38 protein-coding genes and 2 pseudogenes are annotated in these 42,512 nt (G+C 65.4%); 28 read left to right on the forward strand and 12 right to left on the reverse strand.

Annotated features, from left to right (window positions below):
• The 4 genes and pseudogenes from G3N61_RS21195 to G3N61_RS21210 all read right to left on the reverse strand — a co-directional run.
• Nucleotides 1-811: pseudogene (locus G3N61_RS21195) on the reverse strand (two-component sensor histidine kinase); the annotation flags it as partial.
• Nucleotides 787-1,452 (reverse strand): response regulator transcription factor, encoded by a 666-nt coding sequence (locus tag G3N61_RS21200; RefSeq protein ID WP_089450557.1) that lies wholly within the window; start codon nt 1,450-1,452, stop codon nt 787-789. The gene G3N61_RS21200 and the pseudogene G3N61_RS21195, both read right to left, overlap by 25 nt.
• An 87-nt stretch (nt 1,453-1,539) precedes the next feature.
• A complete protein-coding gene (locus tag G3N61_RS21205; protein WP_175021062.1) occupies nt 1,540-1,980 on the reverse strand; it encodes a hypothetical protein in 441 nt (146 codons plus the stop codon).
• A 56-nt stretch (nt 1,981-2,036) separates the two neighbouring features.
• A complete protein-coding gene (locus G3N61_RS21210; protein ID WP_089450555.1) occupies nt 2,037-2,819 on the reverse strand; it encodes a hypothetical protein in 783 nt (260 codons plus the stop codon).
• A gap of 248 nt (nt 2,820-3,067) precedes the next feature.
• Here G3N61_RS21210 and G3N61_RS21215 point away from each other — a divergent pair, with 248 nt between their 5' ends.
• Nucleotides 3,068-4,168 (forward strand): saccharopine dehydrogenase C-terminal domain-containing protein, encoded by a 1,101-nt coding sequence (locus tag G3N61_RS21215; RefSeq protein WP_043182990.1) that lies wholly within the window; start codon nt 3,068-3,070, stop codon nt 4,166-4,168.
• Nucleotides 4,169-4,264: 96 nt separating this feature from the next.
• Here the strand turns inward: G3N61_RS21215 and G3N61_RS21220 are convergent, their stop codons facing one another.
• Together G3N61_RS21220 and cydX are read right to left on the reverse strand one after the other, a co-directional pair.
• Nucleotides 4,265-4,882, reverse strand: coding sequence for an ATP-binding protein (locus G3N61_RS21220; protein WP_043182988.1), 618 nt, complete (start codon nt 4,880-4,882; stop codon nt 4,265-4,267).
• A complete protein-coding gene (gene cydX / locus G3N61_RS21225; protein ID WP_043182986.1) occupies nt 4,879-5,025 on the reverse strand; it encodes a cytochrome bd-I oxidase subunit CydX in 147 nt (48 codons plus the stop codon). Before cydX ends, G3N61_RS21220 begins: the two co-directional genes overlap by 4 nt.
• Nucleotides 5,026-5,204: 179 nt before the next feature.
• Here cydX and corA point away from each other — a divergent pair, with 179 nt between their 5' ends.
• A complete protein-coding gene (gene corA, locus G3N61_RS21230; RefSeq protein ID WP_089450554.1) occupies nt 5,205-6,182 on the forward strand; it encodes a magnesium/cobalt transporter CorA in 978 nt (325 codons plus the stop codon).
• Between the two features lie 13 nt (nt 6,183-6,195).
• Here the strand turns inward: corA and G3N61_RS21235 are convergent, their stop codons facing one another.
• On the reverse strand, nt 6,196-6,483 hold the full coding sequence (locus G3N61_RS21235) for a YciI-like protein (RefSeq protein WP_089450553.1): 288 nt from the start codon (nt 6,481-6,483) through the stop codon (nt 6,196-6,198).
• 228 nt (nt 6,484-6,711) lie between these two features.
• Nucleotides 6,712-7,200 carry an adenosine-specific kinase gene (locus G3N61_RS21240; protein WP_205823510.1) on the reverse strand — a complete coding sequence of 163 codons (489 nt, stop codon included), beginning with the start codon at nt 7,198-7,200 and terminating at the stop codon, nt 6,712-6,714.
• A gap of 143 nt (nt 7,201-7,343) precedes the next feature.
• On the opposite strand from G3N61_RS21240, the gene G3N61_RS21245 reads away from it, so the two are divergent.
• The 24 genes and pseudogenes from G3N61_RS21245 to G3N61_RS39625 form a co-directional block, all read left to right on the forward strand.
• The gene (locus G3N61_RS21245; RefSeq protein ID WP_089450551.1) at nt 7,344-8,333 is read left to right on the forward strand and encodes a cysteine synthase A; all 990 of its coding nucleotides are present in this window, start codon (nt 7,344-7,346) and stop codon (nt 8,331-8,333) included.
• A 110-nt stretch (nt 8,334-8,443) separates the two neighbouring features.
• Nucleotides 8,444-8,929: a YbaK/EbsC family protein gene (locus tag G3N61_RS21250; protein WP_043183190.1), complete on the forward strand. Its 486-nt coding sequence runs from the start codon at nt 8,444-8,446 to the stop codon at nt 8,927-8,929.
• Between the two features lie 827 nt (nt 8,930-9,756).
• The gene (locus G3N61_RS21255) at nt 9,757-10,455 is read left to right on the forward strand and encodes an energy transducer TonB (RefSeq protein WP_043183188.1); all 699 of its coding nucleotides are present in this window, start codon (nt 9,757-9,759) and stop codon (nt 10,453-10,455) included.
• An 86-nt stretch (nt 10,456-10,541) separates the two neighbouring features.
• On the forward strand, nt 10,542-11,456 hold the full coding sequence (locus tag G3N61_RS21260) for a MotA/TolQ/ExbB proton channel family protein (protein WP_043182979.1): 915 nt from the start codon (nt 10,542-10,544) through the stop codon (nt 11,454-11,456).
• Nucleotides 11,457-11,476: 20 nt separating this feature from the next.
• Nucleotides 11,477-11,899 (forward strand): biopolymer transporter ExbD, encoded by a 423-nt coding sequence (locus tag G3N61_RS21265; RefSeq protein ID WP_011352158.1) that lies wholly within the window; start codon nt 11,477-11,479, stop codon nt 11,897-11,899.
• 371 nt (nt 11,900-12,270) lie between these two features.
• Entirely contained in the window at nt 12,271-12,702 is a 432-nt protein-coding gene (locus G3N61_RS21270; RefSeq protein WP_011352157.1) for a biopolymer transporter ExbD, read from the forward strand.
• A gap of 16 nt (nt 12,703-12,718) precedes the next feature.
• Complete coding sequence (locus G3N61_RS21275; RefSeq protein ID WP_205823511.1) at nt 12,719-13,909, forward strand: tetratricopeptide repeat protein; 1,191 nt, start codon at nt 12,719-12,721, stop codon at nt 13,907-13,909.
• Between the two features lie 302 nt (nt 13,910-14,211).
• The gene (locus G3N61_RS21280; protein WP_043182976.1) at nt 14,212-14,787 is read left to right on the forward strand and encodes an XRE family transcriptional regulator; all 576 of its coding nucleotides are present in this window, start codon (nt 14,212-14,214) and stop codon (nt 14,785-14,787) included.
• 348 nt (nt 14,788-15,135) lie between these two features.
• Complete coding sequence (locus G3N61_RS21285) at nt 15,136-17,952, forward strand: TonB-dependent receptor (protein ID WP_205823512.1); 2,817 nt, start codon at nt 15,136-15,138, stop codon at nt 17,950-17,952.
• 239 nt (nt 17,953-18,191) lie between these two features.
• Nucleotides 18,192-20,114 carry an extracellular solute-binding protein gene (locus tag G3N61_RS21290; protein ID WP_205823513.1) on the forward strand — a complete coding sequence of 641 codons (1,923 nt, stop codon included), beginning with the start codon at nt 18,192-18,194 and terminating at the stop codon, nt 20,112-20,114.
• 13 nt (nt 20,115-20,127) lie between these two features.
• Nucleotides 20,128-21,180, forward strand: coding sequence for an ABC transporter permease subunit (locus G3N61_RS21295; protein WP_089450548.1), 1,053 nt, complete (start codon nt 20,128-20,130; stop codon nt 21,178-21,180).
• On the forward strand, nt 21,134-22,246 hold the full coding sequence (locus G3N61_RS21300; RefSeq protein ID WP_205823514.1) for an ABC transporter permease: 1,113 nt from the start codon (nt 21,134-21,136) through the stop codon (nt 22,244-22,246). The genes G3N61_RS21295 and G3N61_RS21300 overlap by 47 nt, the downstream gene beginning before the upstream one ends.
• Nucleotides 22,246-23,889: a dipeptide ABC transporter ATP-binding protein gene (locus tag G3N61_RS21305; RefSeq protein WP_205823515.1), complete on the forward strand. Its 1,644-nt coding sequence runs from the start codon at nt 22,246-22,248 to the stop codon at nt 23,887-23,889. Before G3N61_RS21300 ends, G3N61_RS21305 begins: the two co-directional genes overlap by 1 nt.
• On the forward strand, nt 23,882-25,333 hold the full coding sequence (locus tag G3N61_RS21310; RefSeq protein ID WP_205823516.1) for a TldD/PmbA family protein: 1,452 nt from the start codon (nt 23,882-23,884) through the stop codon (nt 25,331-25,333). Before G3N61_RS21305 ends, G3N61_RS21310 begins: the two co-directional genes overlap by 8 nt.
• Entirely contained in the window at nt 25,333-26,694 is a 1,362-nt protein-coding gene (locus G3N61_RS21315; RefSeq protein WP_205823517.1) for a metallopeptidase TldD-related protein, read from the forward strand. The genes G3N61_RS21310 and G3N61_RS21315 overlap by 1 nt, the downstream gene beginning before the upstream one ends.
• A 21-nt stretch (nt 26,695-26,715) precedes the next feature.
• A complete protein-coding gene (locus tag G3N61_RS21320; protein ID WP_205823518.1) occupies nt 26,716-29,877 on the forward strand; it encodes a multidrug efflux RND transporter permease subunit in 3,162 nt (1,053 codons plus the stop codon).
• 188 nt (nt 29,878-30,065) lie between these two features.
• The gene (locus tag G3N61_RS21325) at nt 30,066-30,389 is read left to right on the forward strand and encodes a metalloregulator ArsR/SmtB family transcription factor (protein ID WP_043182962.1); all 324 of its coding nucleotides are present in this window, start codon (nt 30,066-30,068) and stop codon (nt 30,387-30,389) included.
• Nucleotides 30,386-30,814, forward strand: a complete 429-nt coding sequence (locus G3N61_RS21330; RefSeq protein ID WP_205823519.1) for an SRPBCC domain-containing protein — start codon at nt 30,386-30,388, stop codon at nt 30,812-30,814. Before G3N61_RS21325 ends, G3N61_RS21330 begins: the two co-directional genes overlap by 4 nt.
• Before the next feature lie 124 nt (nt 30,815-30,938).
• A complete protein-coding gene (locus G3N61_RS21335) occupies nt 30,939-31,523 on the forward strand; it encodes a flavodoxin family protein (RefSeq protein ID WP_205823520.1) in 585 nt (194 codons plus the stop codon).
• 312 nt (nt 31,524-31,835) lie between these two features.
• A complete protein-coding gene (locus G3N61_RS21340; RefSeq protein WP_043183186.1) occupies nt 31,836-32,273 on the forward strand; it encodes an acetyltransferase in 438 nt (145 codons plus the stop codon).
• Between the two features lie 37 nt (nt 32,274-32,310).
• A complete protein-coding gene (gene asd / locus G3N61_RS21345; protein WP_043182953.1) occupies nt 32,311-33,426 on the forward strand; it encodes an aspartate-semialdehyde dehydrogenase in 1,116 nt (371 codons plus the stop codon).
• Between the two features lie 154 nt (nt 33,427-33,580).
• Nucleotides 33,581-34,075: a DUF2938 family protein gene (locus G3N61_RS21350; protein ID WP_205823521.1), complete on the forward strand. Its 495-nt coding sequence runs from the start codon at nt 33,581-33,583 to the stop codon at nt 34,073-34,075.
• Between the two features lie 52 nt (nt 34,076-34,127).
• Nucleotides 34,128-34,367: a hypothetical protein gene (locus G3N61_RS21355; RefSeq protein WP_205823522.1), complete on the forward strand. Its 240-nt coding sequence runs from the start codon at nt 34,128-34,130 to the stop codon at nt 34,365-34,367.
• A 265-nt stretch (nt 34,368-34,632) separates the two neighbouring features.
• Nucleotides 34,633-34,782: pseudogene (locus tag G3N61_RS39625) on the forward strand (helix-turn-helix domain-containing protein); the annotation flags it as partial.
• A gap of 156 nt (nt 34,783-34,938) precedes the next feature.
• Here the strand turns inward: G3N61_RS39625 and G3N61_RS21360 are convergent.
• Nucleotides 34,939-35,838, reverse strand: a complete 900-nt coding sequence (locus tag G3N61_RS21360; protein WP_205823523.1) for a LysR substrate-binding domain-containing protein — start codon at nt 35,836-35,838, stop codon at nt 34,939-34,941.
• Between the two features lie 238 nt (nt 35,839-36,076).
• Here G3N61_RS21360 and G3N61_RS21365 point away from each other — a divergent pair, with 238 nt between their 5' ends.
• Nucleotides 36,077-36,538, forward strand: a complete 462-nt coding sequence (locus G3N61_RS21365; RefSeq protein ID WP_122945425.1) for a RidA family protein — start codon at nt 36,077-36,079, stop codon at nt 36,536-36,538.
• Nucleotides 36,539-36,668: 130 nt separating this feature from the next.
• Here G3N61_RS21365 and G3N61_RS21370 read toward each other — a convergent pair whose 3' ends face one another.
• Nucleotides 36,669-38,237 (reverse strand): MFS transporter, encoded by a 1,569-nt coding sequence (locus G3N61_RS21370; RefSeq protein ID WP_205823524.1) that lies wholly within the window; start codon nt 38,235-38,237, stop codon nt 36,669-36,671.
• 153 nt (nt 38,238-38,390) lie between these two features.
• Here G3N61_RS21370 and G3N61_RS21375 point away from each other — a divergent pair, with 153 nt between their 5' ends.
• Nucleotides 38,391-39,278 carry a LysR substrate-binding domain-containing protein gene (locus G3N61_RS21375; RefSeq protein ID WP_089450707.1) on the forward strand — a complete coding sequence of 296 codons (888 nt, stop codon included), beginning with the start codon at nt 38,391-38,393 and terminating at the stop codon, nt 39,276-39,278.
• A gap of 475 nt (nt 39,279-39,753) precedes the next feature.
• Here G3N61_RS21375 and G3N61_RS21380 read toward each other — a convergent pair whose 3' ends face one another.
• Nucleotides 39,754-41,292, reverse strand: coding sequence for a DHA2 family efflux MFS transporter permease subunit (locus tag G3N61_RS21380; protein ID WP_205823525.1), 1,539 nt, complete (start codon nt 41,290-41,292; stop codon nt 39,754-39,756).
• Nucleotides 41,289-42,512, reverse strand: a 1,224-nt coding sequence (locus G3N61_RS21385) for an HlyD family efflux transporter periplasmic adaptor subunit (RefSeq protein WP_241017843.1), incomplete at its 5' end; no start/stop codon positions are given. The genes G3N61_RS21385 and G3N61_RS21380, both read right to left, overlap by 4 nt.

Raw genomic sequence — 42,512 nt, forward strand, 5'->3', positions numbered from 1 at the left:
ACGTGACCGCATCGCTGGCCGGCGATCTGCGCTGACGCGTCCGCTGCGCATTCGGCACGACCTGCGCACCGTTTTCCGTTTTTCCGTTCCGACCCGAAACAGGATTTCCGCAGACGATGCGGCGCTGCGCGGCGACCGACTGCGCGACACGCTCGAGCATCCGGTTGATCGCGACGACGAACGGCCGCACCTCGACCGGCACGCGATCGGCCGGCACCGGGCGCAGGTCGTGCTCGTCGCGCGCATCGATGCCGGCGGACAGCGCGGCCACCGGGCGGAACAGCTTGCGCACGAGATCGGCGACGAGCAGCAGCAGGATCGGGACGAGGATCAGCAGCGGCAACGCGGTGCGCCACGCGCTTTCGCGTGCGACGTCGTCGCGCATGCCGGCTTCCTGCGCGACCGCGATGCGCTCGCCGTTCGCGAAGGTCCGGACCATCACGCGATACGTGCTGCCGCCGGCTTCGACCGTATGCAGCCCGTCGGCGAGCGTCGGCGCCAGCGCGAGCCGTGGCGCGCCGTCGCCGCCGGGTTGCGGTGCGCCGCCGAGCGGCTGCACGAACACCCGCGACAGCTCGTCGCTTTCGCGCGCGGGCCCGCCGGCGGCGGCATGGAGCGACGGCGCACGCTGGCGGTCGAGCAGCGTCGCGACCTCGCGCAGCACGTCGTCCTGCAGCTCGTGCGCTTCGTCGAATGCCGATGAAAACGCGAACGCGGCCGCGGCCGTCGCGACGACCAGGATCGCGGCCGACAGCGCGACCGACAGGCGAAACCCGATCGACTCGCTCAGGCGTTTCTTGAAACCATCCATCCCGCCCCCCTGACGTTCTTGATCACGGCGCTGCCGAGCTTGCGGCGCAGCGAATGGATCAGGAATTCGACCGCGTTGCTTTCGACTTCCTCGCCCCAGCCGTACAGGCGATCCTCGAGCTCGCGCCGCGACAGGATCGCACCCGGGCGCACCAGCAGCGCGCGCAGCAGCGAGAATTCGCGATTCGACAACGGCACCGGCGCGTGCCCGTCGACGGTGGCCTCGCGCGTCGCCGGATCGAGCGACACGATCCCGTTGCTCAGCAGCGGCGCGGCCGAGCCGGCCCGGCGCCGGATCGCGACGCGGATCCGCGCGAGCAGCTCGGCCATCTCGAACGGCTTCACGATGTAGTCGTCGGCGCCGCCGTCGAGGCCGCGCAGGCGATCGTCGAGCCCGTCGCGGGCCGTGACGATCAGCAGCGGTGCGCTGGCGTCCTTCGCGCGGATGGCGGCCAGCACGTCGAGCCCGTCGCGGCCGGGCAGGCCGAGGTCGAGCAGGATCAGGTCGTAGGGCTGCGCGGCGAACGCGGTCAACGCGTGCGCGCCGTCGGTGACCCAGTCGGTGGCGTATGACGCATCCTTCAGCGCGGCATGGACGGCCTCGCCGATCATCGGGTCGTCTTCGACGAGCAGTATTCGCATGCGTGTTCTCCGTGCCGCGCAAACGCCGCCAGCGTATGCGATTCCCGCGCGGGCGTCACGCGTCGCGTGCCGCGCGCGCGGCAATCCTCATTTGCCGCTGAACCGGTCGAGGGCCGCGAGCAGGCTCTTCATCGCGGCGGCCGAATCGGCCTGGGTCGGATGGTCGGCGCGCAGCGCGGAAAGTGCGCGGTCGATTTCCTGGTCGACCATGTGCCAGTCGGCGGCGGCGCGCGGCTTGAGACCGGCTTCGGCCGAGTCCCACGCGATCTCGAGATCCTTGATGCGCGTTTTCGCGCCGGGCAGGTCGCCCTTGGCGACGAGCGCGTTCACGTCGACGGCGATCGTGCGGAACTGCGACAGGTCGCCGAGCTTCGATGCGTGAGCCGCTGCCGGCGACGCTGCGGCCGAGGCGGGCAGCGAGCTCGATGCGTTCGCATCCTGCTGCTTCGAACAGCCGGCGGCGGCGCCCAACAGGGCAATCGTGGCCGCGGCTACGGCGAGACGGGAAACGGGATGGGGGATGCGCATGGCGTGTCCTCGATTCGATGAAAGGGAAGTACGGAAAGAACGGAAAGGAAAGCGCGTCATTCGGCGGACCCGGCGCGCGTGCGCGGGCCGCTGCCGAACTGCGCGACGGCGACGAGCAACACGATCACGGTCAGGAACAGCAGGCTCGTCCATGCGGCGCCGAAGCCGAGCCCGCCATAGGTGCGGGCCTGCGTGAGCAGGTCGCCGAGCGACGCGCCGAACGGGCGCGTCAGGATGTAGGCGATCCAGAACGCCAGCACGGCGTTGACGCCGAGCCGCCACATCACGAACACGGCCGCGATCAACGCGCCGAAGCACAGCGCGCCGAGCGTGAAGCCGAGCCCGAGCGCCTCGGTCGCGAGATCGCCCGCGGCGGTGCCGAGCGCGAACGTGCAGAGGATCGCGGCCCAATAGAACAGCTCGCGCCGCGGCGTGACAATCGTCTCGATCGACAGCGTGCCTTCGACGCGATGCCACACGAAGAAGATCGCGGCGAGCGCGACGGCAAACGCGGCGGTGCTCGCATAGAGGCTGACGTTCAGGCCGTCGGTGAGCAGGTCGGTGATCTGCGTGCCGACGATGCTGACCAGCACCACCGTGAGCCAGTAGATCCACGGCACGTAGCGGCGCGTGCGCAACTGCAGCCACAGCGCGACTGCGAGCAGCGCCGCCATCGCGATGCGCGTGACGGTCTGGCCGAGCCCCGCGTTGACCGCGAGAAAGTCCGCGCCGGTTTCGCCGACCGTGGTCGACATGATCTTGATGATCCAGAACGAGAGCGCGACGTCGGGCACCTTGTTCAGCCAGTGCGACGTGCGGTTGACGGACAGGGATTGCATGCGATGCCTCCTTGGCGATCGGGTGGTCGGCATGCAGTCTGAAATGGAAGACTTAGGCCAGCCATAGCGAGGCCGGCAGCGGGAAAAAAGCGTCGTTTCGACGTTTCGACGAAATGTGTCGTCGAAGCGTCGAAATTATCGGTCGTTTCGCATCATTCTTCGTCTTGGAACTGATTTTGAGCGTCCCTAAACTGTGTTCATGGCTCAACGCCGTTCACAACACCAACCCATCATCAGGAGATAAGCGCATGAAAATCGCCATCGTCGGCGCAGGTCTGATCGGCCACACCATTGCTCACATGCTGCGTGAAACGGGCGACTACGAAGTCGTCGCGTTCGACCGCGATGCGGATGCGCTTGCGAAGCTGTCGCGTGAAGGCATCGCGACGCAACGGGTCGATTCGGCCGACGCGAACGCGATTCGCGAAGCAGTGAAGGGCTTCGATGCGCTCGTCAACGCGCTGCCTTACTACCTCGCGGTCAACGTTGCCGCCGCTGCGAAGGCTGCCGGCGTCCACTACTTCGACCTGACCGAAGACGTCCGCGCGACCCACGCGATCCGCGAACTGGCCGAAGGCTCCGACCGTGCATTCATGCCGCAGTGCGGCCTGGCACCGGGCTTCATCGGTCTCGCCGCACACGAGCTCGTGAACGGCTTCAGCGAAGTGCGTGACGTGAAGATGCGCGTCGGCGCGCTGCCCGAGTATCCGACCAACGCGCTGAAGTACAACCTGACGTGGAGCGTCGACGGCCTGATCAACGAATACTGCCAGCCGTGCGAAGCGATCCGCGACGGCCGCAAGCAGTGGGTGCAGCCGCTCGAAGGCCTCGAGCACTTCTCGCTCGACGGTACCGAATACGAAGCGTTCAACACGTCGGGCGGCCTCGGCACCCTGTGCGAAACGCTGTCGGGCAAGGTCGAGACGCTCGACTACAAGTCGGTGCGCTATCCGGGCCACCGCGATCTCGTGCAGTTCCTGCTCGAGGACCTGCGTCTGTCGACCGACCGCGACACGCTCAAGTCGATCATGCGCCGTGCCGTGCCGTCGACGAAGCAGGACGTCGTGCTGGTGTTCATCACGGTGACGGGCGTGAAGGACGGCCAGCTGGTGCAGGACGTGTTCACGCGCAAGATCTTCGCGAAGGACGTGTGCGGGATGCACATGAGCGCGATCCAGATCACGACGGCGGGCGCGATGTGCGCGGTGCTGGATCTGTTCCGCGAGAAGAAGCTGCCGCAGAGCGGTTTCATCCCGCAGGAAAAGGTGTCGCTGAAGGCGTTCCTGTCGAACCGCTTCGGCAAGCTGTACGAGGGCGGCACGATGGAGCGTGCGCACGCGGTGGCCTGACCACCCGCCAACCTCCGGCACGAGGGCCTTACGACGCCGGGAGCGCAGCAGCGCTTCCGGCGTTGTTTTTTGCGGGTAACGAAACAGAAGGGCCGGTCAGGCCGGCAGCGGCGGGACGATCGTTGCCGCCGGCGGAGGCGGCGCGATGCGGTACAGCAGCGCATCGACGTCCTTGTCGGAGGGGGCAGTGTTGTCGAACATCACGATGCCGTCGCATTCGTGGCCGGTCGGCACGAAGCGGCGCTGCCGGTATTCGTCCCAGTGCGCGAGCTTGTACGCATCGTTCGGGTTGCCGCGCGCGACGATCCGCTGGTGCGCGACGTCTTCCGACGTGTGAACCCAGACGACCGTCAGCGTGACGTCGGGCGCAATGCCGAGCCACGCGCGGTCGAGAATGCGGCGATCGCGCACTTCGCGCGACAGCGGGCCGACGACGAGTGCGCCGATGCCGAGCGCGAGATTTTCACGGGCCGTGTCGAGCAGGCCCTGGTATTCGGGATCGCGCAGGTGCTTCAGGTAGAGCGGGCTGTCGCGGTCGTTCGGATCCTCGGTGAGCGCGCCCATCGCGGCCGAGCTGTAGCGGCCGTACAGCGTGTCCTTGTCGAGCAGGCAGAACGCCTCGCCGGTCGCGCGCATCAGCGGCCCGATGAGCCGCTTCGCGAGCGTGGTCTTGCCGGTGCCGGCGTGACCGCAGAAGAACACCAGATGCGTCACGAAGCCTTGCCTCCCGACCGCGGGCTCGACGCGCCGTTGCGTTTGTCGCCGCGCGAGAAGACTTCCGCTTCCAGCCACATCGCGTTGATGATGCCGAAGCCGAGCGCCACGCCGATGCCGAGTATCCACGAGAAATACCACATGGGTCTGTCTCCTTGACGGTTGGGCCGCACGGCCGTGCGGCGTGTGGTTCGAAGTGTCCCGATACGCATGCTGCGGTGCATGCAGCCCGATCATGACCAATATCGCCGTGCCGCGCAAGCCGGGCCGCCTGCGCAGCAAACCGGTAAACTGATGCGCAAACCGCAACATCACGGACAACATGCTGATCAACTGTGCTGCATACCAGGACGGCCGCAAGCTGGCCGACATCGATATCGACGCCATCAGCGACTATGTGTCGAAGCCCGAATGCTTCGTGTGGGTCGCGCTGAAGGATCCGACGCCTGCCGAACTCGACCTGATGGGCGAGGAGTTCGGGCTGCACGAACTGGCGCTCGAGGATGCCCGCAAGGGGCATCAGCGACCGAAGATCGAGGAGTACGGCGATTCGCTGTTCGCGGTGCTGCATATGGTCGAACTGGACGACGACGATGAATTGAATGTCGGCGAGTTGAACGTGTTCGTCGGACCGAACTACGTGCTGTCGATCCGCAACCATACCGAGCAGGATTTTCGCGACGTGCGCAAGCGTTGCGAGCGCGAGCCGCATCTGCTCCAGGAAGGCTCGGCATTCGTGTTCTACGCGCTGATGGACCAGGTCGTCGACCGCTATTTCCCGATTCTCGAAACGCTCGGCACCGAACTCGAGGCACTCGAGGACCGCATCTTCGCGAAGGCCACGCCCGCGTCGTCGCGCGCGATCATCGAGGATCTCTATTCGCTGAAGCGCCGGCTCGTGATGCTGTACCAGCACACGGCGCCGTTGATCGAGCCGCTCGCGAAGCTCACCGGCGGGCGCATTCCGCAGGTCTGCAGCGGCATGGAGCCGTACTTTCGCGACGTGTACGACCACCTGCAGCGGATCGTGAAGACGATCGAAGGGCGGCGCGAGATGGTGGTCACGGCGATCCAGGTCAATCTCGGGATGATCTCGCTGGCCGAAAGCGAAGTGACGAAGCGGCTCGGCTCGTTCGCCGCGCTGTTCGCGATCCCGACGATGATCGCCGGCATCTACGGGATGAACTTCGCGAACATGCCCGAACTGCACCTGAAATACGGTTTCTACGGCTGCATCGCCGTGATGGTCGTCGCCGATTTCGCGCTGTGGTGGCGATTCAAGCGGGCAGGGTGGCTGTAGTCCCGCGTCGCGCCTAGCGCGGCGCGTGCTTGCCGATCACGACGCGCCACGGTCGCACGCGCCACGATTTCACGAGGCCGTTCTGCACGTACGGATCGGCGCGCGCGAACGACTCGGCCGCCTCCGGCGAATCCCCTTCGAACACAAGCACGGCCTGGTCGGCCGGGTCCGACAGCGCGCCGGCGAGCACGAGCTCGCCGCGCTCGGTCGCGGCCTGTGCCAGCGCGAGGTGCTGGGCGCGGAACGGTTCGCGACGGGACAGGTAATCGTCGACGAGTTCGTAGATCAACTGGTAATGCATGGTGGCTCCGGGAAGAGTCGCGGCGGCCGGTGGATGTGTCAGCGCGCCGTCAGTCAGTCTGCTGCGGGCAGTATAGGGCAGGCGGACGGTAGCGGCACGACAGGGGCGGCGGCGCGCGTTCGTGCCGATAAACGCAACTAACGGTCTGAGCGCCAGCCGTCCTGAAATCCCGACCGCAACGCGCCTTCGATGCAGCCAGGTCTACAGGCCGGCGCCGGCGGCCGGTCCCTACGCCTTGTAGCCGATCGTGCGCAGCAGCTCCTTGCGCCAGCGGACGTCGTCGTCACTTTCGACACCGAGCGGCCCAAAGCCGTCGACGACGCCGACGATCCCGCGTCCTTGCGCGGTTTCCGCGACGATCACGTCGGTCGGGTTCGCGGTGGCGCAATAGATCCGGCAGACTTCCGGCACGGCCTTGATCGCATTGAGGACGTTGACCGGATAGAACCCGTCGCCGAGGAACACGATGAACGCGTGACCGGCGCCGATCGCGCTGGCGTTGCGGCATGCCAGTTCGACGAGCGCCGCATCGGTGCCGGAGTGGCGCACCAGCCGCTTGCCCGACGCCTCGCAGAAGGCGAGCCCGAAGCGGATGCCGGGCACGGTGCCGACCAGCGCCTCGTGGATGTCCTCGACGGACTTGATGAAATGCGACTGGCCGAGGATGAAATTCACGGTCTCGGGCTTGTCGACGGCAACGGTTTGCAGTTGCAGCATGGCGGACCTCGTCTCGCGATGCGGCGCGTGCGCCGCAATGGGCTCTTCAAGCTTAATACGCGGCGGCCGGCGACGAAAGCCGTGCGGGCGGCCTATCCTTCGTTGTGTGTGGCGCGCGCTGCGCGAAGGCAACGGAGGCAGACATGGACGTGCGACAAGGCTTCGTCGACTGCGTGGGGCGCACGCCGCTGATTCGCCTGACGAAGCTCAGCGCCGAGACGGGCTGCGAGATCCTGGGCAAGGCGGAATTCATGAATCCGGGCGGGTCGGTGAAGGACCGCGCGGCACTGTACATCATCCGCGATGCCGAGCGGCGCGGCGTGCTGAAGCCGGGCGGCACCGTCGTCGAGGGCACGGCGGGCAACACCGGCATCGGTCTCGCGCATATCTGCGCGGCGCGCGGCTATCGCTGCGTGATCGTGATTCCCGACACGCAATCGCCGGACAAGATGGCGATCCTGCGCACGCTCGGCGCCGAGGTGCGCCCGGTACCGGCGGCGCCCTACCGTGACCCGAACAACTATCAGAAGATTGCCGGGCGGCTCGCGGACGAACTCGACAACGCCGTGTGGGCCAATCAGTTCGACAACGTCGTCAATCGTCAGGCGCACTACGAGACGACCGGGCCCGAAATCTGGCGCGATACGGCGGGCACGATCGATGCGTTCGTCTGCGCGACCGGGACGGGCGGCACGCTGGCCGGCGTGAGCCGTTATCTGAAAGAGCAGAATCCCGACGTCCGGATCGTGCTGGCCGACCCGCACGGCAGCGGGCTCTATGGCTACGTGAAAACGGGCGACCTCGGCGCGGAAGGCAGCTCGATCACCGAAGGCATCGGATCGACGCGCGTCACCGAGAACCTGGCGGGCACGCCGATCGACGACGCCGTGCGGATCGACGATCAGCAGTGCGTGACGATGGTCTACCGGCTGCTGCGCGAGGAAGGGCTGTACGTCGGCGGATCGAGCGGCATCAACGTCGCGGCGGCGGTCTGGCTGGCCGGCCGGATGGGCCCGGGGCACACGATCGTGACCTTGCTGTGCGACCGCGGCGACATCTATCGCGCGCGGCTTTTCAATCGGGAATGGCTGCGCGAAAAGGGGCTGGACCCGGGGGCGGAACCCTGGAGTTGAGCCCGTGTGCGGCGCGGGAGAGGCGAGGATTTCCATCCGCCCGAATGCGACCTATGCTGAACGAATCCGGAGCGAACTTCGTTCGCCCGATCGTTCAGACGAGGTGTGCCATGCCTGTGTCAGCCACCCTGCAGGATTGCCTGCGTCAGAAGTCATCGCGGTACGAAGTGGTGTACCACCCCTATAGCCATACGAGCATGGAGACGGCCGCCGCTGCGCATATTCCCGGCGATCGCCTCGCGAAAACCGTGCTCCTTGAAGACGACGAAGGCTACGTCGCCGCCGTATTGCCGACCACATATGCCGTGCGCCTGTCGGATCTCTGGGTGAAGACGGGACGCCATCTCGTGCTCGCCCGGGAGGTCGAACTGCGCGAGCTGTTCAAGGATTGCGACATGGGTGCGCTGCCGCCGGTTTGCATGGCGTACGGAATGAAGACGTTTCTCGAGGAACGTCTCGCGCAGCAGCCGGAAGTCTATTTCGAGGCCGGCGACCACGAAGCGCTGATCCACATGATGCAGGATGAATTCCTGATGCTGATGGAGACGGCCGAGCGTGCGCATTTCTCGCACAAGATGCAGGGCATGCAGTCCTGACGCGCGCGACGCGTGGCTACGGGGCGATGCGCGTGTGACAACGCTGCGTGTCGGGGGATGGGGTGTGTCGCGAGACAGTTAATTCGATGTGCGAAACTGTTTTGATTGCTTGGTGAGGGTGAGTTCAGGCTGAAATTTGTATCGTATTGCAGATTAACTGTCTGGATATCGATGCTGCTTCGGACGTTTTTAGGAAGCGGTGTAGACCAGCTCGATGCGGTCGACAAGCGTTTCGGGCGACCGGTGCGGACGTCGACGAGGCGAGGGCGTACACCCTGCCGCTCCCTTTCCGGACGGCTCATTTTGGTGCGGCGCGGGAAATATGCCGATATTTATGTTGAAGCGGCTTAATATCCGATTTTGCATATATCCATACAATTCAATTACCGTTTTAATAATAAATGTTTGATTTGGGCTTACTGGAATATTATTTGAATAAACCCTCCAAACTTTGTATTCGGGTATCAAATAAAGTTTGACGTCAAAATTTTTTCCTTGCTATCTTCTGCTCCCAAGTGAACGGCACAAATGACATCACCGTGTAACGAACGGCGAACCGTCATGCGAAACGCGAGGTGCCGCCCGCTCAGCTGACAATTGCCTGACCGTGCAGGCGCGAGGTTTTCCGGTTCAATGCCGGGCCGCGCCGGCCGGAACGATTCCTTGAAAAAGAATGAATTGGAATTCGAATGTAATTCTTTCAATTCGGATTGCTAATTGAATTTGAAATGAAATGTTCGGGTTGATGCGGTGGCGATGCCGACCTGGCTTCGCCGCCGGCAGCAATCCGAAACTGGGCGAATCGCTTGGGGGATGGGATGGTGGGCATGAAAGTCGAAGAACGTCTGGTTACGTCGAACAGCGGACTGGCTACGCTGGGCCGTCCGCGAGAGTTCGGCAAGAAGCAACAGAATCCGGTGCGCCGGTTCGGTGGCATCGGAATCGTCCTGGTGCTGCATGCAGTGCTGATCTACGCGCTGCTCAACGGCCTCGCGACGAAAGTCGTGCAGGTGATCCAGCATCCGATCGAAACCCGCATCATCGAGCCGGTCAAGCCACCGCCGCCACCGCCGATGCCCGTGGTCAAACTCCCGCCGCCGAAATTCGCGCCGCCGCCGCCGCCGTTCGTCCCGCCGCCGGAAGTGCCGGTGCAGGCGCCGCCGCAGGCGACGATCACGCACCAGTCGGCCCCGGTACCGTCCGCGCCGGCCGTGCAGGCGCCGGTCGTGGCGCCTCCGGCCCCGGCCAAGCCCGTCAGCCATGACGTAGGTGTGGTCTGCCCGAATTCGGACACGCTTCGCGCGTCGATCCAGTATCCGAAGGAAGCGCAGGAAAACAACATCACGGGCGACGTGACGATCGAGTTCGTCGTGGATGCGGAAGGGAACATCACGAACGAGCGCGTGGCGCAGTCGGCGGATCCGATCCTCGATCGCGCGGCCTACAACACCGTGAAACGATTCAAGTGTGTCGCGCAGGGCCAGTCGGTGCGGGTCCAGGTACCGTTCTCGTTCAATCTGAATTGATGCAGTGGGCGGCCCGGCGCGAACCGGGCCGGGGAAAACCATCTCGAACTGACGTATTAAGTTCACCGAAATAATTGGAGTGGGGTATGACGAAGCGTTCACTGGCCGCGCTGGCGGCAAGCATCCTGATGTCCGTCGCCGCAATCGACGGGTTCGTTGCGCCGCAGCTCGCCCATGCGCAGGCAAGCGGCGCGGCCGGCACATCGGCGCAGGCCGCGGCGCCGTCGGCCGCACCGGCCCCGGCTCCGGCCGCTGCCGAGCCGGCTCCGCCGCCTGCGCCGGCCACGACGGAAGCGGTCGAGAATCCGTACGGGCTCGGCGCGCTATGGAAGAACGGCGACTTCGTCGCCCGTTTCGTGCTGATCCTGCTGGTGATCATGTCGATGGGAAGCTGGTACATCATGATCACGAAGTTCGTGGAACAGTTGCGCGCGAATCGCCGCGCGAAGCTGGCGGACGCGCAGCTCTGGTCCGCGCCGTCGCTGGCCGAGGGCGCCAAGCTGCTCGACGAGGCGTCGCCGTTCCGGTTCATCGCCGAAACGGCGATCGAGGCCGGCGAGCACCATGAAGACGCGCTGCTGGAAGCGGTGGACCGCAACACGTGGATCGACGTCTCGGTCGAGCGCTCGATCACCAATGTGTCGAACCGGATGCAGGACGGGCTGGCCTTCCTGGCCACGGTGGGCTCCACCGCGCCGTTCGTCGGGCTGTTCGGCACGGTCTGGGGGATCTATCACGCACTGACGGCCATCGGCATTGCCGGCCAGGCGTCGATCGACAAGGTCGCGGGCCCGGTGGGCGAGGCGCTCATCATGACCGCGATTGGCCTCGCCGTCGCGGTGCCGGCGGTACTCGGCTACAACTTCCTGGTCCGGCGCAACAAGTCGGTGATGGAGCGGGTCCGCAACTTCGGCGCGCAACTGCATACGGTGCTGCTGGCCGGCAATCGGCGCCCGGTGCGCGCGGCGGCGTCGCCGGCAGCCGCGTCGCTTGCGAACTGATCGGCTGACGGAGACGCGCGATGGCCATGAACGTCGGGCAGGACGATAGCGACGAGGTGATCGCCAACATCAACACGACGCCGCTCGTCGACGTGATGCTGGTGTTGCTGATCATCTTCCTGATCACGATTCCGGTCGTGACGCACACGATCCAGCTTCAGCTGCCGAAGGAGACGGTGCAGCCGCTGCAGACGACACCGAAGAGCATCGAGATCGCGGTGAACCGCGACGGCGATTTCTTCTGGGGCGAGCAGCTGGTGGATGCGCAGACGCTGCTCGCGAAGCTGAAGGGCGTGTCGCAGCAGCAGCCGCAGCCGAGCGTCCACGTGCGCGGCGATCAGAACACGCGCTACGAGTTCATCGGCCGGGTGGTCACGATGTGCGAGCGCGCGGGGATTGCGAAACTGTCGTTCATTACGGAGCCGCCTGCGCGCGGCGGATAGTCGCGCGCGGGAATGGGGGTGAAACAGGGGGCCGGCGGCAGGGTTAAGGCACTGACGCTGGCTGACGGTGACGCACTGGGCCGGTGTAAGGGCAAAAGCGCTGGCGCGGGTCGACCGTGAAGTATGGGGGCTGCGTAGGTGCTAAAGCGCCAACGTGGATCGACCGCGAAGCATGGGATCGGCGTAAGCGCTAAAGCGTCAACGTGGATCGACCTCGAAGCATGGGATCGGCGTAAGCGCTAAAGCGCCAACGCTGATCGACCGCGAAGCATGGGATCCACGTAAGCGCTGAAGCGCCAACGTGGATCGACCGCGAAGCATGGGATCCACGTAAGCGCTGAAGCGCTAACGTGGATCGACAGGAGTCGACGATGGGAATGAATGTGCCTTCGGGCGGAAGCAACGCCGAACCGGAAGTGATGGTCGATATCAACACCACGCCGTTGATCGACGTGATGCTGGTGTTGCTGATCATGCTGATCATCACGATCCCGATTCAGATGCATTCGGTGAAGATGGACCTGCCGGTCGGTAATCCGCCGCCGCCGGCCACGCCGCCGGAAATCGTGCAGATCGACATCGACTTCGACGGCACGACGACATGGAACGGTGCGCCAGTGCCGGACCGCGCGGCGCTCGAGTCGAAACTGACCCAGGTGGCGGCGGAGCCCGTGCAGGCGGAGATCCATCTGCGCCCCAACAAGCTGGTGCCGTACAAGGATGTGGCCGCCGTGCTCGCGTCCGCGCAACGCGTGGGCGCGACCAAGATCGGCCTGATCGGTAACGAACAGTTCATGCAATGACGACACGGACGAGCCGATGAACCAGCGACGATGGAAACGGATGATGGCGGTGACGGCGCTCGGCGCGGCAGGCATGCTCGGACGCCCGGCGTTGCCGGCGGACGCGCTGCGGCCGGACGTGGCGAAACCGTTGGCGGCCGCACAGGAGCTGTACCGGGCGCACAAGTATCGCGACGCGTTGGGCAAGATTGCCCAGGCGGCCGCCGTGCCGAACCGGACGCCGTACGAAACCTATATGGTCGAAGAGATGCGCGGCGCGGCAGCGATGGCGGCCGGCGACTCGGGCACGGCTGCGCAGGCGTACGAAACCGTGCTGAATTCGGGGCGGCTGTCGGGTGAGGACGAGCAGCGGACAACGGCGGCGCTGGCCGGCATCTACTTCCAGCAAAAGAACTATCCGCTCGCGATCCGGATTGCCCAGCGCTACCTGAAGGCAGGTGGATCGGATCCGGAAATGCGCACGCTGCTCACGCAGTCGTACTACCTGTCAAACGATTGCGCACCGCTCGTGAGCCAGTTGAAAGCGAGCACGGACGCGCAGGCGAATGGCGGACACGCACCGGATGAAGGGCAGTTGCAGATGCTGGCGACCTGCGCGCAGAAAGTGAAGGACGGCAACGCGTACCGCAGCGCACTGGGGCTGCTGGTGGCCTACCACCCGAGTCCCGCGTACTGGGACGAAATGGTCACGGCCATTCGCGGCACGCCCGGCTATCTGCCGTCGCTCGACCTCGACATCTACCGGTTGCGGCGGGCGACGGGCTCGCTCGCGTCAGCGAACGCGTACATGGAGATGACGCAGCTCGCGCTGGTGGCGGGGTCGCCCGCCGAAGGCAAGCAGGTGATCGACCAGGGGTTCGCGTCCGGCGTACTCGGCAAGGATGCACAGGCCGACCGCGAGAAGCGGCTGCAGGCATTGGCCGCGAAGCGCGCGCAATCGGGCGGCGACGCCACGACGCCTGCGACGCCGATCGACGCGGGCATGAACCTCGTCTTCGAGGGCCATCCCCAGCAGGGGCTGCCGATGATGGAGCAGGCGATCGCGAAGGGCGGGATCGAGCATCCCGATGCGGCGCGACTGCGGCTCGGCGAGGCGTACTACGTGGCCGGCCAGAAGGCGCGTGCGGTCCAGGTACTGCGCACGGTGAAGGGAACCGACGGTTCCGGTGACCTGGCGCGCCTCTGGACGGTGGTGGCATCCCGGTAACGCAACGGAAGGGTCCGACGGCGCGCAACACGGGCGCGGTCGGCAAGCGGTGTGCCGCCGCGACAGCACCGATGCACGACGGGCAGGTCAGCCGATGGAAAGGGGCAGCCTTGTTGATTAGTAAACCGAACGAAATGTACGAGGGCTGCGTGGCCGCACGACGCGGGTGCCATGCCGCGCCGCGCGTGGCTATCAGGCCACGGAAGCGTGCAGCCGGGTATCGCGCCGGGCCGGTCGCGTCACGGCATGGGGCGCGTCTTGACGACATCAAACCGATTTCGACTGCGAGGGTCCGTCTTTCCATGGTTTTGCCCCCTGATGAGTCGGTGCTCGTCGCCGTGTCGCTAGGCAACAAGATCCGGGCGCTGCGCCAGCGCCTGAAACTCACGCTCGACGAAACGTCGACGATCGCCGGCATTTCGAAACCGTTCCTGTCTCAAGTCGAGCGCGGGCGGGCGACGCCGTCGATCACGTCGCTGGTCCGGATCGCGAAGGCGCTGGGCGTGACGATGCAGTACTTCATCGACACGCCGACGGAGGCGCGCTCGGTATGCCGGGGCAACGCGCTGCAGTATTTCCAGTTCACGAACTCGGCCAGCCTGTTTGCCAGGCTGACGAACCTGGTGGACGGTCGCAAGCTCGACGCGATTCTCGTCCGGATGCCGGCGGGGCAGTTGTCGTCCGAGATGACGACGCATGCGGGCGAGGAGTTCGTCTACGTCCTGCGCGGGCAGGTGGCGCTGACGCTCGAGGATTGCACGTTCACGCTGAACGAGGGCGACACCGCGCATTACGAATCGACGATGCCGCATGCGTGGCGCAACACGGCCGACGAAGAGGCGGTGATCGTCTGGGTCGGCACGCCCAGGTTGTTCTAGCGACGGCGGCCGCAGCGGCAAGCCGCCACGAAGGAGAAGTACCCGATCGGCAGCGGAGGGTGTGCATCAAGGCGCGCGCACAGGCTCGCCTTGTACGGAACCAGTTGTCCGTCGAATCGGGAGGAAGCAGGCAATGCGCTCAATGTAGGTGTTTAGTATGACGAATCGAAATAGAAAACGACGGTGATGCTGGATGGTGCGGGTGACCCGAGGCCGATCCGTTCGAGTCGTGGCAGCGAAAGCGTGGCAATCGCGGGTTCCGGTACACGGGCACCCAGGACGCGCAAGGAATTCACAAGGTTCCGGCGCACAGCAGGTGGGGTCTTACTACGAGCGAGAGGGAACGAGATGAAGCAGAGAGTTTTGGCGTTGGCCATCAAGAGGATAGTCTGGGCGGAGCTGGCGCTGACGGCCGCACTGGCGCCGCCGGCGTTCGCCCAGAGCCAGCCGGCGCCGGGCGCCGTCGCGATCGCGGATGCGGTCGCGAACGGCGCGCCCGTGACCGTTGCACAGGCGGGCGGTACGCCGGGTGCCGCCGCTGCCACGGGCACCGCGGCACCCGATGCAACAGCAGGCGCGGCAGGCGCAGCAGGCGCGGCAGCCGAAGCGACGCCCGCCGCACCCAGTGCGAACGGGCAGGGCAAGGTCGCACAGATCAAGCGATTCGAAGTGACGGGTTCGCTGATCCGGCAGGCCGACAAGACCGGTTTCCAGCAGGTGCAGACGATCACGCCGAAGGAAATCCAGGCCAGCGGCGCGGTGACCGTCACCGACTTCCTGCGCGACGCGGCCGCCAACTCCGCGAACAGCTGGGGCGAAGGGCAATCGGGCAACTTCGCGGCCGGCGCGGCGGGCATCGCGCTACGTGGCCTGTCCGAGAAGTACACGCTCGTGATGGTCGACGGCCAGCGCGTCGCACCGTACGCATTCTTTTCGAACAGCGTCGACTCGTTCTTCGACCTCAACACGATTCCGCTCAACGATATCGAGCGGATCGAAATCGTGAAGACGGGCGCCGTGTCGCAGTACGGGTCGGACGCGATCGGCGGTGTCGTCAACATCATCACGAAACACAATTTCCGCGGCCTTCAGCTCGACGGCAGCCTCGGCAGCGCGATCAACGCCGGTAACGGCGACGGCACGGTGAAGTTCGGCGTGCTCGGCGGCTTCGGCGACCTGAACGCCGACCGCTTCAACGTGACGGCCGCCCTCAGTTACTACAAGTCGAATGGCTTCACGCTGGCCGACCGCGATTCGACGCGCAACCAGGACTTCACGGGCAAGCCGGGCGGCTTCTCGCTGCTCGCGCCGTCGTACTGGAACATGCCCGGCGGCGTTGCGCAGGCGCTGAGCGGGGGCTGCCCGTTCGGCGGCTCGGTGCGTCCGGCCGTGTCGAATTCGTTGTCGGCCGGGTCGCCGGGCACGGTCTGCGCGTACAACACGGCCGAAAGCACGTCGATCCTGCCGATGACCGAGCGTCTGAACGCGAAGCTCCACGGGGACTTCAAGATCGACGACAAGACGACCGCGTTCGCGGATTTCCTCGAGAGCTACAACACGACCACGACCAACGACGGCCTGTGGAACAACGTGATCGGCAATTCGCAGAACCCGGCGCTCGTCTGGAATCCGCAGACGAAGCTGCTGTCGCCGTTCAATTTCACGGTACCGGTCAGCAACCCGTACAACACGACAGGCGCGGCCACGCCGCTCACCTATGCGTTTCCGAACACGGTCGCGCAGAAGACCTGGGCCAACTACTGGCGTGCGGCCGTGGGTATCAAGGGGTCGTTTACGCTGCCGTACGGCGACTGGGACTGGGCGACGTCGGTCAGTCACTCGCAGAGCACGGTGTCGAACGTGTTCACGAACCAGCTGAACGTCAATGCACTGAACAACATCTACCAGAACGGGACGTTGAACTTCGCGAATCCGGCGGCAACGCCGAACGCGTTCAACGGGCTTTATCAGAATGCGAACAACCTCGGCATTTCGAAGCTCGACACGATCGACGCGACGGTATCGACGCCGAACCTGTTCCATCTGCCGACGGGCGACGTCGGCATCGGCTTCGGTGCGCAGTTCACGCACCAGAGCGAAATGCTGACGCCGGGCGCCGAATACATGAGCGGGGCCGTCATCACGCCGGACCTCGAGACGGTGGATGGCCAGCGCAACGTCGCGGCCGTCTATTACCAGATCAACGTGCCGATCCTCGAGAACCTGACGTTCAGCCAGGCGGGCCGCTACGACCACTATACGGACGTGGGCGGTGCCTTCTCGCCGCGCTTCGCGTTGCGCTACCAGCCGATCAAGGCGCTCACGCTGTATACGTCGTACAACCGCGGCTTCCGCGCGCCGACCTTCGTCGAGGACAGCAAGTCGCAGACGCTCGGCATCCAGGTCGACCCGGCCACCGGCCAGAACTACACGTCGATCACCGTCGGCAACCCGAACCTCGCGCCGGAACGCACGCGCAACTTCAACATCGGATTCCAGGTGTCGCCGAGCCGCTACACGGATCTCGGCTTCGACTGGTACAAGATCCGCATCGACAACGTGATCGGCCAGGGCGCACCGTCGCAGATCGCGACCGACCCGACGACGGGCCAGCTGCTGTACAAGGTGATCCCGTACCAGAACCTCGGCTACCTCGACACGAACGGCTTCGAAGGCACGTTCCGCCAGGGCCTGCCGCTCAAGGGCTGGGGCACGCTCACGCTGTCGGGCGACTGGGCGTACATCAACAGCTACAAGATCGGCTTCCCGGGCGGTACGCCGGTCAATGGCGCGGGCAACAACTTCACGATCACGCAGCCGTTCGGCGGCAGCTTCCCGCGCTGGCGCGGCAACACGACGCTGGACTGGAACTACCGGAAGTTCGATGCGGCGCTGACGTGGCAGTTCACGGGCCCGTACGCACAGAACCTCACGCCGGCGCCCGCACCGTCGAAGGTCGGTTCGTACAGCCAGTTCAACCTGATGATGTCGTACACCGGCTTCAAGAACTGGACGATCTACGGCGGCATCAACAACCTCTTCAACCGCACGCCGCCGTACGACCCGATCTTCGCGAACGGCACGCTGGACCAGAGCGGGTACGACACATCGGTGTATTCGTATATCGGCCGGTTCGCGCAGATCGGCGCGACGTACAAGTTCTGATGGCGATCGCGATGCACTGACAGGCTTTAGACCGGCCGCTCCACGTCCACTACCCCCTTTTTGGAGCGGCCTTTTTTCGCCTGGCGCCACGACGGCCCGCAACCGGGACGCGCGGCGGCGCAGCTTATCCGATCGTGAACAGCACGAACCTTCCGCGGGACGCAGCCGGCATGCGGCGTCCGGCACAGGCATCGACCGCGCGCAGGCGTCACGCCCGCACGCTTCCGGACAGACTGACCATGAGACTGTTGAAATGGCGACGGGCACGCGTACCGCGCCACGCGCACCTGAAGCGCACGCTTACGCGGATGCGCGCCGCCACGCGCGCCGCGCTGCTCGTGTGCGCCGCGTGGCTCGTATCGGGCGGCGTCATGCCGCAGGCTGCGCTCGCGGTGCAGGCGATCTCGCAATACGATCATCCGAAGTATCCGCCGGGCTTCACGCATTTCGACTACGCGAATGCCGATGCGCCCGACAGCGGCACGCTCCAATTTGAAAACTACGACGAAGCGCAAAGCTACGACTCGCTGAACCCGTTCCTCGTGCGCGGCGCGCCCGCGCCGGACATCAAGAACCTGATGTTCGACACGCTGATGCAGCGCAGCTGGGACGAGCTCGCTTCCGAATACGCGCTGATCGCCGACGACGTCGACGTCGCGCCGGACGGGCTGTCGGCGACGTTCCACATCAATCCGGCCGCGCGCTTCTCGAACGGCGACCCGATCACCGCGACCGACGTCAGGTATTCGTTCGATACGCTGACGAGCCCGCAGGCCTCGCCGCTGTACAACGCACAGTTTTCGATCATCAAGCGCGCGGTGGTCGTCGACGGTCACACGGTGCGCTTCGAGTTCAAGCACGCGGAGCGCGACGCCGCGCTGATCGCGGGCGACCTGCCGGTGTTCTCGCCGAAATGGGGGCAGCGCGCGGACGGCACGCGCCCGCCGTTCGACCAGATCGCGAACGTGCCGCCGATCGCGAGCGGCCCGTACCTGATCGACCAGCGCAAGAACGACAAGCAGATCAGCTACGTGCGCGATCCCCACTACTGGGCGGCGAACCTGCCGTCGCGACGCGGCATGTTCCGCTTTGCGCACGTGTCGTTCAAGCTGTACCTGGACCAGTACACGGCGCTCGAAGCATTCAAGGCCGGCGACATCGACGCGCGGATGGAATACAGCGCGACGCAGTGGGCGCGCAAGTACGTCGGCAAGAATTTCCGCAACGGCATGCTGAAGCGCGGCGAGTTTCCCGACGGCCCCGCGCAGATGCAGGGTTTCCTGATCAACATGCGCAAGCCGATGTTCCAGGACGTGCGGGTGCGGCATGCGTTCGCGCTGGCGTTCGACTTCGACTGGATGAGCCGGATGATGTTCTACGGGCAATACCGCCGGACCAACAGTTTCTGGGAGGCGAGCCCGTTCGCGGCATCCGGCATGCCGAGCGAGAAGGAGCTTGCGCTGCTCGAACCGTTCCGTTCGACGTTGCCGCCGGAGGTGTTCGGCCCGATGGTCCAGCAGCCGTCGACGCTGCCGCCCAACTCGTTGCGCGCGAACCTGAAGCAAGCGCGCGACCTGCTCGCGCAGGCCGGCTGGCATTACCGCGACGGCGCGCTGCGCGACGCGAACGGCACGCCGATGACGATCGAGATCATCGACGACCAGCCCGGCATGGACCGCCTGATCCTGCCGTACACGCAGGCGCTCGCGATGCTCGGCATCCACGCGTATCTGCGCGAGATCGACAGCGCGGTCTACCTGAAGCGTCTCGACAATTTCGAATACGACATGACGACGTACATCTACCTGCCCGTGACGATCCCGGGGGCGGAGCTGACGCGCCGCTTCGGCAGCGCGGCCGCATCGCAGCCGGGCTCCGAGAACTATCCGGGCGTGAAGTCGAAGGCCGTCGATGCGCTGATCCGCGCGGCGCTCGCGGCCGACACGCTCGACGATCTCGAGACGGCCACGCACGCGCTCGACCGCGTGCTGATCAACCTGTACGCGCTGATCCCGCAGTACTACCTGCCGAATGCGCGGATCGCATACAAGGCGACGCTCGGCCACCCGGCGATCGTGCCGGATTCCTATCAGTACGAGGACTGGATCATCGACTACTGGTACGTGAAGCAGCCGGCGGCGACACCCGCGCCGGCGGCCTGACGGGAGAACGACGATGCTGGCATACATACTCAGGCGTTTGCTGCTGATGATCCCGACGCTGATCGGGGTGGTGACGATCACGTTCGCGGTCACGCAGTTCGTGCCGGGCGGCCCGGTCGAACAGGTGCTCGCGCAGTTGCGCCACGGCAGCGCACGCGGCGGGGAGGCGGGCGGCGGAGGCGGCGGCTACCACGGCAGCCAGGGCGTGGACCCGCAGCAGATCGAGCAGATCCGCAAGCAGTTCGGCTTCGACAAGCCGCCGCTCGAACGCTACGTGCTGATGCTGAAGCACTACGCGACGTTCGACCTCGGCCAGTCCTATTTCGCGCACCGCAGCGTGTGGGCGGTGATCCGCTCGAAGCTGCCGGTGTCGATCACGCTCGGGATGTGGACGGTGATCCTCACCTACCTGGTGTCGGTGCCGCTCGGCATCGCGAAGGCGGTGCGCAACGGGTCGCGGTTCGACACCGTGACGAGCGTGCTGGTGCTGGCCGGCTACGCGGTGCCGGGCTTCGTGCTCGGCGTGCTGCTGCTGATGCTGTTCGGCGGCGGCACGTTCTGGCAGGTGTTCCCGATGCGCGGGCTCACGTCCGACAACTTCGACGACCTGACGCTGATCGGCAAGGCGCTCGACTATCTGTGGCACATCGTGATGCCGGTGACGGCGTCGGTCATCGGCAACTTCGCGATCGTCACGATCCTGACCAAGAACACGTTCCTCGAGGAAATCGGCCGGCAGTACGTGCTGACCGCACGCGCGAAGGGTGCGCCGGAGCGCGACGTGCTGTGGAAGCACGTGCTGCGCAACGCGGCGATCCCGTTGCTCACCGGGCTGCCGGCCGCGTTCGTCGGCGCGTTCCTGAACGGCAACCTGCTGATCGAGACGCTGTTCTCGCTCGACGGCATGGGGCAACTGTCGTACGACTCGGTGATCCGCCGCGACTATCCGGTCGTGCTCGGCTCGCTGTTCCTGTTCACGCTGATCGGCCTGCTGACCAAACTCATCGCGGATATCTGCTATGTCCTCGTCGACCCCCGTATCCAGTTCAACCGCCTGGACCACTGACCAGGCCTGCGCCGCGTGCGCGGCGTCGCCGTCGCCGTGGCGGCGCACGTGGCTGCGCTTTCGCGCGCAGCCGCTCGGCTACTGGAGCCTCGTGATCTTCGCGGTGCTGTTCGCGCTCAGCCTGGGTGCGGACCTGCTGTCGAACGACCGGCCGCTGATCGTGCGCTACGACGGGCACTATTACTTTCCGATCGTGAAGGACTATCCGGAGACGGCGTTCGGCGGCGACTTTCCCGCGATGACGAACTATCTCGATCCGTATATCCGCACGAAGATCGAGTCGCATGGCAATTTCGCGATCTATCCGCCGAATCGCTATCGCTACGACACGATCGACTATTTCGCGTCGCGGCCGTATCCGGCGCCGCCGTCGTCGAGCAACTGGCTCGGCACCGACCAGTTCGGCCGCGACGTGCTCGCGCGGCTGCTGTACGGCTTCCGGCTGTCGGTGCTGATGGCGTTCGCGCTGACCGTGTCGGGCGTGCTGGTCGGCGTGCTGACGGGCGCGCTGCAAGGCTTCTACGGCGGCCGCACCGATCTGGTCGGGCAGCGACTGATCGAGATCTGGAGCGCGCTGCCCGACCTGTACCTGCTGATCATCTTCGCGTCGATCTTCACGCCGTCGCTGTGGCTGCTGTTCATCCTGCTGTCGATGTTCGGCTGGCTCGTGCTGTCCGATTACGTGCGCGCCGAATTCCTGCGCAACCGCGGGCTCGACTATGTGAAGGCAGCACGCACGATGGGGCTGACGAACGCGCAGATCATGTGGCGCCACGTGCTGCCGAACAGCCTCACGCCGGTGATCACGTTCCTGCCGTTCCGGATGAGCGCGGCGATCCTGTCGCTGACGAGCCTCGATTTCCTCGGCCTCGGCGTGCCGCCGCCGACACCGAGCCTCGGCGAGCTGCTGCAGGAGGGCAAGAACAACCTGGATGCGTGGTGGATCTCGATCGCGGCGTTCGCAGCGCTGGTGGTGACGCTGCTGCTGCTTACCTTCATGGGCGATGCGCTGCGCAACGCGCTCGACACGCGTACGCGCGGTTCGGCATTCGGCGGAGGGCGGTGATGACGAGACCGTTGTTGCAGATCGACGGGTTTTCCGCGCATTTCGGCGCGAATGCGGCTGTACAGGACCTGAGCCTGTCGATCGGCCGCGGCGAGCGCGTGGCGCTCGTCGGCGAATCGGGGTCGGGCAAGAGCGTGACCGCACTGTCGATCCTGCGGCTCGCGCAGCAGGCGACGCTGTCGGGGCGGATGCTGTTCGACGGCGAGGATCTGCTCGCGAAGACCGAGCAGCAGATGCGCGGGATCCGCGGCGCCGACATCGCGATGGTGTTCCAGGAGCCGATGACGGCGCTCAATCCGCTGTACACGATCGGCAAGCAGATCGCCGAGAGCCTGCGGCTGCACGAGGGGCTGCGCCCGGGCGACGCGCGCGAGCGCGGGATCGCGCTGCTGCGGCGCACCGGGATTCCGGAGCCGGAGCGGCGCATCGACAGTTTTCCGCATCAGCTGTCGGGCGGGCAGCGCCAACGCGCGATGATCGCGATGGCGCTGGCGTGCCGGCCGCGGCTGCTGCTCGCCGACGAGCCGACGACGGCGCTCGACGTGACGGTGCGCCAGCAGATCGTCGACCTGTTGATCGAGCTGCAGGAGCAGGAGGCCGCCGCGCGCGGGATGGCCGTGCTGCTGATCACGCACGACCTGAACCTCGTGCGGCGCTTCGCGCAGCGCGTGGCCGTGATGGAGAAGGGCGTGCTGGTGGAGACCAACACGACGGCCGCGCTGTTCGCGGCGCCGCAGCATCCGTATACGCGCCGGCTGCTCGACAGTGCGCCGCAACGGGCGATCGAGCCGGTCGCCGCCGGTGCGCAGACGATCCTCGACGTGCAGCGGCTCGCCGTCGACTATCGCATCGCGGCAAAGGGCTGGCGCTCGGTGCTCGGCAAGACGACGTTCCGCGCCGTGCACGACGTGCAGCTGAGCCTCAAGCGCGGCGAAACGCTCGGGATCGTCGGCGAGTCGGGTTCGGGGAAGTCGACGCTTGCGTCGGCGGTGCTCGGCCTGCAGCGGCCGGCGTCGGGCGGGATCGAGATCGACGGCATGCCGCTCGCGTCGCTGCGCACGACCCAGGGCCGCCGCACGCTTTACGGGCGCATGCAGGTGGTGTTCCAGGATCCGTTCGGCTCGCTGTCGCCGCGCATGACGGTCGAGCAGATCGTCGGCGAGGGGCTGGGCGTGCACCGGCCGCAGGTGACCGGCGATGCACGGCGGGCGCGGATCGCCGCGCTGCTGCAGGAGGTCGGCCTGCCGCCCGAGGCGATGCTGCGCTATCCGCACGAATTTTCCGGCGGGCAGCGGCAGCGGATCGCGATCGCGCGGGCGCTGGCGGTGGAGCCGGAACTGCTGGTGCTCGACGAGCCGACGAGCGCGCTCGACGTGTCGATCCAGAAGCAGGTGCTGAATCTGCTGACGAATCTGCAAAAGAAGTACAAACTCAGCTACCTGTTCATCACGCACGATCTGGCGGTGATGCGCGCGATGGCCCACCGCGTCATCGTGATGAAGGCGGGGCGCGTGGTCGAGGCGGGCGAGACGCTCGACGTGCTGCATGCGCCATCCCATCCGTATACGCGAGCACTGCTCGCGTCGTCCATGCTGGCGCCGGAGCGCGGCCCGCAGGAGCAGCAAGAGAGAACCGATGATTGACGAGAACCGGGCGCCGGGCGCCCGAGCCGCGCAGGCGGCGCAGGCGTTGCGCAGCGACGCCGATTTCTGGTCGCTGCGCATCGTCGACGAGACGATCGACGAACATGCGGTGCGCAACGACGTCGCGCAACCGTTCTCGCGGACGCGCGAGCGCGGTGCGATGCTGACGGCCTGGGCCGGCACGGGCGCGGGCTATGCGGCGACGCCCGACCTGTCCCCGGCCGGGCTGCAGGCGGCGCTCGACATCGCGACCGCGCGGGCGCGGGCCAGTGCGCCGTGGGCGCTGGTCGATCATCGTCACGCCGCGCGCCCGCAGGCGAGCGGCACGTATGCGTCGCCCGAGGTCGATGCGGCACTGCCTTCGCGCGCGGAATGGATCGAGCGTCTCGCGCACGAATGCGCGGCGGCGAACCTCGGCACGCGCATAGTCGAACGCGCGGCGAGCGTGATGATCGTGCACACCGAGCAGTGTTACGTGACGAGCGACGGCGTGCGGATCGACCAGCGCTTCCGCTTCCTGATGCCCGAGCTGCAAGCCGTTGCCCACGGCGACGGCGACACGCAGACGCGCTCGCTCGGTCAGTCGGGCACGCTCGCGCAGGGCGGCATCGACGTGCTGGCACGCTACGGCTTCGACGGCGCCGGCGTTCGGGTTGCCGACGAGGCGCTGCAGTTGCTCGCCGCGCCGAACTGCCCGACCGGCCGGCGCGATCTGCTGCTGATGCCGGACCAGATGATGCTGCAGATCCACGAGTCGATCGGCCATCCGCTCGAACTCGACCGGATTCTCGGCGACGAGCGCAACTTTGCCGGATCGAGTTTCGTCCGGCCGGAGATGGTCGGCCACTATCAATATGGCTCGCCGCTGCTGAACGTCACGTTCGATCCGGAGCCGACGGCCGAAGCCGCGTCCTATGCGTTCGACGACGACGGCACGCCGGCGCGCAAGCAGTACCTGATTCGCAATGGCGTGCTCGAACGGCTGCTCGGCGGGGCGCTGTCGCAGCAGCGCGCGGGCCTGCCGGGCGTGGCCAACTCGCGCGCGTCGGGCTGGAACCGCGCGCCGATCGACCGGATGGCGAACCTGAACGTCGAACCCGGCGACCAGTCGCTCGACGCGCTGATTGCGGGCACCGAGCACGGGATCCTGATGCGCACCAACACGTCCTGGTCGATCGACGACCACCGCAACAAATTCCAGTTCGGCTGCGAATTCGGGCAACTGATCGAGAACGGCCGGCTCACGCAGGTCGTCAAGCGCCCGAACTACCGCGGCATCTCCGCCCAGTTCTGGCGCAGCCTGCGCGCGGTCGGCGATGCGAGCACGTTCGGCATCTACGGCACGCCTTATTGCGGGAAGGGCGAGCCTGCGCAGATCATCCGTGTCGGCCACGCCGCGCCGGCCTGCGTGTTCGCCGGCGTCGACGTATTCGGAGGGGCGTGATGACGGGATTCGATCCGATGGCACGCCAGGCCGGCATCGACTGGCATGCGTATTTCTCCCGGCTCGCCGACGACGCACAACGGCTGACGACGCCGGCCGAAACCGTGCTGCTCGGCTTCTACAGCGAGACGTCCGACTTCGTCCGCTTCAATGGCGGCAGGATCCGCCAGACCGGGCGCGTCACGCAGGGGCGGTTGTCCGTGCGGCTCGTCGACGGGGCGCGGCAGGCGCACTCGGCGCTGACCGTGTGCGGCGATCCGGCGGCCGACCTGCGCGAATTGGCGGATGCAATTGCCGTGCTGCGCGACGGCCTGCGCGATGCGCAGGACGACCCGCACCTGCTGTTCGATACCTCGTCGTGGGTGCAGGAAACGCGCCGCACCGGGCGCCTGCCGGATGCCGACGGGCTCGCGCGAATCGTGGCCGAATGCGCGCGCGGGCTCGACTTCGTCGGCTTTTATGCGGGCGGTACGCTGGCGCGCGGCTTCGCGTCGTCGACCGGCAGCCGCGGCTGGTACGAGGTCGAGAATTTCAACTTCAGCTGGTCGCTGTACGACCCGAGCGGCCGCGCGATCAAGACCGTCTATGCGGGCGACGACTGGCGCGATGCGGCGTTCGCGGCCAAGGTCGACGCGGCCGCCGCGCGGCTGCCCGTGCTCGGCCGCACGCCGAAGGCGCTGGCGCCCGGGCGCTACCGCACCTATTTCGCGCCGGACGCCGTCCACGAGATGACGAGCCTGCTCGGCTGGAGCGGCTTCTCGGCGCGCGCGCTGGCGAGCGCCCGCAGCCCGCTGCATCGTCTGTACGCCGGTGAGGTCGCGCTCGATCCGCGCGTATCGATCACCGAGGATTTCTCGCTCGGCATCGCACCGGCGTTCAACGCGGACGGCTACCGGCGCGACAGCGTGCCGCTCGTCGTCGAAGGGCGGGGCGCCGGGCAGCTCGTATGCGCACGGACCGCGCGCGAGCAAGGGTGCGCGCCGAACGGCGCGGACAACGGCGAATCGCCGCAGTCGCTGACGATCGCGAGCGGCTCGCTCGCCGATGCCGACGTGCTGGCCGCGCTCGACACGGGGCTCTACGTCGGCAACCTCTGGTACCTGAACTTCTCGGATCCGATCGCGTGCCGGATGACGGGGATGACGCGGTTCGCGACGTTCTGGGTCGAAGGCGGGCGCATCGTCGCGCCGGTCGACGCGATGCGGTTCGACGACAGTTTCTACCGGCTGTTCGGGTCGGAGCTCGAGCAGCTCGGCGCGGCACCGGCGCTGCTGGCGAACGACGACACGTACGGCGAGCGCGCCACCGGAGGCGCGCAGCTGCCGGGGCTGCTCGCGCGTTCGTTCGAGCTCACGCTGTAGCGCGTTCGCCGACATTTGCCGATGCCGTCATTCTTCATCGACCGCCCGGTATTTGCGTGGATCGTCGCGCTCGCGATCGTCGTCGCGGGCGTGCTGGCCATTCCGCAACTGCCGATCGCGCAGTATCCGCGCCTGGCGCCGCCGCGGGTCGTGATCACCGCGTCCTATCCGGGCGCGTCGACCGAGACGGTCGATGCCGATGTCGGCAGCATCATCGAGGAAAGCCTCGACGGCGCTGACGGCCTGCTGTACTACGAGACGAGCAGCGACGGCCACGGCAACCTCGAGATCGACGTGACGTTTTCGCCCGGTACCGATCCGGACATCGCGCTCGTCGACGTCAACAACCGGTTGAAGCAGGTCGAGCCGCGGCTGCCGCAGCAGGTCGTGCAGCAGGGGATCGGCGTGTTCAAGGCGGCGAACACGTTCCTGATGCTCGTCACGCTGACGTCGACCGACGGCACGCGCGATTCCGCGCAACTCGGCGATTACCTGAACCGCTACGTGCTGCGCGAGCTGAAGCGCGCGCCGGGTGTCGGCGCGGCCGAGCTGTGGGATGCCGACGAGGCGCTGCGGGTCTGGCTCGATCCGGTCAAGTTGCGCGAATACGATCTCGGCGCCGACGACGTGATCGCGGCGATCAGCGCGCAGAACGCGACGGTCACGGCCGGCGCGATCGGCGACGCGCCGTTCGTGCGCGGCCAGCAGCTCACCGCGACGGTCGTCGTCAAGGGGCAGCTCACGTCGCCGGAGGAGTTCGGCCGGATCGTGCTGAAGTCGAAGCAGGACGGTTCGGCGGTGCGCGTCGCCGACGTCGCGCGCGTCGAAATCGGCCGCGACGACTATTCGTTCTATTCGCGGCTGAACGGCCGGCCGGCGGCGACCGTCGGCATCCAGCTCGGCCCGCGCGGCAACGCGCTCGAAACGTCGAATGCGATCCGCGCGCGGCTCGCCGAGCTGTCGCGGACGCTGCCGCCGGGCGTCGCGGTCGAGATTCCGTTCGACGGCGCGCACTTCGTCAAGATCGCGATCCATGAAGTCGTGCTGACGCTCGTCGAGGCCGTCGTGCTGGTGTTCTGCGTGATGTGGCTGTTCCTGCGCGACCTGCGCTACACGCTGGTGCCGACCGTCGTGATTCCGGTCACGCTGATGGGCGCGTTCGTCGCGATGTGGGCGTTCGGGCTGTCGATCAACGTGTTCACGATGTTCGGCCTCGTGCTGGCGATCGGCATCCTGGTCGACGATGCGATCGTCGTCGTCGAGAGCGTGCACCGCGTGATGGAGGAGGGCGTGTCGCCGCGCGACGCCACGCGCCGGGCCATGAAGCGGATCGGCGGGGCGATCGTCGGCGTGACCGCGGTGCTGACCGCCGTATTCGTGCCGATGGCGTTTTTCCCGGGCAGCGTCGGCGGCATCTACCGGCAGTTCGCGGTGGCGATGATCGCGTCGATGCTGGTGTCGTCGTTCATGGCGCTGTCGCTCACGCCCGCGCTGTGCGCGAACCTGCTGAAGCCGGTCGCGCGACACGACGGCGGCACCGGCCGTGCGCGGCGACGCGGCATCGGCGCACGTCTGGCCGACCGGTTCGGCGCGGCCTTCGCGCGCGCCGAATCCGGCTATCGCCGCGTCGCCGTGTTTGCCGTGCGCCGCACCGGCATGGTCGTGGCGGTCTATGCGGCGCTCGTGATCGGATGCGGGCTGCTGTACTGGATGATGCCGGGCGGCTTTCTGCCCACCGAGGACCAGGGGCAGTTGCAGGTGATGATCCAGTTGCCGGCGGGCGCCACGCAGGCGCGCACGCTCGCCGTCGTCGAGCGTGTGGAGGCCATCCTGCACGGGGAGCCGGCGATTGCGAACGTGACGAGCGTGATCGGCTGGAGTTTCGTGGGCAGCGGGCAGAACGTCGGGATGGCGTTCGTGGAGCTGAAGGACTGGGCGAAGCGCGACGTCGACGCGATGGCGTTGCGCGACCGGCTCAACGCGCGCTTCGGCGCGATCCTCGACGGCGACGTCGAGGCCGCGCTGCCGCCGTCGGTGCGCGGCATCGGGCATTCCGACGGATTCACGTTCCGGCTCGAGGATCGTGGCGGAGTCGGGCTCGACGCGCTGAAGGCGGCTCGCGAGCAGCTTGCCGAACGCGCGAAGGCGGATCCGTTGCTGTCTGCCGTGCATTTCGAAGACCTGCCGGATGCGCCGCGTATCGAGCTCGATGTCGATCGCGCGAAGGCCTATGCGCTCGGCGTACCGTTCGAGCGGATCGCGGGGCTGCTGGGCGGCACGTTCGGCTCGAACTACATCAACGACTTTCCGGCGTCGGGCCGGATGCGGCGGGTGATCATCGAGGCCGATCCGGTCGCCCGCGCGACCGATACGCAATTGATGGCGCTCACCGTACCGAACCGCACCGGCGACATGGTGCCGCTGTCGGCCATTGCCGCGCCGCACTGGACGATCGGGCCGGTGATGCTGAACCGGTACAACGGCTATCCGTCGCTCGACATCAGCGGCCGGGCAGCGACCGGCACGAGTTCGGGCGCGGCGATGGCGGAGATGGAGCGGCTTGCCGCTGCGCTGCCGGCCGGGATCGGCTTCGACTGGGTCGATGCGGCGCGCGAGGAGCAGGTCGCCGCGCGGCAGACGCCGCTGCTCGTCGGGCTGTCCGTGCTCGCGGTCTTCATGGCGCTGGCCGCGCTGTACGAAAGCTGGACGATTCCGCTGTCGGTGCTGACGATCGTGCCGCTCGGCATGATCGGCGCGATTGCGGCGGCGCTCGCGCGCGGCATGCCGAACGACGTGTACTTCAAGGTCGGGATGATCACCGTGGTCGGGCTGGCGGCGAAGAACGCGATCCTGATCGTGCAGTACGCGCGCGACCTGGCCGGTCACGGCGTGCCGTTGCGGCAGGCGGTGGTCGACGCGGCCGCCGCGCGATTCCGGCCGATCGTGATGACGTCGATGGCATTCCTGCTCGGGGTCGTGCCGCTCGTGCTGGCGACGGGCGCGGGCGCGGAAAGCCGGCGCTCGATCGGCACGGGCGCGTTCGGAGGCGTGCTGGCGGCGACGGTGTTCGGGCTCGTGTTTGCGCCGGTCGCGTTTCGCGTCGTGGCATCGGCTGGCCGGCGCGGCCGGCGGGTGGCGGTGACGAGGCGCGACGATCGACAGGCGGAGACAGTCGGGGAGTGACGCACCACCGCCAGCGGATGGTCGGGCGTGGATGACTGACGGCAATGCCCATCGCATCCGGTTCGTCGAAGCGCACGACGATGCGTCGAAACCCGCCGCATCGACGCGCGGGGCAAATCACACGCTGCCGGGTTGAAAATCCATAACTCTACGGTTATCATTCAGATTCATAACTTTTGAGCTATGGATTGGAACCTACTGCCAACGACCTGTTTGCCGCGTTGGGCGAACCGACCCGCAGGGCCATTTTTCAGCGGCTTTCCCATGAAGGCGAGCAGACGGTCGGACGACTGACCGCGCATGCGGGCGTCTCGCAGCCGGCCGTGTCCAAGCATCTGGCCGTCTTGCGACAGGCCGGGCTGGTGGAAGGGCGCCCGGAAGGACGAGAAACCTATTACCGCGCCCGTTCGGAGGGGCTTGCGCCGTTGATCGACTGGCTCGGCGTCTACGGCGTGTTCTGGCGGGATCGAATCGACGCGCTGTCGGACCTGCTGGACAGGATGGACACATGACTGCATCGCGAGAATCGCACAGCCTGGTCGTGGAGCGAAACCTTCGGCATCCGCCCGAAAAAGTGTGGCGCGCACTCACGCAATCGTGGCTGATCGAGGAGTGGCTGATGGCCAACGACTTCGTGCCTGAGGTCGGCCACCGCTTTACGCTGCGCGCGGCGCCGTTGCCCGGGTGGTCGGGCATCACGAATTGCCAGGTCATCGCGGTGGAGCCGGAACGGTTGCTCAGCTATCGCTGGGGCGATGGAACGGAATCCGCAAGCGGGCTGAAGACGATCGTCACGTGGACCTTGACGCCGCATGAGGGCGGCACCGTGCTGCACATGGAGCAGTCGGGCTTCCCGTCTCCGACCGCACTCAGCTACGTGCGCCTCGGCGCGGCCTGGCCTCGCTTTCTGGACAAACTGGATCAGATCATCGGCTAGTTCCGGCGACTGAACATCAACGCTTTCTTCTTCCCGATGGGGCCTGCTGGACGGCCGGCCCCAGGGGTCATGCTTGCCTGGCGCAAGCCATCGGCTTCGGCCGCACGTTCAAGGAATTGCAGGTATGTCGACTGTCCGAATCGCAATCATCTATCACAGCATGTATGGTCACACTGCCAGGCAGGCGGATGCGGTGCGCGCCGGCGTGGAACGCATTCAAGGCGCAGAAGCGCTGCTCCTGACCACCGAGGAGGCGCCGTCGCGCTGGGACGACCTGGCAGTGGCGGACGGCATCATCTTCGGCTCGCCCACTTATATGGCCAGCGTGTCCGCAGGATTCAAGACTTTTCAAGAGGCGACCTCGAACGCCGTCCTGGCCAAAGGCGCATGGCAAGACAAGGTCGCTGCGGGGTTTACGAACTCGGGCGCTCACGCCGGCGACAAGCTTGCCACCTTGATCCAGATCGCGCTGTTTGCCGCCCAGCACGGCATGCATTGGGTCAACCTTGCGCTGCCGCCGGCGAACAACTCCACCACGGGCTCGGATCGGGACTTGAATCGTCTGGGATTCTGGCTCGGTGCGGGAGCGCAATCCAATGTCGATCAGGCGGCCGACGTCGTGCCGCCGGAATCGGATCTGGCCACGGCGCGCCATCTGGGTCAACGCGTGGCCGAGGTTGCGATGCAACTCGTGCGCGGACGGGCTTGAATGCTGTCGCGTGACGGCAAATGGCTGCGGTGACGTTCATCGGCCCTGGTGACGGCCGGCTCGTCGCGTTGAGCGGTGCCGTGTCCTGAACCGTCCGGTTTCGGTCCATCGTTGCGGTCGGCGTGTCCGGGCAGATGGAGGGCATCGGCACGGGTGGCAGGTCAGGGTGGCACACACTCCCGCCCCGGACGTTGATTCCAATGCAATTGATTGCCACTCGAATTCGATTTCGGTTTGGGGTGTGGATTAACTGACATTAGAAACCTCCCTTCGTGTGGGGTTTTGAATGATTCAATACCTGAAAATATGCAAATGATTAAGATTAGGGCCTCTCGACCCGAGGACGGTGCGCGCGCAGTTGAAATCTGGCGAGGTGCGGTTGATGCGACGCATGATTTTTTGTCAGCGGAAGACCGCCGCGCGATTGACGAAATGGTGTGCGGTTTTTTGCCGCAAGCGCCGCTTTGGCTTGCCGTCGATGCCAATGATTATCCATTGGCCTTCATGTTCATCGAGAGCGGGCACATGCAGGCGCTATTCGTTGATCCGGCTTGTCGAGGGACGGGCATTGGCGCTGCGCTGGTTCGCCACGGCCTGACGCTTCACCCGAACATGACGACTGACGTTAATGAGCAGAACAGTCAGGCAGTGGGTTTCTACGAAAAAATGGGCTTCAAGCGCATTGGCCATTCACCTGTCGACGATCAAGGCAGGCCGTACCCGCTGATTCATCTTGAATACCAAGGTTGAGCAGGATTGAAGTAATTTCGATAAGGCAGGGGAAACAATGACGAAGGTCGGACTGGTGGGTTGGCGCGGCATGGTGGGTTCCATGCTGATGAAGCGGATGCGCGAAGAGGGCGATTTTTCGAGAATATCGCCGACGTATTTCAGCACGTCGGCGGCAGGGCGCACGTATCGTGACCCGCTTGGTGCCGAGCACCGTCTGCTCGATGCGAACTCGGTCGAAAGCCTCGGCGAGATGGACATCATCATCACCTGCCAGGGCGGCGACTACACGAAGGCGGTGTATCCGGTGCTGCGTGCGTCGGGCTGGAGCGGATTCTGGATCGATGCGGCATCCGCGAAGCGGATGGATGACGATTCGATCATCGTGCTCGACCCGGTCAACCGCGAACAGATCGAGGCCGGCATCGCTGCGGGCGTGCGCAACTACATCGGCGGCAACTGCTCGATCACGCTCTCGCTTATCGGCCTGACCGGGCTGTTCCGCGCCGGGCTCGTCGAATGGATGAGCATGATGACCTACCAGGCAGCGTCGGGCGCCGGCGCACAGCATGTGAAGGAACTGCTCGGCCAGATGTCGGCCGTCGCCAAGCGTGTCGACGACACGCTTGGCGATCCGAACACGCCGGTGCTCGACGTGCTGGCGAAAGCACACGCAGCGTCGCGCGCGAGCGACTATCCGGTCGAAGCGTTCGGCGCGCCCCTCGCGGGCAGCATCATTCCGTGGATCGACAGCGACCTCGGCAACGGCGTGAGCCGCGAGGAATGGAAGGGCGAAGTCGAGACGAACAAGATCCTCGGGCTGCCGCCGGGCACGATCCGGGTTGACGGACTCTGCGTGCGCGTCGCTGCGCTGCAGAGCCACTCGGCCGCGATCACGCTGAAGCTGAAGGAGAACGTCGAACCCGATCGTCTCGAAAGGCTGATTCGCGACGCGCACGAGTGGGTCGATTTTGTGCCGAACACCCGGCAGGAAACGATTCAACGGCTGTCGCCCGCTGCTGTCAGCGGATCGCTGAAGATCGGTGTGGGCAGACTGCGTCGCCTCAACGTCGAGCCGCAGATGTACAGCGTGTTGACCACGGGCGATCAATTGCTATGGGGGGCGGCTGAACCGCTGCGGCGCGTGCTGAACATGATTCTGAACGCGCAGTAGGTTTGCAGCGAGCAGGGCGTTTCAGCGATGGCGGAGCAACGTGCGCCGCCGTCGCTTGATCTTTCGGTGGTCGCTTCGTCCCGATACGTGGAAAGCCCGACTCGATGCGGGTGGCGTCGACGCGCTTCGCGTCTGGAAAGCAGAGAGAAAAACCATGAGTGACATCATCATCGCAGGCGTTTTTATCGGCCTGATTGCCACCGCGCTGTCGGATGGGTGGGCCGTGTTTCTCGAAAAGGCGTTCAAGGTGCCGAATTACGGCTTCGATGTCGTGGGACGCTGGATTGGGCACATGGCGCGCGGACAATTCTTCCACAAGCCGATTTTCGCGTCGCCGCCGATTCCGGGCGAAAAGGCGATCGGCTGGATCGCCCATTATGCATTGGGTGCAGCGTTCGGCTTCTTGCCGATCCTGCTCGGTGGCGGCACGGACTGGATTGCCCGTCCGACGTGGGCAGCGGCGATCGCAGCAGGTCTTCTTACGCTCGCGGTACCGTTCTTCATCGTCGTGCCTGCGTTCGGGATGGGTGTCCTGTGCTCGCGCACGCCGGATCCCTGGGCGGCACGTCGCCAGGGCGTTATCGCGCACCTGTACTACGGCATTGCGCTGTACATCGCCGCAATCTTCTTTGCGATGCTGATGCGCTAAGGACGGGTGATGGTGAAGCATCGACCGCATGCGGTCCATCCAGGAGATTTCGATGACGTGCGAAAAGTGTCGCAGCTTTGGTGGAACGCGCTCCAACTATGAATATCTGGGTATAAATATTTCCAGGCACGCGGAGTTGTACCAGTGCAAGCATTGTGGGCAGTTTCTGGAGATTGTTGCGGAAGCCCGAGCACCGTCTTTTCTTGCGCTTGAGCAGGCCAAGGAACATTTCCCGGATGCTCGCAAAGCGCTCGAAAAGAATGCGTCGCGAAAGCGAGAGGTGGCGGACTGAGCGAAATCCGCTGATGGCCAGGAGGTCGGTACTGGTTTGGCATCGTGATTGGACGAACATGACTTTGGAAATGGGAGCGAAATTGCTTGAACGGACGGGTCACTGGGCCGTCTGCCACGCTAAAAACGTGATTTGACATAATCATAGTTATCGATATTTTCTGTGTAGGTCCCAAGTTCAGATGTCGTGTTTCCGCTAAATAAAAATGTCGTGTTTTTGACCGCTGGCATGCTGGACGGCTCGTTGAGCAAGCGCGGAGCCGACCATGCAGCCACCCGGATTGGTGACATTGACGATGCGAGAGCTTGATCGACTCAAGGTAATCCAGGCTGTGGTGGACACGGGCTTGAAGCCTGGACCTGCAGCCGAACGGCTGGGCCTGAGCGTGCGCCAGGTGGAACGGCTGGTCATCCGGTAGCCGGGTTCCTGGAACGGATGTGCGACAGTGCCTTGCCCGTTCTTCCGCTACGAGCAGTTGCGTCGCGCGCGTGTCGAAGCGATCGCGGCGGCTGCGGCAAGGACCAACACCCGAATCGCCACAAGGTCGTGGGAGCCCACCCGGAATCACGAATCAAGGGGGCGAACGATCCGCCGGCTCGGTAGACAGGCTCCTCAGCATGTCTGCAAACATGCTCGCCGCGCGGGTTCGCCCTGTCCTGTTCGACCAGAGCAAGCCCAGATCACGCGACAGCTCAGGGCCCGTTATGCGCAACAGATTGACGTGTTCGAAGCGCGCACCGGCGCTTTCGGGAACGATGGCGGCAAGCTGTCCTTGCGCCGCGACGGCGAGAAGCGACTCGGCGGTATCCATTTCTACGGCGACTGCCAGATGTGCGCCGACATTTCTGAACGTTTCCTCGATCAGGATTCGTGTCGAAAATCTCGAAGTGAGCAGTGCCAGCGGGATCGAATCGAGTGCTTTCCACTGGATCCGGTGCTTCTTCGCGAGAGGATGGCTTCGGCCGACCGCCAGCACGAGTCGCTCCGTGAACAAATACTCCGATTCGACATCGTCGCGCGACGCGGGATGAAATGCGATGCCGAGGTCAAGCGCGCCCAGCGCCAGATTGTCTTCAAGCTCCGCCGCTAGAAGATCCCGAACCGAGATCCGCACTTTCGGATACCGCTGATTGAAGGTCGCAACGGCATCCGGCAAGAATGCAAGCGGAAACACGGGGATTGCACCGAGGGTGAAAGTACCCGCCTCGAGTGCCTTGAGTTCCTGCACGGCCCGTTTGGCGTGCATCGCTTCGTTGCATGCCCGAGCCGCGTAGTCGCGAAAAATGCGGCCTGCCTGCGTGAGCCGGATGCTGCGCCCGATCCTGTCGAACAGCGCGGCACCCAGTTCCTCTTCGAGCTGATGCAGCGCGTGTGACAGCGTGGATTGCGCGACGTACATCGTTTCGGCGGCCCGCGACAGGTTGTTCAGTTCAGCGATGGCCAGAAAATAGCGAAGGTGTCGCAGTTCCATAGGTGCCTGCCGTGGAGTTTTTTCACGATGCCGCGCACGCCCGAGAGAGCGGGCAATTCGATTGCGCCAGCGTAGCAACATCGATCGATACTGTCGAACGAATCCATCCAATTAATTCATTTTTTAGATCGTCGACGCTCACCTATCATCCGTCTTGTTGTCGGTAGTGGGCGCATGCGGCACGAGCGCGACCTGGCTGACAGCGCCCGAACCCGTGAGACTCAATCCAGAACATGAAATGAGCGACGCAATTTTACGACACCCGACTCCCCTGTCCCGCGAGGAATCCTGGGCTCGCGAATTCTCCGAAGCGATCGAAGTGCCCGCAGGGGCGAAAACCATAACGTTGAGCGGTGTAGGCGCGTTGCCGTCCAATCGGGATGCCGGGTCGCGCACGGTCGAGTATTTCGGCGACATGCAGACGCAAACAAGAAGCGTCCTGGACCAGATTCAGCAGATCCTGGAAGCCAGGGGATATGCACTTGGCGATGTCGTTGCTGTACAGGCCCTGTTCGTCGCGGATCCGGCGAATGACGGCATGCCGGACTTCGACGGCTTTTCAACGGTCTATCGCAACTACTTCGGGTCAAAAGCACAACCGAATTTGCCTGCTCGCACTCGCGCACAAGTTGTGCGGTTGGTCGAGCCGGGCTGGCTGGTCGAAGTGACCGTCACGGCAGCGAAGGTAGTCAACACCTGATACACACCCGATGTGTCGGCAACCCGCTCGACAATTGTGAAGGCGCGGCGCTTCAGGGCGGCATGCGCCGAAGCGCGAACGTGAAGAGTGCTCACGGGTGCCGGGGATGTGCCGCGCCGCGGCCTGCCGATCAGTTCAATTCCCGGTCGTCGTCAGGATTCCAATTGACGTCAACGACTCGTGCGGATGAACTGGCGGGACCGAAGATCGCGAAACTGACGGCAGCCAGCAACCATGCCGCCAGGCCGCCGTAAAGCATGACCGAGCCGAAGCCATGAACGAGCGCGTCGTGGGTAATGCGCCCGGACGGATCGAGCGTCGGCAACACAGGGGCGAATTGCGCGAGGTGGGCAAGATTGCCGGTGGCAATGACCTCGGTCAACGCGCGTAATTGCAGGCCATCTGGAGCGTCCGGCCAGGCGCTTTTCAGATACGCGAAGATGCTTTGAGACAAGATCGATCCCATCAATGCAATGTTGATCGCGAACGTGATCAGCCGTGCGCTCATGTCGATACCGGCGGCCATGCCTGCGCGGTCGCTCGATATCGAGCCCGTGACCGTATTGGTGACGGTCGTGTTGGTGAAACCGAGTCCGCACCCCGCTACCAGGCAACCGGGAATCGCGGTGAGCCAGCCGGCATTGGCCGCGCCGCTTCCGATCCGGATCAGGAAAAGGCCCAGGCCAATGGTGAACAAGCCAGCGGGAATGATCAGGCGCGGGCTGTACCGAAGCATCAGTCGTTCCGCGAGCGGCGGCATCACCAGCGTAGGAAGCGTATAGGCCAGCAGACATGCGCCGGCGACGACGGGCGTGTAGCCCAGTGCACCCTGAAAGTAGATCGGCAGATAGATATTGAGCGGCCAGAAGCTGACATTCATCGCGATGGAGCCGACGAGCGCGCCGGAAAGCGGACGTATCCTGAATACGGAAAAATCGAACATCGGTTGGGGATGCCTGAATTCGATCACGATGAATGCAACGAGGCTGATCGTTGCCGCCAGCACGACACCCATGCTGCCGGTGAAGCCGGCAGACGATCCTTGTGTAATGAAAAAGGTCGCGCCAAGTACCGCGAGCACCAGCGTGAACAGCCCCGCGAGATCCAGCTTCGTTTCGTGGCGATTCCTCGATTCTTCAACGTGGTTGAAAACGAGCACGCCGGTCAGCCCGGCGAGCAGCACGTGTATCAGGAAGATCCAGCGCCAGTTCGAGAGCGCCACGATCAGGCCGCCGACAAGCGGCCCCAGGCCGAGGCCGATGCCGAAGACCAGCCCCCAGATGGCAAACGCCCGGCTACGCGCCCTTCCCGTCTGGAATTGATGCGACAGCACCGCTATCTGGGAAATGATCATCGCACCGCCGCCCAGGCCCTGGAGGAATCGGCTGACGATCAGGAAGGACATGCTTTGCGCGAGACCGCACATCAGGGACGTCACTGCAAACCAGGCAAGACTCAGGACGAACATGCGCTTTCGCCCGTAACGATCCGCCAGTGTGCCCGTGACCATCAGGACGGTCGTGCAGGCGATGGTGTAGGCATTCATGACCCACTGCATGGACTTGAAATCGCCGTGCAGGACGGTCTGCAGCGTCGGGAGGATGACCGGCACACTGGATATTTCCAGGTGAAACATGACGCCGGCCAGACTGACCGCAGTCAATACGACGGCATGCTTGCGGGTATCGGAGATGAACATGGCTCGCTCGATTCGGATGGATATGAAGGGGCGAACAGCAGGGAAACGACTCAAGTTCGCCAGGCCATCCTACAAGCCGGTTTATCGTGGATAAACGGGATGCGATTCCATACAGAATGAACCTGCCTGTCCGGAATAATTCACACGCCGATGATGAATAACCTGAACTGGGTGCAATCGTTCGTGCGGGTCGCCGATACCCGCAGCTTTGTCGCCGCGTCCCGGCATTTGGGCGTATCGGCTTCTGCGGTCGGCAAGAATGTGGCACGGCTGGAAGCGCACCTCGGCGTCAGGCTGTTTCACCGCAGTACGCGCAGCGTGGCGCTCACCCCCGAGGGCGTCATTTTTCTGGATCGGTGCCGCCGCATACTGGGCGAGCTGGATCTTGCGGAGGTCGAGCTTCAGCAGCGCGCCGGCGCACCTCGCGGCAAGTTGCGGATCAGCCTGCCGCTCACCAGCGTGGTGACACCGCAGCTCCTGTCCAGGTTTCATCGACGTTACCCGGAGATCGAGCTGGAGGTGGATTACTCCGATCGGCTGGTCGATGTGATCGACGAAGGTTTTGATGTCGTCGTTCGTTCAGGACAGCCGCGGGATTCGCGCTTGATCACACGCGTGCTGGGATCCTGCCGCCGTATCATCGTCGGGTCGCCGGACTATTTCGAACGGTACGGCATACCGGAACGACCTCGGGATCTCGAGCATCATGCGGTGCTGCTGTATCGATATCCGAGTACCGGGAAAATCCAGCCCTGGCCGTTCCCGGATGGAACGCCGATGGCCGAGATCAAGCTCAAAGCGGCCGCCGTCTCGAACATGAGCCCGTCGCTTCTCGCGTTGGCGTGTGACGGCGCCGGCATCGCCTGCCTGCTGGACCATGAAGTCAAAGACAAACTCCGGGACGGATTCTTGCGCCCCGTCCTCGAAGGGGACGCCGCGCCTTCCGTCACCTACCGGATTCTTTGGCCGCCGAGCAGGCAGCGCTCGCCGAAGGTAAGAGCGTTCGTCGACTGCATCACGGAAGAGGCAGCGTTGCACTAGCGGCTACTTTCTCGTCGCTTTCCGGTACGGATACATCACGGAAAACGCGCGGGCGAGCGCTCGCTGCGACGAACCTTCGCCCGCACCGTCCGTGTCTTCCCGATATCGCAAAAGAACGGAACGCGCGGAGGCCGGCAGCGCGTCCCCGATGCGAGTATCGAAAGCGTTGCATCCCTCTTTGCGCCGCCGACCGTTGCGGAAGGGTTTGCGTCGGTTACCCGGATCCAGGGCGACTGATGCAGAACATCCAGCGCGAGCGACAGAATCGTCACGAACGCTGTTTCCGGCTCCGGTGACCGCCTGAACCCAAGCGACCGCGGCGCGACCGAACGCATCGCGCGAGGTCCGCAATCAATTCACCTGCCCCCGCCGTACCCCTACCCGGCAACGACCACTACTGTCGGCACCGCCCCGGCCCGTGCCCTCGTCTGCTTGACGGCATCACCGGCGCGTCGTCCGAGGCCGCGCAGCTTCGTCACCGCTTCGCGGCGGCGCCGGGGCCGAACGGCGGACGGGCGAGCCAGACCACCGCGATCACGGCGAGATACACGCAGCCGAGCGCGAACGAAACGTCGTTGAACGAGATCTGGTATGCCTGCGCGTCGACCAGGTTGCCCAGCAGCGTCGCCGCCCGCTGCGGATCGCCACCGCCGAGCCGCGCGATCTCGGTCCGCACGGCCGGATCGAACGGGCTCACGTGCTCGCTGAGCTGCGCATGGTGCAGGATCGCGCGCCGATCCCACAGGAACGACGTGATCGACACCGCGAAGCTCGCGCCGAGCGTGCGCAGGAACGTCGACAGGCCGGAGCCGGCGGCGATCTCGTCCGGCTTCAGGTCCGACAGCAGGATGCTGTTGATCGGCATGATGAACAGCGCGAGGCCGAGGCCCTGCAGCAGCTGAATCAGCGCGATGTGCGTGAAGTCGATGTCGGGCACGAAGCCGGCGCGCAGGAACGATGACGTGCCGAGGATCGCGAACGCGCAGCACACGAGCATGCGCATATTGAAGCGCGCCGCGTACTTGCTCATGAACGGCGTCATCAGCACCGGGATCACGCCCATCGGCGCGACGGCGAGCCCGGCCCAGAACGCCGTGTAGCCGAGCGTGCGCTGCAGCCACTGCGGCACGATCACGTTGACCGCGAAGAATGCGGAGTACGCGAGCACGAGCGTCAGCGTGCCGGCCGCGAAGTTGCGATGCGCGAAGAGCCGCAGGTTCACGATCGGATTCGGCTCGTTGAGCTCCCAGATCAGGAACAGCGCGATGCCGAACGCGGCGACCACCGACATCACGACGATGAACGTCGAGTTGAACCAGTCAGCCTCGTTGCCTTTGTCGAGCACGATCTGCAGCGCGCCGACGCCGACGATCAGCGCGGCGAGGCCGACATAGTCGACGCGCGCGGCAACGGTCGTCTCGACGCGTGCACGCATCTGCGCGAACACGCACATTGCGGCGAATACGCCGATCGGCAGGTTGATCAGGAACGCCCAGCGCCACGAATAATGCTCTGTGACCCAGCCGCCGAACACGGGCCCCGCGATCGGCGCGACGACGGTGACCATCGCGATCATCGACAGCGCGAAGCCGCGCCGCTGCGGCGGATAGATCGACAGCATCAGCGCCTGCGTGGTCGGGATCATCGGCCCGGCCACCAGGCCCTGCAGCGCGCGGAACGCGACGAGCTGCGGCAGGTTCTGTGCGAGGCCGCACAACAGCGACGCGAACGTGAACGCGAGCGTTGCCCACACGAACAGCCGCACCTGCCCGATGCGCTTGACGAGAAACCCGGTCAGCGGCAGCGCAATCGCGTTGCTGACCGAGAACGTCGTGACGACCCACGCGCCCTGCGTCGTGCTCACGCCGAAGTTGCCGGCGATCGTCGGCAGCGATACGTTCGCGACGGTGCCGTCCAGCACCTGCATGAAGACCGCGAGCGCGAGGCCGAAGGTCGTCAGCGCGACGCTCGACGGACGAAAGCCGCTGTCGGCGGCCGCCATCGGGGCGCTCATCGCCCTGCCTCCGCGCGCCCTGCCGCCGGCAGGTTCGCATGGATGACATCGGCGATCAGGCTGTCGGCGCGTGCGAGCTCGTCGCGGTACACGTCGGTGTGGAATACCGGATCGCGCTGCTCGCGACGCGACAGCATCTCGCCGCTACGGTCGTGCTGGTCGACGCGTGCGTGCATCGACAGGCCGATGCGCAGCGGATGCGCGTCGAGCTGCGTTGGATCCGTCAGTTCGATGCGGACCGGCAGCCGCTGCACGATCTTGATCCAGTTGCCGGTCGCGTTCTGCGCGGGCAGCAGCGAGAACGCGCTGCCGGTACCGACCCCGAGGCTCTGCACGCGGCCGGTATAGCGCACCGCGTCGCCGTACAGGTCGGCGCTCAGTTCGACCGGCTGTCCGATACGCATGTGTTCGAGCTGCTTCTCGGTGAAGTTCGCGTCGACCCACAGCTCGCGCAGCGGCACGACCGCGAGCAGCGGCACGCCGGGCGACACACGTTGCCCGACCTGGACCGTACGCTTCGCGACATGGCCGGTGACGGGCGTGACGACGTCGGTGCGTGCATGTGCGAGGAAAGCGGCACGCAGCCGTTCGGCCGCGGCCTGCACGTCGGGGTGCGACGCGACCGCGGTGTCGTCGATCAGCGCCTTGCTCGTCTGGTGCTGCTCGCTCAGCGTCGCGAGCGCGCTCTGCGCAGCCGCGTATGCGCTTTGCGCGGACGTCAGCGTGTCGCGTGCATGCGCGAGTTCCTCGCGTGAAATCGCGCCGGAGCGGTCGAGATCCTCGCGTCGGCTGTAGTCCGCCCTCGCCTTGTCGAGCGCGGTGCGTCGCGTGTCGAGTTCGGCGCGTGCGCCGCCGATGCTGTTCGCAAGCCCGCGCTCGTTGCTGTACAGGCCGCGCACCTTGCGGACCGTTGCCGCGAGATCGGCCTTCGCGGTCTCGAGCGTGATCTGCGCGTCGCTCGGGTCGAGACGGACGAGCGGCGTGCCGGCGTGTACGAGGTCGCCGTCGTCCGCGTCGATCGACACGACGGTGCCCGTCACCTGCGACGTCAGCTCGACGACGTTGCCGTGTGCGTATGCGTTGTCGGTGGATTCGTACCAGCGTCCGGCGATTGCGTACCAGAGGCCCCAAGCGACGAGTCCGAACGTGAATACGGTGACGAGCGCGCGCACGAGGTGCTTGCGTCGCGCGGGCGGCGGCGTCGCGGGCGCGGCCCCGCC

This window comes from Burkholderia sp. Ac-20349, from assembly GCF_017104865.1.
Classification (GTDB): domain Bacteria; phylum Pseudomonadota; class Gammaproteobacteria; order Burkholderiales; family Burkholderiaceae; genus Burkholderia; species Burkholderia aenigmatica.

Bases quoted from the DNA above. Each gene is read 5' to 3' on its own strand.
- G3N61_RS21200 (WP_089450557.1), bottom strand. From the start codon at position 1,452: ATGCGAATACTGCTCGTCGAAGACGACCCGATGATCGGCGAGGCCGTC.
- G3N61_RS21205 (WP_175021062.1), bottom strand. From the start codon at position 1,980: ATGCGCATCCCCCATCCCGTTTCCCGTCTCGCCGTAGCCGCGGCCACG.
- G3N61_RS21210 (WP_089450555.1), bottom strand. From the start codon at position 2,819: ATGCAATCCCTGTCCGTCAACCGCACGTCGCACTGGCTGAACAAGGTG.
- G3N61_RS21215 (WP_043182990.1), top strand. From the start codon at position 3,068: ATGAAAATCGCCATCGTCGGCGCAGGTCTGATCGGCCACACCATTGCT.
- cydX (WP_043182986.1), bottom strand. From the start codon at position 5,025: ATGTGGTATTTCTCGTGGATACTCGGCATCGGCGTGGCGCTCGGCTTC.
- corA (WP_089450554.1), top strand. From the start codon at position 5,205: ATGCTGATCAACTGTGCTGCATACCAGGACGGCCGCAAGCTGGCCGAC.
- G3N61_RS21235 (WP_089450553.1), bottom strand. From the start codon at position 6,483: ATGCATTACCAGTTGATCTACGAACTCGTCGACGATTACCTGTCCCGT.
- G3N61_RS21240 (WP_205823510.1), bottom strand. From the start codon at position 7,200: ATGCTGCAACTGCAAACCGTTGCCGTCGACAAGCCCGAGACCGTGAAT.
- G3N61_RS21245 (WP_089450551.1), top strand. From the start codon at position 7,344: ATGGACGTGCGACAAGGCTTCGTCGACTGCGTGGGGCGCACGCCGCTG.
- G3N61_RS21250 (WP_043183190.1), top strand. From the start codon at position 8,444: ATGCCTGTGTCAGCCACCCTGCAGGATTGCCTGCGTCAGAAGTCATCG.
- G3N61_RS21255 (WP_043183188.1), top strand. From the start codon at position 9,757: ATGAAAGTCGAAGAACGTCTGGTTACGTCGAACAGCGGACTGGCTACG.
- G3N61_RS21260 (WP_043182979.1), top strand. From the start codon at position 10,542: ATGACGAAGCGTTCACTGGCCGCGCTGGCGGCAAGCATCCTGATGTCC.
- G3N61_RS21265 (WP_011352158.1), top strand. From the start codon at position 11,477: ATGGCCATGAACGTCGGGCAGGACGATAGCGACGAGGTGATCGCCAAC.
- G3N61_RS21270 (WP_011352157.1), top strand. From the start codon at position 12,271: ATGGGAATGAATGTGCCTTCGGGCGGAAGCAACGCCGAACCGGAAGTG.
- G3N61_RS21275 (WP_205823511.1), top strand. From the start codon at position 12,719: ATGAACCAGCGACGATGGAAACGGATGATGGCGGTGACGGCGCTCGGC.
- G3N61_RS21280 (WP_043182976.1), top strand. From the start codon at position 14,212: ATGGTTTTGCCCCCTGATGAGTCGGTGCTCGTCGCCGTGTCGCTAGGC.
- G3N61_RS21285 (WP_205823512.1), top strand. From the start codon at position 15,136: ATGAAGCAGAGAGTTTTGGCGTTGGCCATCAAGAGGATAGTCTGGGCG.
- G3N61_RS21290 (WP_205823513.1), top strand. From the start codon at position 18,192: ATGAGACTGTTGAAATGGCGACGGGCACGCGTACCGCGCCACGCGCAC.
- G3N61_RS21295 (WP_089450548.1), top strand. From the start codon at position 20,128: ATGCTGGCATACATACTCAGGCGTTTGCTGCTGATGATCCCGACGCTG.
- G3N61_RS21300 (WP_205823514.1), top strand. From the start codon at position 21,134: ATGTCCTCGTCGACCCCCGTATCCAGTTCAACCGCCTGGACCACTGAC.
- G3N61_RS21305 (WP_205823515.1), top strand. From the start codon at position 22,246: ATGACGAGACCGTTGTTGCAGATCGACGGGTTTTCCGCGCATTTCGGC.
- G3N61_RS21310 (WP_205823516.1), top strand. From the start codon at position 23,882: ATGATTGACGAGAACCGGGCGCCGGGCGCCCGAGCCGCGCAGGCGGCG.
- G3N61_RS21315 (WP_205823517.1), top strand. From the start codon at position 25,333: ATGACGGGATTCGATCCGATGGCACGCCAGGCCGGCATCGACTGGCAT.
- G3N61_RS21320 (WP_205823518.1), top strand. From the start codon at position 26,716: ATGCCGTCATTCTTCATCGACCGCCCGGTATTTGCGTGGATCGTCGCG.
- G3N61_RS21330 (WP_205823519.1), top strand. From the start codon at position 30,386: ATGACTGCATCGCGAGAATCGCACAGCCTGGTCGTGGAGCGAAACCTT.
- G3N61_RS21335 (WP_205823520.1), top strand. From the start codon at position 30,939: ATGTCGACTGTCCGAATCGCAATCATCTATCACAGCATGTATGGTCAC.
- G3N61_RS21340 (WP_043183186.1), top strand. From the start codon at position 31,836: ATGATTAAGATTAGGGCCTCTCGACCCGAGGACGGTGCGCGCGCAGTT.
- asd (WP_043182953.1), top strand. From the start codon at position 32,311: ATGACGAAGGTCGGACTGGTGGGTTGGCGCGGCATGGTGGGTTCCATG.
- G3N61_RS21350 (WP_205823521.1), top strand. From the start codon at position 33,581: ATGAGTGACATCATCATCGCAGGCGTTTTTATCGGCCTGATTGCCACC.
- G3N61_RS21355 (WP_205823522.1), top strand. From the start codon at position 34,128: ATGACGTGCGAAAAGTGTCGCAGCTTTGGTGGAACGCGCTCCAACTAT.
- G3N61_RS21360 (WP_205823523.1), bottom strand. From the start codon at position 35,838: ATGGAACTGCGACACCTTCGCTATTTTCTGGCCATCGCTGAACTGAAC.
- G3N61_RS21365 (WP_122945425.1), top strand. From the start codon at position 36,077: ATGAGCGACGCAATTTTACGACACCCGACTCCCCTGTCCCGCGAGGAA.
- G3N61_RS21370 (WP_205823524.1), bottom strand. From the start codon at position 38,237: ATGTTCATCTCCGATACCCGCAAGCATGCCGTCGTATTGACTGCGGTC.
- G3N61_RS21375 (WP_089450707.1), top strand. From the start codon at position 38,391: ATGAATAACCTGAACTGGGTGCAATCGTTCGTGCGGGTCGCCGATACC.
- G3N61_RS21380 (WP_205823525.1), bottom strand. From the start codon at position 41,292: ATGAGCGCCCCGATGGCGGCCGCCGACAGCGGCTTTCGTCCGTCGAGC.